Raw genomic sequence first — 56,642 nt, forward strand, 5'->3', positions numbered from 1 at the left:
TCACCGCGGGCTCCTTCAGCGTGGCGCATAGGTACGGCAACCTCGTTGTGTCGGCGCGGCGCACAGCCGCTGTTCGGCACTGGACTGGTGTTTCGGATTGGGGGGCGGCGGGCAGGCATCGAGCCTCGCGATGGAACAGGCGTCAGCTCGGATGCCCGCGTCCGCATTGCCGCAGTTGGAACCGGACGATAGCAGGATCCCGAACACCCGCTTATCCCGCCCCTACCCCTCACGGCTTCGGTCCCGAATTTCCGGGCTTGTCGCCCTTGCTCGATTCCGGTTCGACGTAAAGGATCTTGGCCTTCATGTGAGCACGCGCCTGTGCGCCGATCCACACGAGGGTGGTGGCGACGAGCGTGAGCGCGAAGGCCTTGGGGTGGAACAGCGTCGTGTTCTTGAACACGGCGAGAAAGACGAAGAGCAGCAGGATCTGGACCGTGTAGAGCAAGAGCCCCATGGCCTGGAACAGGTTCGGCATCGATCTCGCGGTGCGCTGCAGCACGAGGAACCCGCCACCCATGAACAGCAACACCAACACCGTTGCCACCAGGGCGCCCACGACCCCCTTGCCACCGACCGCGACACCGCTGATCACGGCGGCGACTGCGCCGGCGACAGCGGTGGGTACGGCGGCTTGCAGGAGGGTTCGGACGTCATCTGACCGCATGGCGGTTTGCTCCGCGTGGTGGTGGGGGCGTGGGACTCGTACGGGACGAGCGTAAGCCCGGTCCGAGAAGGGACCTCGGGCCAATGGACCGTCGCACTACGGTCCTTCGGCTCTGTCGCCGGGTTTAGTGAACGGTATCACAAAGTATTTGATGAGAGCTTTACCTGGTGAGTGTGCTGACTGTCACACATGAGGGCTAACCCGCCCGTGTGTGCACGACAGGCAACCACCTTGTCTGGTAAAGGGGGTTCATGTCCGACATCGCCCCGCGCCGTCAGCGCGAGGATCCGGCCTTACGCCGGTCGGGGAAGCGCGAACGGGGGCCCACCGCGGTCGCCCCGTTGACGCCGGACACGCCCGCCGCGATCGGCCGCGCCGGTTCCGGCTCCGCCGCGGAGGCGTCCTGCACGGCCGCCTCGGCCGCCCGCTCCGCGTGCCGGTAGCGCGGCGGGACCAGTCGCTCGGCCCACCGCGGGGTCCGCGGCGAGAAGCGCGGCAGGAGGAGCAGGAGCAGCCCCAGCGCGCTCAGTGCGGCGATGGCCAGCACGATCCACATCGAGGTGGAGTGCACCGAGTACGCCACCGCGCCGAAGGCGATCAGCCCTGACCAGAAGTACATGATCAGCACCGCGCGGCTGTGCGAGTGCCCGAGCTCCAGCAGCCGGTGGTGGAGGTGTCCGCGGTCCGCGGCGAACGGAGACTGCCCGTTCCAGGTGCGCCGCACGACGGCCAGGACGAGGTCCGCCATCGGGATGGCGATGATCGTCAGGGGCAGGATCAGGGGGATGAAGACCGGCAGCATCGCGTGCGTCGCGTTGCGCTCGCCGCCCGCGAAGAGCGCCATCGCGTCCGGGTCCACCTGACCGCTGATGGAGATGGCGGCGGCGGCCAGCACCAGGCCGATGAGCATCGAACCCGAGTCGCCCATGAAGATGCGGGCCGGATGCATGTTGTGCGGCAGGAAGCCGAGGCACATGCCCATCAGGATCGCGGCGAAGAGGGTCGCGGGGGCCGCCGCCTCGATGCCGTAGCCGAACCAGATCCGGTACGCGTAGAGGAAGAAGGCGCCGGCCGCGATGCAGACCATGCCGGCGGCGAGGCCGTCGAGGCCGTCCACGAAGTTCACCGCGTTGATGGTGATCACGACGAGGGCCACGGTGAGCAGGTTGCCCTGCCACGGGGTGAGGGCGACGGTCCCGATCCACGGGACCGGGATCCACAGGATGGTCAGGCCCTGCATGCACATCACGCCGGCGGAGATCATCTGCGCGCCGAGCTTGATCAGGGCGTCCAGCTCGAACTTGTCGTCGAGGACGCCGACCAGCCAGATCAGGGCCGCACCGGAGAGCAGGGCACGCGGCTCGTTCGACAGCTCGAAGACGCCGTTGAGGTTCTGCAGGTGGTCGGCCACCAGCAGGCCCGCGCACAGCCCGCCGAACATCGCGATGCCGCCGAGCCGGGGAGTCGGCTCGCGGTGCACGTCGCGGGCACGGATCTCCGGCATCGCACCGACCGCGATCGCGAACTTCCGCACGGGCCCGGTGAGCAGATAGGTCACCGCGACCGTGACGCAAAGCGTCAGCAGATATTCACGCACGGGCTGCCCCAGATGTATCGCCGGCCATCTCAGCCCCACACACTAGCTGCGAAGTACTCACTGTCGGGGACGCACGGTGGCCGTACCCCGGTTGCGGTACCTCCTGCTGTCCCTATTGGTCCCCGTACGGTGGAAAATCGACCACCAGTTCATTGACGTCCCTGCGGATCTTGGCGGACTCCCCGCCGCTCAGCGCGGCGCGGAACAGCGCGGCGATCCGGTCCATCTCGGCCTCCCCCATCCCCTGCGTGGTCACCGCCGCCGTGCCCAGGCGGATCCCGCGCCGGTCCCCGTAAGGAAGGGCGCAGGTGTCCAGCACGATCCCGGCGGCGGCGAGCCGGCCGCGCGCGGCCGGGCCGTCGACGCCCAGCGGCGCGGGGTCCGCGGTGATCAGGTGCGTGTCCGTCCCCCCGGTCGTGACCGCGAACCCGCGGGCCGCGAGCGCGTCGGCCAGGGCCCGCGCGTTGGCGACCACGCGGTGGGCGTACGAGGTGAACGCGGGCCCGGAGGCCTCCCCGAACGCCACCGCCTTGGCGGCGATCGTGTGCATCTGGGCGCCGCCCTGCGTGAAGGGGAACACCGCCCGGTCGATCCGCTCGGCGAACTCCTCGCCGCACAGGATCATCCCGCCGCGGGGGCCGCGGAGCACCTTGTGGGTGGTGGCGCACACGATGTCCGCGTAGGGCACGGGGCTCGGCGCCGCGCCGCCCGCGACCAGCCCGATGGGGTGGGCGGCGTCGGCGATGAGGTAGGCCCCGACCTCGTCGGCGATCTCGCGGAAGGCGGAGTACTCGAGGTGCCGGGGGTAGGAGATGGAGCCGCACACGATGGCCTTGGGCCGGTGGGCGTGCGCGAGCTCCTGCACCTGCTCGTAGTCGACGCGTCCGGTCTCCGCGTCCACCCCGTAGGGCACGAAGTCGAACCAGCGTCCGGAGAAGTTGGCGGGCGAACCGTGCGTGAGGTGTCCCCCGGAGGTCAGTCCCATGGCCAGCACCGTGTCCCCGGGCCGCAGCAGCGCGGCGTACGCGGCCAGCACCGCGGCGGAGCCGGAGTGCGGCTGCACGTTGGCGTGCGCGGTCCCGAAGAGGGCGCGGGCCCGCTCCGCGGCGATCCGCTCCGCGAGGTCGGCGTACTCACAGCCGCCGTGGTGGCGGGCGCCGGGATATCCCTCGGCGTACTTGTTGGCGAGCGCGGAGCCGAGTGCGGCGAGCACGGCGCGGGAGGTGAAGTTCTCGGCGGCGATCAGCTGCAGGGACCCGGCCTGTCGCTGCGCCTCACCGGCGAGCACGTCGGCCATCTGCGGGTCCTGCCTGCGCAGCAGGTCCGTCGGCTCGGTGATGACGCTCATGGCGCGACTCCAGGGGGTACCGGGTACCAGCCACTGTAGGCCGCGGCCGGGCTTCGCGCCTCGCGGCAGGCCGCCCGTCGGGGCCCGCGGGGCACCGGCCGGGTCAGCGCGAGGCGGTGACGCCCGTCAGGGCCGTGACCACCGGGTCCAGCGCCTGGCTGATCTCGTCGCCGATCGACCGGAAGAACGTGATCGGGGCACCGTACGGGTCGTAGACCTCGTCGGCGTCCGGCGAGGGCGCCAGCAGCCAGCCGCGCAGCGCGGCGGCGGCCCGTACCAGGGACCGCGCCCGCTCGGCCATCCCGTCCTCCAGCGGAGGCAGCGTCGCCGGGTCTATGGCGCGCACCAGCCGCGTGAACTCCTTCAGCGTGAAGGTCCGCAGCCCCGCCGAGTGCCCCATCGAGATCACCTGCGCCCGGTGGTCCCGCGTGGCGGTCAGCACCAGGTCCGCCCGTATGACGTGCTCGTCGAGCAGCTCCCGCCCGGTGAACCCGGTCGCGTCCGCCCCGAAGTCCGCCAGCACCGCGGCCGCGTTGGCCTCCATGGGCGCACCCTCGTGCCCCCACGTGCCCGCGCTCTCGACGATGAGGTCCCCGGTCACGGGGCCGCCCAGCCGGTGCGACAGGGCGTGCCTGGTCAGCCGCTCGGTGATGGGCGAGCGGCAGACGTTGCCGGTGCTGACGTGGAGTATGCGGAAGGAGCTGCTTCCCCCAGCTACCGCTGGGAGGTACCCCCCGGCTATGCCACGCCCCTCAGGGCTCACGGGGCCACCTCGAGGTCGGGTACGACCTCCCGCAGCTGCTCGGCGGTCAGCGCCCCCTCGCGCAGCAGGACGGGAACCTTCCCGGTGACGTCGACGATCGACGACGGCTGCATGCCCGGGGTCGGTCCGCCGTCCAGGTACACGGACACGGAGTCGCCCAGCATCTCGCGCGCGGCGTCGCAGTCCTCGGGCGCCGGGTGCCCGGTCAGGTTCGCCGAGGACACCGCCATCGGGCCGACCTCGGTCAGCAGCTCGATCGCGACGGGGTGCAGGGGCATGCGTACGGCCACGGTCCCGCGGGTCTCCCCCAGGTCCCAGGCCAGCGACGGCTGGTGCTTGGCGACGAGGGTCAGCGCGCCCGGCCAGAAGGCGTCGACGAGCTCCCACGCCTGCTCGGAGAAGTCCGTGACCAGCCCGTGGAGGGTGTTCGGGGACCCGATGAGGACGGGGGTGGGCATGTTGCGGCCGCGGCCCTTGGCGGCGAGCAGGTCGCCGACGGCCTCGGCGCTGAAGGCGTCCGCGCCGATCCCGTACAGGGTGTCGGTGGGCAGCACGACGAGCTCGCCGCGGCGCACGGCGGATGCGGCTTCACGCAGGCCCGTCTTGCGGTCCGTCGCGTCGTTGCAGTCGTATCGCCGGGCCATCAGCGGGCCTCCTCGTGCAGCAGGGTGGTGGCGGAAGTGCTCTCGCTGGTCACGCCGGTCACGGCAGGGCCTTGCGAGCGGTGGCGAAGCGCGGGCGGTTGTTCAGGTCGGGGTGGTCGGCCGCGTCGGCCCAGCCCCGCTCCTCGGCGAAGATCCAGGGGACCTGTCCGCCCTGGGTGTCCGCGTGCTCGATGACGACGATGCCACCGGGCCGCAGCAGGCGGTGGGCGGTGCGCTCGATGCCGCGGATGGTGTCGAGGCCGTCCTCACCGGAGAACAGCGCCATCTCGGGGTCGTGGTCCCGGGCCTCGGGGGCGACGTACTCCCACTCGGTGAGCGGGATGTACGGCGGGTTGGAGATGACCAGGTCGACCTGGCCGTCCAGCTCCGGCAGGGCGCTGAGCGCGTCGCCCTGGTGAACGGTGACCCGCGAGCCCTCGGCGTTCTTGCGGGTCCACCGCAGGGCGTCCTCGGAGAGCTCCACGGCGTGCACGCGCGAGCGCGGCACCTCCTGCGCCATGGCGAGCGCGATGGCGCCGGAGCCGGTGCACAGGTCCACGATCAGCGGCTCGACCACGTCCATCGCCCGGACGGCCTGTATGGCCCAGTCCACGACCGACTCGGTCTCGGGCCGGGGCACGAAGACCCCGGGCCCGACCTGGAGCTCCAGGTACCGGAAGAAGGCGCGGCCGGTGATGTGCTGGAGCGGTTCGCGCGCCTCGCGGCGGGCGACGGCCTCCCAGTACCGGGCGTCGAAGTCCGCGTCCTTGACGTGGTGCAGTTCCCCCCGTTTGACGCCGTGCACGAAGGCGGCGAGCTCTTCCGCGTCGAAACGCGGTGAGGGCACGCCGGCGGCGGCCAGCCGCTGGGTGGCCTGGGCCACCTCGGCAAGCAGCAAGTTCACGCTGGTCCTCCGGGCTGCTGTCGTACGGGGGGTGGTGCGGGGGGTACTGCGGCGCGGGTCGGGCGGGGTCAGTGCGCGGACGCGAGCTTGGCGGCGGAGTCCGTGTCGACACACGCCTGGATGACCGAGTCGAGGTCCCCGTCGAGCACCTGGTCCAAGTTGTACGCCTTGAAGCCCGTCCGGTGGTCCGAGATCCGGTTTTCCGGGTAGTTGTACGTCCGGATCTTCTCGGAGCGGTCCACGCTGCGCACCTGGCTGCGGCGCACGTCGGAGGCCTCCTGCTCGGCGGCTTCCTGGGCGGCGGCCAGCAGGCGCGAGCGCAGGATCCGCATCGCCTGCTCCTTGTTCTGGAGCTGGCTCTTCTCGTTCTGGCAGGAGGCGACCACGCCGGTCGGGACGTGCGTGATGCGCACGGCCGAGTCGGTGGTGTTGACGGACTGGCCGCCGGGGCCCGAGGAGCGGTACACGTCGATGCGGAGGTCGTTCATGTTGATCTCGACCTCGACCTCCTCGGCTTCCGGGGTGACGAGCACGCCGGCGGCGGAGGTGTGGATGCGGCCCTGGGACTCGGTGGCCGGAACGCGCTGGACGCGGTGCACGCCGCCCTCGTACTTCAGGCGGGCCCACACGCCCTGGCCGGGCTCGGTGGCCCCGTTGCCGCCCTTGGTGCGGACGGAGACCTGGACGTCCTTGTAGCCGCCGAGCTCGGACTCGGTGGCGTCGATGATCTCGGTCTTCCAGCCCACGCGCTCGGCGTAGCGCAGGTACATACGCAGCAGGTCGCCGGCGAACAGGGCCGACTCGTCGCCGCCCGCGCCCGCCTTGACCTCGAGGAGCACGTCCTTGTCGTCGCTGGGGTCGCGCGGGACGAGCAGCAGGCGGAGCTTCTCGGTGAGCTCTTCGCGCTGGGCGCTCAGTTCCTTGACCTCGGCGTGGAAGTCCGGGTCGTCGGCCGCGAACTCCTTGGCCGTCTCGATGTCCTCGGTCGACTGCTTCCAGGCACGGAAGGTCGCGACGATCGGCGTCAGCTCCGCGTAGCGCTTGTTCAGCTTGCGCGCGTTGGCCTGATCCGAGTGGACCGAAGGGTCGGCGAGCTTCTTCTCAAGATCGGCGTGCTCGCCGATCAGTTCCTCGACCGCCTCGAACATCGGGGGCTCCTGAAGATGGTGAATGTGAAGAAAAGGGCTGCGGGACGAGAAAGGCGCCGGTCCGGCTGCCCCCGTGGAAACAGGGTGCAGCCGGGAACCGGCGCCCGAAGCTCGCTACTTCTGTGCAGCCTTGCCGAAGCGGGCCTCGAAGCGGGCCACGCGGCCACCGGTGTCGAGGATCTTCTGCTTGCCCGTGTAGAACGGGTGGCACTCGGAGCAGACCTCGGCACGGATGGTGCCCTCGGTCAGGGTGCTACGGGTGGTGAACGCCGCACCACAGGTGCAGCTGACCTGGGTCTCGACGTACTGGGGGTGAACATCGCGCTTCAAGGTGTCTCCTAGATTCGGGAGGGCGCCGGGTCGCAGGAGCCGAATTGCGCGCTGCGTGAACCGGGGCCGACAGACCAGTCTGCCAGGACCGGGCTGCCTGTCAAAATTCTGAGGACGCCTCCCTCAACGGAGGGGGGCCGTCATCTATTCCGCCGGGGTCGCCCCGGCGTTCCACGGGGGTCGGCTACCGCACGATCCCGCCCGCCGCGCCCTTGTCCCCGGCCGAGCCCGCCGTGGCCTCGGCGGGGACGTCCCGGTCGGCCAGCAGGGCGTCCCAGACCATCTGGGACTCCTGGGTGAGGGCGACGACGCGGTTGGGGTCGCGGGCGTCAGCGGTCACCGGCAGCGTGATCATCCGCATGTTCTCGGGGCCGACGCCCTGGAGGCTCTGCGCGAAGGCCATGAGGGACTTCACGTCGCCGAGGGGCTTGTCGGTGGTGATCGCCTTGGTGGCGGTGTCGGCGAGGTCGAGCATCCGCTTGGGGTTGTCGAAGACGCCGATGCCCTTGACCTGGTGGAGCAGGGCCTTGATGAAGGCCTGCTGGAGCTGTATCCGGCCCAGGTCGCCGCCGTCGCCGACGCTCTTGCGGGTGCGGACCAGGCCGAGGGCCTGTTCGCCGTCGAGCGTGTGGGGGCCGGCCGGGAGGTCGAGGTGGCTGAAGTCGTCCTTGATCGGCTTGGTGGTCGTCACCTCGACGCCGCCGAGGTTGTCGATGATCTTCTTGAACCCGGTGAAGTCGACCTCGAGGTAGTGGTCCATGCGGATCCCTGACATCTGCTCGACGGTCGCCACCGCGCAGGCCGCCCCGCCGACGGTGTACGACTCGTTGAACATCACGCGCCGGCCGCCGGGGTCGCTCTTGCCGTCCGGCGTCCTGCACGCGGGCCGGGTCACGAGGGTGTCGCGGGGTATCGATATGACGTCGGCCCTGGTGTGGCCCTCGTTGAGGTGGACGATCATCGCCGTGTCGGAGCGGGCGGAGCCGCCGTCGTCCTGGCCGTACTCGCCGTTGGCACCGCCGCGGGAGTCGGATCCGAGGACGAGGATGTCCATCGAGCCGTTGTCCACGTTCTGCGGCCGGTCCGTGCCGAGGGCCGCGTCGATGTCGACCGTCTTCAGGTTCCCGTTGAGCTTGAAGTAGAAGTAGCCGAGCCCCCCACCGCCCAGGAGGACCACCCCGGCCGCGGTCCACGCGGCGATGGCGAGGGCCCTGCGGCGCCCGGCCGGCCTCCGTCGTGGTCTGCCCGCGACGGCCTCGCCGCCGCGGCCCCTGTTGTCCTGGCTCATTGCTTTTCCTCTGCCCTGCCCGTCTCGGTCCGGTCCCCGTCCCCTCCGACGAAGACGGCCGGACGCACTTCGGGGTTCCACGGCGGGCGGAGTGCGTGGAGCACCGCGCCGGAGCGGGCCGGCCGACACCACCGTCGTACCGCGCGTCGCCCACCTGCGGTTTCACCCGGGACCAGGGTGACTCCGAGAGGGGGCCCGCATACGGAGTGTGGCGAAGGTCGCACGGCGCGCGAGTCCCCGTACGCCTGCGGCACCGCGCCCGCGGACACGACCGCCCCCGTCGCGCGTGCGGCGGGGGCGGTCGGGTGCGCGGAACGCGGCGTCGAGCAGGTGCCGCGAAGGGACCTCAGTCGTCGTTCTTGCCCGAGGGGGTCGTCTTCGCGATCTGCATGAGGAACTCGGCGTTCGACTTCGTCTGCTTCATCTTGTCGAGGAGCAGCTCGATGGCCTGCTGCGAGTCGAGCGCGTGCAGCACCCGGCGCAGCTTCCAGACGATGGCGAGCTCCTCGCTGTTGAGGAGGATCTCCTCCTTGCGGGTGCCCGAGGGGTCCACGTCCACGGCCGGGAAGATGCGCTTGTCGGCGAGCTTCCGGTCGAGCTTGAGCTCCATGTTGCCGGTGCCCTTGAACTCCTCGAAGATCACCTCGTCCATGCGCGAGCCGGTGTCGACCAGCGCGGTGGCCAGGATGGTCAGCGAACCGCCGTCCTCGATGTTGCGCGCGGCACCGAAGAAGCGCTTCGGCGGGTACAGCGCGGTCGAGTCGACACCACCGGACAGGATGCGGCCGGAGGCGGGGGCCGCGAGGTTGTACGCGCGGCCCAGGCGGGTGATGGAGTCCAGCAGGACGACCACGTCGTGGCCGAGCTCGACGAGACGCTTGGCGCGCTCGATGGCCAGCTCGGCGACGGTGGTGTGGTCCTCGGCCGGGCGGTCGAAGGTCGAGGAGATGACCTCGCCCTTGACCGACCGCTGCATGTCGGTGACCTCTTCCGGACGCTCGTCGACCAGGACGACCATCAGGTGGCACTCGGGGTTGTTGACGGTGATCGCGTTGGCGATCGCCTGCATGATCATGGTCTTGCCGGTCTTCGGCGGGGCCACGATCAGGCCTCGCTGGCCCTTGCCGATCGGCGACACGAGGTCGATGATGCGGGTGGTCAGCACGCCCGGGTCGGTCTCCAGGCGGAGCCGGTCCTGGGGGTAGAGCGGGGTCAGCTTCTGGAACTCCGGGCGGCCGCGGCCGGATTCGGGCGCCATGCCGTTGACGGAGTCCAGACGCACGAGCGCGTTGAACTTCTCGCGGCGCTCGCCGTCCTTGGGCTGGCGGACGGCGCCGGTGGTGTGGTCGCCCTTGCGCAGACCGGCCTTGCGGACCTGCGCGAGGGAGACGTACACGTCGTTCGGACCGGGCAGGTAGCCCGAGGTCCGAATGAACGCGTAGTTGTCGAGGATGTCGAGGATGCCCGCGACGGGGATCAGGACGTCGTCGTCGGCGACCGGCGTCTCCGCCGGCGCGAACTCGTCGCGGCCACGACGGCCGCGGCGGTCGCGGTAGCGGCCGCGACGGCCACGACGGCCGTCCTCGTCGAAGTCGTCCTGCGGGCCGTTGTCCTGACGGTCGCGGTCCTGACGGCCGCCCTGCTGACCCTGGCCCTGGCCGCGGCCGCCCTGCTGCTGGCGGTCCTGACGGTCGGTCCGGTCCTGCCGGCCGCCGCCCTGGTTCTGGCCCTGACCGGCCTGACCCTGACCGGCCTGACCCTGACCGGCCTGACCCTGGCCGGCCTGGCCCTGGTCGTCGGTCTTGGCACCGCGCTCGCGGCGGTCGCGCTGGCGTTCGCCCCGCTCGGCGCCGCGCTCGCGGCGGTCGCGCCGGCCGCGGCCTTCGCCTTCCTGGCCCTGCGCCTGGCCGGAGACCGCGGGGGCGGCCTCCGCCTTGACCTCGGCCTGCGCGGCCGGGGCCGTCTCGGTCTTCTGCTCGACCTGCACGGCGGCGGCGGGAGCCGCAGCCTCGGGGCTGCCGGAGGGCGCGGTGGCCCGACGGCGGCGACGCTCGCCGACCGGGGCGTCGTCACTGGCAGGCTGGCCCGGGATGTCGATCTGCGCCTGCGCGGCGGTCTTCTCGACGGGGGCCGGGGCGGCCGTCTCGCCCGTGCGGGCCTTGCTGGTGGCACGGCGCTTCGGCTTGGCCTCGGTGCTGTCCACGGCGGTGGCGGTGGCGGGCGCGGAGGCCGCGGCCTTGGGGGCGCCGCCTCCCGCCTGCGCCTCCTTGATGACCTCGATCAGCTGGCCCTTGCGCATCCGCGCGGTGCCCCTGATGCCCAGGCCCGACGCGACCTGCTGCAGCTCGGCCAGGACCATGCCGTCAAGGCCGGTGCCGGAGCGGCGACGCTTGGTCGCGGCGGGGGCACTGGTGTCGACATTGGTGTCGGCAGCGCCCATCAGATCGGTGGTGTCGCTCACGAAGGGTCCTTCCCTGGAGCGGACGTCGGCCTGTCTGGCTCGGCGACCGGTTGTGCTGTCCGACGGCAGTCCGGGATTGGTGGACTGTGCCGGGGCGGTGGTCCGCCGGTAGAGATACGGCGGAGAGAAACGTGCATGTGCATGGGTGGTTCCGGCGAGAAGCCCCCGAGCTGGAAGCGTGGGAATGTCACGCCGATTCCGGAGCGTGCTCGAAACTGCTGGCAGCGTTCAAAGCAGTCGGGGAGGCTCCCGGAAGAAAGGTGGTCCCTGACAGGGACACTGAGCACCAAGCCATGGCGGCTTCGGATGCGCACTTGAGACTAACACTACCGGATCCAACAGATATTCCCCCTCTCCATCACCGGCAATAGAGCCCTTCCGCGCGGGCGGCCTGCCCTGGCCGCCCGCCCCGGGCCGGGTGACGGTGCTTATTCCCGCACTACGGCGCGTACGGCATCGGTCAGCCGCCCTGGGTACCGAGCGGAAGGACGCTCGCGCCCGCGGCGTCGAGTGCGAGCCGGTTGGCCGCCCACCCCTCGCCCGCGAGCCGCGCGACCTTGTCGGCCGCGCCGTTGTCGACCAGCGCGAGGACCGTGGGGCCCGCGCCGGAGATCACCGCGGGGATGCCGTCCGCGCGCAGCCGGGCCACGAGCGCCACGCTCTCGGGCATCGCCGGGGACCTGTACTCCTGGTGGAGGCGGTCCTCGGTGGCCGGCAGCAGGAACTCGGGACGCCTGGTCAGGGCCTCGACGAGCAGGGCCGCGCGACCCGCGTTGAGGGCCGCGTCCACGTGCGGGACCGTGCGCGGCAGCAGGCCGCGGGCGGTCTCGGTCAGGACCGGCTTGGAGGGGACGAAGACCACCGGGACGATCGACTCGGCGGGCTCCATGCGGATCGCCTTGGCGCTGCCGCCGTCCATCCAGGCGAGGGTGAAACCGCCGAGGAGACAGGCGGCGACGTTGTCGGGGTGGCCCTCGATCTCGGTGGCGAGCTCCAGGAGCGCCGCGTCGTCGAGCTTGGCCTCTCCGCCTATGGTCACGGCGCGGGCGGCGACGATGCCGGCGCAGATGGCGGCGGAGGAGGAGCCGAGGCCGCGGCCGTGCGGGATGCGGTTGGCACAGACGACCTCGAGGCCGCGCGGCTGGCCGCCCAGCAGGTCGAAGGCGGTGCGCATGGAGCGCACGAGGAGGTGGCTCTCGTCCCGCGGGAGGGTGTCGGCGCCCTCACCCGCGATGTCGATGTTCAGGCCCGTATCGGCCACGCGGACGACGACGTCGTCGTAGAGCCCCAGGGCCAGGCCGAGGGCGTCGAAGCCCGGACCGAGGTTGGCACTGCTGGCGGGAACGCGCACCCGTACGGCGGCGGCGCGGAATGCTGGACCGGCCATCGTCCGATGACACTCCTTGTGACTGTGCGAGACGAGACGTTCTGCTGGCTCGCTGTGAATGTACTGGAGAACGTACGACACCCGAAGGCCCTGTGGGCAGCACCCCGGTCATATGCGCGGCGGCGGATGTAAGTACAGCCTATCGAAGGAAGGTTCTCCTCCGACATAGGGCGCACAGCAGGCGCACGAAGCGTGTCGCGGGTGCCCGCCCGCCGACCCGGGTTCCGGCCGGTCTTTTGGTGCCGTACGGCCCGAGTTGCCGGATTCCCCTGCCCTCGAAAGATTTCGAAGGACTTCCGGAATCCGGCGACTCGGCCGACGACCGGAAGGCGGATCAGATGAGACCGAGGCGCCCGGCCGCGGCCTCGGCGTCGACCGGAATGACGACCGGCTGCGGAGCGCCGGCGACCGCCCAGTCGGGGTCCTTCAGGCCGTTGCCGGTGACCGTGCACACGATCTTCTGGCCGGGGTCGACCAGACCGAGCTCGGCGGCCTTGAGCAGGCCGGCGACCGAAGCCGCCGAGGCGGGCTCGACGAAGACGCCCTCCTGCGCGGCCAACAGGCGGTAGGCGGCCAGGATCTGCCGGTCCGTCACCTCGTCGATGAAGCCGCCCGACTCGTCCCGGGCCCGCAGGGCGTGGTCCCAGGAGGCCGGGTTGCCGATCCGGATCGCGGTGGCGATGGTGTGCGGCTCCTTGACGACCTCGCCGCGCACGATGGGCGCGGAACCGGAGGCCTGGAAACCCCACACGCGGGGCGTACGGGAGGCCGGGCCGTCGGCCTTGTACTCCGTGAAGCCCTTCCAGTACGCGGTGATGTTGCCGGCGTTGCCGACGGGCAGCACGTGGATGTCGGGAGCGTCGCCGAGCGCGTCGACGATCTCGAACGCGGCCGTCTTCTGGCCCTCGATGCGCACCGGGTTGACGGAATTGACCAGCGCGACCGGGTAGTTGTCGGACAGCGCGCGGGCGAGGTCCAGGCAGTCGTCGAAGTTGCCGTCGACCTGCAGGATCTTCGCGCCGTGGATCAGGGCCTGGCCCATCTTGCCGAGCGCGATCTTGCCGCGGGGCACGAGGACCGCGCAGACCATGCCGGCGCGCACCGCGTACGCGGCGGCGGAGGCCGAGGTGTTGCCCGTGGACGCGCAGATGACGGCCTTCGCGCCGTCCTCCTTGGCCTTGGTGATCGCCATGGTCATGCCGCGGTCCTTGAAGGACCCGGTGGGGTTCGCACCCTCGACCTTGAGGTGTACCTCGCAGCCGGTGCGCTCCGAGAGCACCTGTGCGGGGACGAGGGGAGTTCCGCCCTCGCGGAGCGTGACCACGGGCGTCGCGTCCGTCACCGGCAGGCGGTCCCGGTACTCCTCGATGATGCCGCGCCACTGGTGGGTGCGATTGCTGGTCATGGGTCCTTACTCCCCTTCAACACGCATGATGCTGGCCACACCGCGGACGGTGTCCAGCTTCCGCAGTGCCTCGACGGTCCCGGAAAGGGCGGCGTCGGGCGCGCGGTGGGTGACGACGACGAGGGAGGCCTCATTGCCGACCCCGTCCGGACGTCCTTGCTGTCGTACGGTATCGATCGAGACACCGTGCTCCGCGAACGTGGTCGCCACCTGGGCGAGGACGCCCGGCTTGTCGGCCACATCGAGGCTGATGTGGTACCGCGTGACGACGTCGCCCATGGGGCTGACCGGCAGCTGGGTGTACGCCGACTCGCCGGGCCCCGTTGCCTCGGCGAGCTTGTTGCGGCAGACGGCGACCAGGTCGCCGAGCACCGCCGACGCGGTCGGCGAACCGCCCGCGCCGGGCCCGTAGAACATGAGCCGCCCGGCGGCCTCCGCCTCGACGAAGACGGCGTTGTACGCCTCGCGGACGGAAGCGAGCGGATGCGTCAGCGGGATCATGGCGGGGTGCACCCGGGCGGTGACGGATTCCCCGTCGGCGGCCCGCTCCAGGATCGCCAGGAGCTTGATGGTGCAGCCCATGCGCCGGGCCGACGCGAAGTCGGCGGCGCTGACCTCGGTCATCCCCTCGCGGTAGACGTCGTCGAGGCGGACCCGGGTGTGGAAGGCGATGCCGGCCAGGATCGCGGCCTTGGCGGCGGCGTCGTAGCCCTCGACGTCGGCGGTGGGGTCGGCCTCGGCGTATCCGAGGGCGGTGGCCTCGTCGAGCGCCTCCTGGTAACCCGCGCCGGTGGAGTCCATCTTGTCGAGGATGAAGTTCGTCGTGCCGTTGACGATGCCCATCACCCGGTTGATCTTGTCGCCGGCGAGGGACTCGCGCATCGGGCGGACCAGCGGGATGGCGCCGGCGACGGCGGCCTCGTAGTAGAGGTCCAGCCCGTGCTGCTCGGCCGCGGCGTGCAGCGCGGCGCCGTCCTGGGCGAGCAGCGCCTTGTTGGCCGAGACGACGGAGATCCCGTGCTCGAAGGCGGTGGTGATCAGGGTGCGGGCCGGCTCGATGCCGCCGATGACCTCGATGGCGACGTCGATGTCGCCGCGTTTGAGCAGGGCGGTCGCGTCGGTGGTGATCAGCGCCGGGTCGATGCCCTCACGCACCTTGGAGGGGCGGCGCACGGCCACGCCGGCGAGCTCCACGGGCGCGCCGATCCGGGCCGTCAGATCGTCGGCGTGCGTCGTCATGATGCGGGCCACCTCTGAGCCGACCACTCCACAGCCCAGCAGCGCCACCTTCAGCGGACGCGTACGCATCATTCGACCTACGCCTTTCGATCTTCCATCGCTACCCGGCCCGCGGTTTTGCGCGTCAGGTGTAAACCAGTCTCACTCAATGGACAGCACTTTCCATCCTCGGTCCATTGAGTGAGACACCGATTTCATTATCCGAGGTCGAGGCGCAGGAGATCTTCCTCCGTCTCGCGGCGGACGATGACGCGCGCCTGTCCGTCGCGCACCGCGACCACCGGCGGACGCAACGCGTGGTTGTAGTTGCTGGCCATGGAGCGGCAGTAGGCGCCGGTGGCCGGGACCGCGATCAGGTCGCCGGGGGCGAGGTCCGCCGGCAGGAACGCGTCCTTCACCACGATGTCACCGCTCTCGCAGTGCTTGCCGACGACACGGACGAGCATGGGTTCGGCGTCGGAGGTCCGCGAGACGAGGGTGACGGCGTACTCGGCGTCGTAGAGCGCGGTGCGGATGTTGTCGGACATGCCGCCGTCCACGGAGACGTACGTCCGCAGTCCCTCCAGCGGCTTGATCGTCCCGACCTCGTACAGGGTGAACGCGGTCGGGCCGACGATGGCGCGGCCGGGCTCCACGGAAATGCGCGGCGCGCGCAGTCCGGCGCTCTCGCATTCGCGGGCGACGATCTCGTACAGCGCCTTGGCGATCTCGTGGGGTTCCCGGGGGTCGTCGTCGGAGGTGTACGCGATGCCGAGCCCGCCGCCGAGGTCGATCTCGGGGAGTTCGACCCCGTGCTCGTCGCGCACGGCGGCGAGCAGCCGGACGACCCGCTTCGCGGAGACCTCGAAGCCCGCCATGTCGAAGATCTGCGAGCCGATGTGGGAGTGGACGCCGAGCAGCTCCAGGCTGTCGTGCCCGAGGGCGCGGCGTACGGCCTCGGCGGCGGAACCGTCCGCCACGGCGATGCCGAACTTCTGGTCCTCGTGCGCGGTCGCGATGAACTCGTGCGTGTGGGCCTCGACGCCGACGGTCACGCGGATCTGCACGGGCTGGCGTACGCCGAGCTCGCGGGCGATGTGCGCGACACGGGCGATCTCCTGGAAGGAGTCGAGCACGATCCGCCCGACCCCGGCCTCGACGGCGCGGGTGATCTCGGCGTGGGACTTGTTGTTCCCGTGGAAGGCGATGCGCTCGGCGGGCATGCCGGCGGCGAGCGCGGTGGCGAGCTCCCCGCCGGAGCACACGTCCAGGTTCAGTCCCTCCTCCTTGAGCCACTTCACGACGGCCTTGGAAAGGAACGCCTTTCCGGCGTAGAACACGTCGGCGTCCGGCCCGAAGGCGTGCGCCCAGGCCCGGCAGCGCGCCCGGAAGTCCTCTTCGTCGAGGAAATAGGCGGGCGTGCCGAACTCCTCGGCGAGCGCGGTCACTTCGATCCCGCCGACGGTGACGACACCGTCGGCCGTCCGGCCGACGGTCCGTGCCCAGACCTTCTCGTCCAGGGCGTTGAGATCGGCGGCCGGCGGGGAGTAGTGCCCCTCGGGCAGTACGTCGGCGTGGCGGGGCCCGGCGGGGTGCGCGGAACGGCTCATCGAAATTCTCTCTTCACAGTCATCCGGATCATCCGGATCGCAGGCGAAACACAACGGATCACGTGCGCATCCGTCACAGGCGGTCGGGCGCGTCTATACCGAGCAGGGCCAGGCCACCGGCCAGCACCGTCCCGGCGGCTTCGGCAAGGGCCAGCCGGGCGCGATGGGCGGCCGAGGGTTTCTCGTCCCCCTTGGGCAGGACGGGCACGGTGTACTGGAAGTCGAGCAGCGCGTCCGCCAGCACGACCAGGTGCCGCACGAGCCGCTCGGGCGCACGGTGGTGCGCGGCGGCTTCGAGGACGAGGGGGTAGTCGGCGAGGGCGCGGAGGAGGGGGGTGGCGGGGGCGGGGGCGGGGGTGCCCGGGGCCGTGGCTTCGCGGGGATCGGCGCTCGATTCGCTGAATGCGCCGGCCTCGCCGAGGTGGGCGGCCTCCCCGAGGTCGCCTGCCTCGCCGAGGTCGCCTGCCTCCCCGCGGAACCCCAGCTGTTCGGCGTTGCGGCCGAGCGCGCAAGCCCTGCTGTACGCGTACCTCACCCGGAAGAACTCGCTGGACTCGTCCTGCACCGGCAGCCACGCAGGAAACACGGGCGTCTCGTGGGCGGGAACGCCGAGCATCGCCCAGGCGGCGGCGTCGCCGCCGTAGACGGCCACGACATCCCCGTCCCGCCGGGCCACGGGCGCGACGCCGGCCGGCCGGTGCCCGTCGCCGTGCCCCTGTTCCGCACCGTGCCCCTGGCTGTGAAGGATCCGCAGGACGGCGCCCCGCACGACCCGCTCCCTCAACTCGCCGTCGAGGGGCAGGACGGCCTCCCCCACGACCCGCCCGCCCAGCCCGTCCAGCTCGGCGTCGGGGGCGAAGCCGTACCGCGCGCCGCGCGCGCGAACGCCCCGTACGAGCTCGGCGACGGGACTCTCGACGAGGACGAAGTTCAGGAACCCGGCGCCGGTGATCTCCACGCGCTCGATCCCGGGTACGCGGCCCAGCCGGCCGGCCAGTATCTCGGCCACGTCCCGGGGCGCGACGCCGGCGTCCTTGCCCACCCGGAAGGCGACGGGAGAGGCGTAGTCCCCCACTCCACCGGGCCGGCTCCGCTCGACGACGACCCGCTCGGGCACGACCGCACCGGCGGGCAGCTCCCCGTCCTCGACGGCGCAGCGCACGGCGCGCACGACGACAGGGGAAAGGTCAGCGGGGGTCACGTGCCCAGCCTAGGCGAGAAGGCCCGGGGTCACGCGAAGGGTTTCGCCATGTGAACAGAGGCCTGCCGCACCGCGAACCGAGCCCCGCACCCGGCCGTGCACCCGGCCATGCACCCGCGAGCCGGGATTCACCCCCGGCCTCTCCCGGCGGGTGTCCCTTTCCTCTCCCTCCGGTCGCGGCGCTCGATGAGCCGCCGCACGACCCGCACCAGCTCGGCGGGCTCGAAGGGCTTGGCGAGGAAGGCGTCCACCCCGTCGGCGACGCCGGCTTCCACCTCGTACTGCGTGCACGCACTCACGATGGCCACGGGCAACTGCCGCGTCCTCGGATCGGCCCGCAGCTTCGCGACCGCACCGAAGCCGTCCAGACGAGGCATGACCACATCAAGGGTGATCACGTCGGGCAGCACGTGGTGCACGACGTCCAGGCACTCGGCACCATCGTTCGCGGTCACGACCTCGAAGCCCTCCAGCTCGAGATTGACCCTGATCAGCTGCCGGATGACCTTGTTGTCGTCGACAACAAGCACCCGGCCCGAGGCGCCCGACACAACTCGAGAGTAGGTCGGCCGGGGCCCCCGCGTCCGGCTTTTTGCCACTTCCACCCCCACCGAGCGACGCACCCCCCTCTCCCCCTCAATCCGTTCCTGATCACCGTCCGGAAGCTGGTAGTGTTCAACCCGTCGCCGCAACGCGATGACGCGCCCCCGTAGCTCAGGGGATAGAGCAACGGCCTCCGGAGCCGTGTGCGCAGGTTCGAATCCTGCCGGGGGCACTTCGCAAGGACCAGCGAGAACATCCGCTGACCAGCGCAAGTGCCAAAGAAAAAGCCCCGAACTCAGTCCCACTGAGTCCGGGGTTTTCTCGTTGTCTCTCACTGTTCTCGCGTGAGTGGCGCGTGAGGATGCGGCAGGCCAACCAACTGCATCTCTTCGAGCCGAGAGAGCGCCGCGGGGGTTCACCGCAGCACATGGCGTCGATCGTCGCCCTGATGGCCACGACCGACGCTAGCGTCGCCTCATGATGCAGCCGGCAGGCGTTCCGCTGACGACACACGTCCTGACTCAACAGGGCTGGAAGCTCTTGGGTGCGGTTCAACAGGGGGACCTCACCCTTGGCTTCAACTCCGCATCGGAGACAACCGCTTGGACACCCGTGCAACGGGTGCTCCGCCAACCCGACACGCCTGTCTGGCGGATCGGCAACGGCACGTGGCATGCAGACGTAGCCGAGGGGCAGACCTGGTGGTCCGAGACGCGGCGGAAAGTACCCGTTCCGCGAGAATCGCGATGCCAGGCTTGCAATCGCGTCTTCACCAGCCCGCGCGGATACCAGGTACACATGACAAGGATCCACGTTTTGATCCGCGCATCGACCGGATTTCACCACGTCGGCGAATTGGTACGCACTTCAGAGCTGCATAGCGATAATCGCCTTCGCCTCTCCGCACCCGCGGACACCCAGGCTACGAGACCGCTGAGCCTGACAGACGCACGTGTAATAGCCTGGCTTTGGGGTGATGGAACTCTGCGCGAAGCCGAACGCGCCGGATCCTACGACGGTTCCATATTCCAATCCAAGCCGGTTCAGATCGAGAAGCTAAAGCTGCTCCTAAAAGACGTGCCGCACTCCATTTCCTCGCGGCAACGCAAGGTAGGACACCTACGCGCGCATCATTTCCGACTCCGTCGGGCTTACGTGACCGACCTGGTACAACGCTCCGGAATAGCTTCGTCGACGCCAGAAGAGTTCGTTCTCGGACTTTCCCGGGAGCAGCGCACGGCATGGCTCGATGCAATGATCGACGCTGAGGGACACAGGATGCCAGGAAAGGAAGCCAACTGGAAAGAATTCATCAGGATCGTTCAAGTCAACGGACCAGTTCAGGACGCAATCCGCCTTGCTGTTTTCCTCAACGGCTATCGCCCCACATTTTCGGCGAACAGCGCGGAGAGAATGGGATTCAAGCCCGCAGGAGCTGTCGGTCTTGCCCAGCCTTTCATAGCGCCTTCTATGTTTACGATGCGAGAAATCATCGGGCTTGAGGAGGTGGCGGCGGTGCTGACGCCATATGGCACATGGGTGGGACGGCAGGGGAACCGCCTCATGCTCTTGGGGTCTCCCCTGCCGTAGGCCTCGCTCGTTGCAGCGACCAGCGGCGGCTAGCAGCTCGGCGTCGGCACCAAGCGCCGGCGCCAACGCCAGGGCTTGTGTGTAGACCCGCTGAGAGTGAGCCCAACGCCGCGGCAGGTCATCGGCGAGTAGGGACTCGGCGAGATCGTGTGCCCACTTGGCCAACTGCATGTCCAGCGCCTCCGATGGAGTCAGAGCCAGGAGTTCAGGGTTCGAGTTTCAGGAGGCGGAGCGAACGAACCGCCCCACGCCGTGCCGAGCCTCGACGTGCCCGGACATCTCCAGCTCGCGCACCGCACGGCGCACGGTCCCACGGGCAACCGAGTAGGTCTCAGCGAGCGCTGCCTCGCTCGGCAGCCGGGCGCCGGCGGGAAGCTCCCCGCTCCGGATCTGCCCCAGCAGGTCATTCATGATCCGCTCGTACGGCGGAGCATCGGCGCCCCCGGCCACCGCACGCCCAACGCCCGCGACGGCCTTGATGGCCCCTGCCTCTTCGAGGGCCCGCAGCGCGCGCCGCACAGTCGTGCGGGCCACACCGAACTCTTGCCCGATCTCTGCCTCAGACGGCAACCCGTCTGCGTAGTCACCAGCAGCGATCCGCTCACGCAGCACCTGAGAGATCACCTGATACGTCCCACGCGGGCTAGCGCTCGGCACGCACTCCTCCTTCAACAGGGGTCGCGCTCCAGCTTCGCATGCACCGTCCAACGAGAGGGAGTGTCCCCGCTGTCCGAGTGTCCGGTTGTGTCGCTGAGCAGCAGAAACAGCCCGGACAGCCTCCTACGGAGCTGTCCGGGCTGCCCGCATCACTTACGTACCCCTTGACCACACTTCGTACGTTTTCGGCCGTCAGCCTGAATTCAACTCTTTAAAAAGTTGAGTAGTTTCATGTTCGGGACCATACCTCGCTAGAGCTTGATCGTAGCCTTCAGAAGCAGCCCAAGCCGCGGCAGCAAGGTCTCCGATCGCCACATAATTCATAGCCAAATTCCCCAGAGTTGAAATTGTCAAGGGATGCCCCTTGCCGACTGCGCCTGCCGCAATCTGGAAAGCCCTCTCCGCGTACGGCAAAGCCTCTCGATGCCGACCTTGATGGTAGAATATCGCCGCCAATTGACTCAGTCGATTAGCCATAGACGAGTGACCGTCACCGAGATTGCTTTCCGTGATTCGAAGTGCCTCCTTGGCCAACGGCAAGGCTTCATCATACCGACCGGCTCGTATGTAATCGGAACAAAGATTGTTCATACAGATAGCCGTCAGGGAACCGTCTATACCGACCAGAGCCTGGGCATCCTCCAGTGCCCTGCGGGCCAACTTTACGGCGTCATGGGGCCGCTGGAGTGATCGATAGAGGGCCGCTAGATTGCTGCACGCCGCGATAACCAAGGTGTGACGTTTGCCGTAAATTTCCTCGCTCACCCTGAGGGCCTTCCTCGCGTAAGGAAGGCCCTCCGATGGGCGCCCGACATCCCGATACAGTGCCGCAAGGTTATTAAGGCAAGGCAGGAGAATCGGCCCGTCGATGCTGAATTTCTCCAACATATGCAATGCCTCCCTCATTGCCTTCATGGCTTGGTCGTACAGTCCCGCGTCTCGCGCAATAGCCGCCATGTTGCCTAGAAGCGTCACGAACGTTTCATTGCTGATGAATTCAGGGGGCCTGGAGCGCACTAGGACCAAAGCTGCGGTCATGTCCTCCGTTGCACCTTGGTTGTCGCCCAACGAATGTCGTATCGCTCCCCGCACCATGAGGGAATGAAGGTGACTACGTTCACCCTCAACGACTTGACTACTGGCCTCGACTGCCTGCTCGGCTAGCTCCACCGCTTTCAGTAGATCGCCACAGTCCTTGTAGTCATCAGCAAGGTTGGCGAGGTTGGTAAAGACGCTCTCCTGATCATTTTCTGCTCTGGAGGCCACGAGAGCCCGTTCCCTGAGCCTTATAGCCTCGGCCGACTGATCTTGGCTGCTATAGAAAGATGCCGTCTCGGCGATCAAATACCTGAATTTTTCACTGCTAGTGTCGCCTGGCAGGTGATTGATCAACGTCTCGATATGGGGGAGCAGGGATCTCCACTTGGGCCACGACCGGAAGTCCCTCACGTCTCCGTGAACAAACTCGGCCATGAGGTCAAGCGCCCGAGTGGCACCGGATGTTGGCGCATCGGAAAGGGAAGGCTTCGAGCGTACGACCGCCTGAACGAGGCGATGAATATCGATGGCCGAAGGCCGTAGTTGGATCATGCTGTAAGACGCCAGTAGGGTTAGCGCTTCGTTGCCATCTAGCTCGTCTTCGAACGCGGAATCCAAGATTTGCCGTGGTAGATCATCCGAGGCGAAATACGACAGAACCTCAAGGACCTTGATTGCCTGCGGGTTCCGGACTGCAATCGCTTCTAACGTGATATCCCATATGCGCGCGATAGTCCGCTCCGGGTTCCGCCCTTCAGGCAAGGCCCTATACATCCGCTCTGCATGAGAACGCAGCCTTGTCAAGTAGTAGGTCGGGGAGACTTGCGTCTGCATTAGGTAGGAACCGGCCTGAACAAGGCCCAGAGGCAAGTCCCCCAACTCTTCGGCAATTGCGTCAAGGGTCGGACCGGAGATGGAATCCAAGTCGGTTCCTACGAGCTCGGCAAGCAGCTGCACCGCCTCTGTGCGGCTCAGAGGATTTAGTGAAACCTCTCTGCCGATCCCATCCCAGCCGTACCTTCGCCGTGAGGTGATGATAATGCGCCCGCCTGCAGGACTGGCCACCAAGTCGCGAATGACTCGCGGTTCTTCGACGTTATCCAGAACTAGCAACCAGCCAGGTGTGCGCCGCAGCCAACTCATGGCCCAAGCGGCGCCCTCAGAGGTGCTCAGACCAAGGGCCAGTGATGGCGAGATGGCGGACGTCAGCCCTGCCAGGCCGAGCGCCAGATTCTCCGGCGAATCGGCAGTGATCCACCATGTGGCCACTCTGGACTCGACTCCCACACGCGCCCTTTCGAGGGCGATTCGCGTCTTGCCTGTACCCCCTAAGCCGTGAATCACACACACAGCCTCGGCATGCAAATCGGACATTGCTGCTAATTCCAACCGCCGACCAACGAACCCCGCCGTGTCAGCAAATGGAAGATTCGATAGGCCTTCGACTGAGGCAGGTTCCGAAGAGTCAAGGGACACAGCCACCCTACGCATGTCGAAATGCGCATTAGCACCGGTGCTCGCGACGCCGAAGTTTTGAGATACTGCGATCGAGGAAGGGCCTCGGGCTTTTACGTCGTATTTTCGCTTCGCCCTCTTCTTCCTACCCATCAGCGCTGGATGGTCGCAGAGTCTCCAGTGCTGACTATGCCACTGATCACATTCGCCGCTACTGATCGCTCGCCCGAGGCCACGATCGAGGTTGCTCCTTGACCAAGCATCTCTCGCAGCTCGTTCGCAAGTTCAGCGTCGGCGAGAATCGCAGCCTTTATGCGGACACGCAAGACTGCCTGTAGGTCTGGGTCATTCGGGTCTTCGGCAAGGTCGGTTACGGCCGATTCGATCCCGCTTTCAGTACCCTGCCTCGACAGGAGACGCTGGATCAGGCGATGCCCAAGAGACACCGTGCCGTCTGCTGCTGCTACTTCCAACCGCGTGAGAACAGCAGCCCCGTATGTGGAGACTGCCGTTACCGCAAAGGGCACGATTTCTGCGGCGAGTACTTGAGCGTCCACTTACCCCTCCCAAGGTACAGATCCACCGAGCCTAGCGCTGAGAAGTCATGTTCGGCGTCCACTCGACGCAATCCGCTGACGATGCTGGTGGGTGCACCATGCGCCACACGGGCCGGCCGTAAGAGGGGCAGGTCCATCACGTGCCGTCAGCAGCCGTCGCTCCTCCAGCGGCGCATCACGGCACCGGCACAGCACCGCGCTGACTGTGCCTCCGATGCACGACGGCGGCTCCAATGCTTCGTGGGTGATCCGAGTGAGTAGCGCGTGAGAATCCACACCCTTGGAACTTGATGCCTGTCCTCCCAGGTCAGGAGACTGCTCTAGGGTGACGACCCATGCCCTCCGGAGCCGTGTGCGCAGGTTCGAATCCTGCCGGGGGCACTCCTGCTGGACCAGCAAGAAACATCCGCTGACCTGCTGAAGTGCCAAGCATGAAGACCTGGACCCAGTCCCACTGAGTCCAGGTCTTTGTCGTTGTGCGGCACGAGTCGCGATAGACCTGCGATAGAGCCGCCGGCCGGACAGCTACACACGGCGCCCGTTCCCTGGGCGACAGCGTTGTGAATGGCCGAGTCGGCGGCCACGCACCGGGACGCGAGTAGACGCGCGGGACGAGAGGTTCACGTGGACCGCTCGGTTCGCCATTAACTGACGGCCCCTCAGTCGTCAAGAAGCGCGTCGCTGCGCCTGTTCGCGAGCGCCCGGCGGCCAAAGAGACACTCCGCCTACCGGTTCGTGAGCGCTTCGCGGCTGCTGCCCGCGCGTTCGGCGGGATCGGCTGGAGCGACGCCAGCGTTCAACCAGGCGAACGGGGCCGGGTGCCACAGGTCGTGGGGGGCGAGGGGCGATGCCACCAGGCCAGGCGGCAGGGCGAGTTCGCGAGCCTGCCTGTTCGCAGTCCGGCGACGCGACCGCCCCGGCTTCGGCCGGCCCGCGCATCCCGGCGAAGAGACCGACCGGCTGACATCCGCTCCGTCTCCAGCCGCGCGTCCTCGGCGGGACTGCGCGGCAACAGCCACCCTCGGTCCACCGCCTCCCGGGAGCGCCTCGTACCCGGACTGGCAAACTCCGCATGTCGTCCACCTCCTCTCCCAGGTCGACGCGTCACCTGCGGCAGCCAGGCCACACGGAAGAACCCTCCCGAGGGGGGATGATGGGTAGGATAAGTGGCATGAGTGAGCCCACTGGCAAGTACTCGATCACCATGCCGCGCGATATCGCCGAGGCCGCCAAGGCCCGCAGCGGCCCCTCTGGGCTCTCCGCCTATGTGGCCGCGGCCGTCGCCCGTCAGATCGAGCGCGACAACCTCAACGAACTCATCACCGTCGCCGAAGCCGAGCACGGGCCCGTAACGGACGAGGAGATCCAGTCCCTCCGCGACCAGCTCACGCAAGCACGACACGAGCTGGCACAGCACGGAACGAACGCCGCGTGACCCGTTCTCCCGCAACCCCCGGAGGCACCCTCGTCCTGGACAGCGAAGGACTGGCAAAGGCCGTCCTGCGCGACCGTGGCGTCACGACCTGGCTCGCTCTGGCCCGCGCGGACGACCTGCGCGTGATCACCTCAGCGGCCACCCTCGTCGAAGTGGTCCACTCTCGTATCAACCGCCCGGCCCTGGAGTGGACGCTCTCCCGCCTGGTCATCGAACCGATCACCGAGTCGATCGGCCGCCACGCCGCCGCTCTCCTCGCCGACGCCGGCTTGCACGGTCACAAATACGCCGTTGACGCCATGCTTGCCGCCACCGCCTTGGCCGCCACCGGGCCAGTCACCGTCCTGACCTCGGACCCCGAGGATCTCGCCACGCTGTGTGGCGGACGCGTCAGCGTCGTCCAGGTCTGACAAGCGCCCGGCGGTCCGCACGCGATCGCCGACTCACGGCCGTGGCATCAGCCTTTGTCCTGCCTCCCAACCATGACTCGAAGGCCACCAGCTGTTCGCCCGTGGCTCCGAGCGAGCAGGATCTGACTCGTACTCGATCGGAGTGCCTCTGTCGCGCACGCAACGTCGTACCGTGGCCGGCCCCGAGTCCGCCGCGGCCACTCCCGCGGAGTCCGGACCGCGGGCGGTCCGGCGGGCGCCGCCCCGCCGCCTGGCAGCGGCGCCAGGCGCGTTGAGCCGTGGACCCCTCCTCTTCCCCGTGCTCCCCTCCCGCGCCTCCCGCGACTCCCGCGCCTCCGGGTCACCTTCGGTACGTGTGCTCCCGGTGGTCCGTACGAAGGAAGTGGGGCCGGGTCTGTGGGTTTTGAGGGGTGGGGAGGCGGGAGGCGGGTGCGTAGGTTGGGCACGAGGCCACCGTGCGGCGCCGACCTGGCGCTCCGTGGCGTGCTCTGACGATGAGAGGGGCGGTGCGAGCCATGCGTGACCTGGTGGAGACGGCGCAGCGGTGGACGGCCGAGGGCCGTGTCGGGTACTTGGCCCGGCCCGTGACCGAGCAGGGCTTCGGTCCGCGTGACCCGGCCGGCTCGGTGCTCGTGGACGCGCGCGGGGAGTGCGTGGGCGCCTTGTACCGGGGCGTCTTCGACGCGGAACTCGCCGCGGAGGCCGCCGCGATGGGGTCCGGGGACACCGCGCGGGTGTGCGAGGTGTCCGTCGGGGCCGGCGACGCCGTCGAGGCGGAGCTGACGTGCGGCGGGCAGGCCGAGGTGCTGCTGCAGCCGCTGAGCGCGATCCCCGCCGAGTGGTGGGAGCTGCTGGGTCAGGGGGTCGGGGTCGCCCTGGTGACCCGGCTCAACGAGCGGGCGGACCGGGCCGTCAGCGTCGTGGTCCGGGGGGCGGACGTACCCGCCACCGACTCCGAGCGGCGGGCCGCCGAGTTGCTGGCCACCCGGCGGCCGGGGCGCGACGCCCTGTACGGCGGGTCCGGGCTGGTGCTCGTGGAGGCGTACCCCTCGGCCCCCTTCGTCGTGATCGGCGGGACCGGGGAACTCGCCGAGGTCATCGAGGCGCAGGCGACCCTCCTCGGGTGGGACGTCGCCAGGGTCGACGCGGTCCCGGAGGCGGAGAAGCTGCTCCGGGCGCGGCCGGACGCCGCCTGCCTGGCGATGCTCAGCCACGACCCCGGCTTCGACGTGCCCACGCTGCGCACCGCGCTCGCGCTCGGGATCCCGTACGTGGGTGCGCTCGGGTCCCGCAAGACCACCGCACGGCGCCGGGAGGGGCTGCTCGCGGCCGGGGTGAGCGAGGACCGGCTGCGGACGGTGCACGGGCCGATCGGGCTGGACCTGGGGGCCCGGACGCCGGCGGAGACGGCGCTGGCCATCTGCGCCGAGATCCTGTCGGTCCTCGGGGGCCGGGAAGTGCGCGGGGTGCGGGACTCCGACGGGCCGCTGAGGGGGTAGCGGGGCACCGGGACGGTGCCCGTCCCCGGGTCCGTGGGGGCCTCCGCCGGAGGCGGGAGGGGTGCCCGTCCGTCACCGGCCAGGTGAATTGCGGAGTAATGCGGGTAAATGGGAGGTATGAACACGACCCTGACCTCCATCGCGCTGGACAGCACGGTGACCCACACCGTGTGGTTTCTGTTCGTCGGGCTCCTCGTCGTCGGTGTCCTCCTCGGCGGCTTCATGCTGGGCAAGCGGGTCCGGGAACACGAACCCGCGCCCCCCACTCCCGAGAGCCAGCCGCACCTGCCCGAAGGCGGTGCGGTGCACGAGGTGAGCGAGGAGCGGGAGTACGTCGATTTCCCGGAGCGCGGCCTGCGCCCGCACGAGATGCAGGGGTACGGAAACTTCGGCTCCCGTACGCACAGCCACCCCGAGGATGCCCGCGCCGAGCGGGAATCCGGCTACGAGCACCCCAATCCGAGGCCTCACACCCCCCAGCCTCAGTCCCAGCCCCAGCCCCAGCCCCAGCCCCCGACCCCTCCCCCGCCGGGCGGGGTGAATCCCGCCTGAGACCCGGAGCGGTCCGGCCGCCCCGCCACGCCCCCCGGAAATCCGGCCGCCCCGCCACGCTCCCCGGACTTCTGACCCGCGGACCTCTGTGGTCCGCGGGTCAGAGGTCCGTCCGGAGCCGGAGCACCTCCGGCGGGGGGTGGCGGGCCGAGGTGTGGCGGACCTCGGCCGTCAGGGGCGGGTCCAGCAGGCGGAAGGGGACCTCGCCGACCCCGATCGCCGTCACGGTGCCCTCGGCGGCCGCCGTCGCGGATCCGGCGGTCAGCGCCGCCGCCACGTCCGCCCGCAGTGCGGCCGTCAGCGGGCTGGAGACGATCGGGGCCTCGTCCCCGACCGGCAGGACCAGGACCAGCGCGAGCGGCCGCCGCGCGGTGCCTGTGTATCCGATGACCGCCGCGTCGCGGACGTTCGTGTGCCGGAGCTTCTGCCAGGCGCGCCGCCCGGCCGGGTAAGCCTGGTCCATCCGCTTGACGACCAGGCCTTCGATGCCGCTGGCCGGCAGGGTTTCGTACCAGGTCTCCGCGAGCTCCGGGTCGGTCGTCATCGGCACCGGCTGGAGCGGCGGCCCCAGCGGTGTCAGCAGGTCGACGAGGAGCGCGCGCCTGCGCTCGTACGGCCGTGGGCGCAGGTCCAGCCCGGCGAGTTCCAGGACGTCGAACGCCGCGTACGAGGCCGGGAGGGTCTGCGCCAGCACCGCGGCCCGCGCGGCGGAGGGGGCTGCCGCGCGGCGCTGGACGAGGGCGAATTCGGTGCGGCCCGCGTGCCAGACGACGACCTCCCCGTCGAGCACGGTCCCGGCGGGCAGTTGCCGGGCGGCCGCGGCCAGATCGGGGAAGGCCTCGGTGACGATGCGGCCGGAGCGGGCCTGGAGGGACACGCCCTCCAGGGTGCGCAGGACGACGAGGCGGTGGCCGTCGAACTTGGGCTCGTACGCCAGTCCCGGCGCGCGCGGCAGGCTCCGTACGGCGGTGGCCAGCGCGACGGTGATCACGGCAGCCGCCCGGCGCGGCCGGGATCGGTCAGGGGGCCGAACAGATCGCCGTCGCGGGCCAGCCGGGGCGGGACGTCGTCGGCGAGGAACACCAGGTCGGCGGGGGTCCGGCAGTTCTGCACCTCCGCCCAGGAGACGGGCGTGGAGACGGTGGGCAGGGTGCGGGCCCGCAGCGTGTACGGGGCCGCCGTGGTCTTGGCGGCGGCGTTCTGGCTGTGGTCGACGAAGACCTTGCCGGGGCGCAGCGATTTGTTCATCCGATGGACGACGAGGCCGGGGAGTGCGCGTTCGGCCTCCTGGGCGAGGGACTTCGCGTACGCCGCCACCTGCTCGGAGGGGGTCGGCTCCAGGGGGGCGGCCAGGTGGAGGCCTTTGGAGCCGGAGGTCTTGGCGTAGGCGTCCAGGCCGTCGGCGGCGAGGCGGTCGCGCAGCCACAGGGCGGCCGCGCAGCATTCGAGGACGGTGGCGGGCGGGCCGGGGTCGAGGTCCAGGATCATCCGGTCGGCCAGCGCGGGGGCGCCCGCCGGCCACTGGGGGGTGTGGAACTCGACGACGAGGTTGGCCGCCCACATGAGGGAGGCCAGGTCGGCGACGACCACCTGCTCCGCCCGCGGGTCCTCGGAGCGGGGAACGGGGGTCGTCCTCACCCAGTCGGGCGTACCGGGGGGCGGATTCTTCGTGAAGAAGAGCTGGCCGTCCGGGCCGTCGGGATAGCGCAGGAAGGACATCGGCCGGTCGTGGACGTGGGCCAGCAGCGGACCGGCGACGGTGGCGTAGTAGTGCAGCACCTCGCCCTTGGTGAAGCCGGTCTCGGGGTACAGGACCTTGTCGAGATTGCTGAGCGCGAGGCGACGCCCCTCCACCATGGTGATCGGCGTCATACGATGAGATTGCCACGAAACAGGAGGAACCGTGCGATCCATTTGGAACGGGGCGATCTCCTTCGGGTTGGTCAGCATTCCGATCAAGCTCGTGAACGCCACCGAGAGCCACTCGATCTCCTTCCGCCAGATCCACCTGAGCGACAGCGGCCGCGTCCGCTACCGCAAGGTGTGCGAGCTGGACGGGGAGGAGGTGTCGAGCGCCGAGATCGGCAAGGGGTACGAGGAGGCGGACGGGTCCGTCATCCCGATCACGGACGAGGACCTGGCGCAGCTGCCGATCGCCACGGCGAAGACGATCGAGATCGTGTCGTTCGTACCGGCCGACGAGATCGATCCGCTCCAGATGGACTCGGCGTACTACCTCGCCGCGAACGGGGCGACGGCTGCCAAGCCGTACACGCTGCTGCGGGAGGCGCTGAAGCGGAGCCGGAAGGTGGCGATCGCCAAGTACGCGCTGCGGGGGCGGGAGCGGCTGGGGATGCTGCGGGTCGTCGACGACGTGATCGCGATGCACGGGCTGCTGTGGCCCGACGAGATCCGGGTGCCGGAGGGGGTGGCGCCGGAGGTCGCGGTGTCGGTTCGGGAGGCCGAACTCGACCTGGCGGACGCGCTGATGGCGACGCTGGGCGAGGTGGAGATGACGTCGCTGCACGACGACTACCGCGAGGCGGTGGAGGCGATGATCGCCGCGAAGGCGGGCGGCGGCGTGCCGGCGGCCGCGGCGGGCCCGCCGGCGCCCGGGGGCCAGGTCATCGACCTGATGGCGGCGTTGGAGAACAGCGTGCGGGCGGCCCAGGCCTCCCGGGCGGGGACCGGGACCGGGGCTGGGGACGGGACGGACGCCGCGTCCGGCGGCCGGTCGCCGGCGGACGTGACCCCGATCCGGCGGAAGCGCACACCGGCCTCCGGGGCCGCCGCGCCGAAGGCGTCCGGCGGCAAGAAGTCGACGGCGTCCTCCGCTGCCTCCGCCGCCGCTGCCCCGAAGGCCTCGGGCGGCAAGAAGTCCACGGCTTCGACGGCGAAGAAGAAGTCGACGACGGCCACGGCCACGGCCACGGCCACGGCGAAGACGACCGGGTCGGCGGCGGCGAAGAAGACCACGTCCGCGAAGCCGCAGGCGCGGTCGGGGGCCGCGGCCAAGAAGACGGCGGCACCCCGCAAGCGTTCCTCCGCCTGACCGCCCCCCGGTTCCCTGTCCCCTGTCCCCTGTCCCTGTCCCTGTCCCTGTCCCTGTCCCTGCCCCTGTCCCTGCCTTTGCCCTTGCCCCTGCCCTTGCCCCTGCCCTTGCCCTTGCCTCTACCGCTACCCCTGGGCAGCGGACCTTCCGGTCACAGCGCCAGCTAGGTCCAGGTGCCGCGGTCCCGTGCGGATGCGTACAGGGCCTCCACGTCCGGGGCCTTGAGGACCCCGGCGGACCCCGTCAGGAACCGCCCCACCGTCGCCGGCGTGAGCACCCGCACGTCGCGCAGCGACGGCGCCACCTCCACGTGGGCCGCGTCGACCACCGCCAGGATCGGGGTGACCGTCGCCGAGAGCGCCCGGGTCGCGTACGCCGCCGCGCGCCGGGCCGTGCGCGGCTCCGGGCGGGGTTCCGCGCGGCCCAGCGTCAGGAGCAGGTCGCCGGCCACCGCACGCTGTCGGCGGCCCGGGACGGTGCGGACGCAGAACACGCCCGCGGGCCGATCACCAGGTGGTCGGCGATGTCGCCCAGGGAGTGGAGGACCCGCCACTCCTCCGGTCCCGGCAGCCCGTCCAGTACCTCGCCGATGCGCTGCCGCGCCGCCAGCTCCTGGCGGAGCCGGTGGCGCGCGCGGGCACCCGCGGAGCCGTGGGTGAGCTCTCCGATGAGCGCCTCCCCCGGGCGGTTCGGCGCCAGGTCGTCGTCGGGTGGCAGGGCCAGCCGGAGCAGGTCGGCGGCCGTGGGAACGGGAGGCGGGCCGATGACCACGGTCCCGTTCAGGTACGGGCGCAGGACCGTCAGGATCTCCTCCCGGCGCTCGTCCGCCAGCACGCTGACGCGGTTGGCCTTCCGGTCGTACCAGGCCACCGCCCGGCCGTCGGGCAGATTGACGTACAACCGGCCCCGGCCGGGCCGCCCGCTCGGCGTCACCCTGAGTCCCCGCGTCCCCATGGCCCTCACCCCCGCCGTCCATGGGAGCAGCCCGGGCGCCCGGCGGCAATCCCCCGGTTGTGTAACGACTCCGTCGGGTCGCTGCCGTGCGGCTGTTACACAAGCAACGCTGTATCGCAACGGCCGGTGCCTACGTTGGTCCCACCTGGACGTACCAGGGACCGACCCGCACCGAAGGACGCCCCGTGAGCACCGTGAGCCGCAGCAGGCACCGCAGCCTCGCTCTCGTCCGCGCCGCGGCCGTGGCCGCCTGCGCCGGGGCCCTGCTGGCCCTCCCGACGGCCGCCGCGCTCGCGGAGGGGGTGCCGGCCGCTTCCTCCGCGCACGCCGCCGGGGCCGCGGTGACCCCCCAGCGGACCCTGGTCAAGACCCTGTCGCTCGCGGACGGCTCCTCCACCGCGAACGTCTACCGCGTGGCCGAGGACGCCTACCAGGCCGAAGTCCTGTCCGCCGACGGCTCCAAGGCCGCCACCGTCACCAGTCGCGACGGCGTCCCCGGCTTCGCCAGCGCCGGGACGATGCACCTCGCGCTGCACGAGGACGGACGGCTGAGCTCGTGGACCGGGGACGACGCCTCCGTCCCTGGGCAACGGCACGCGCTCGCCGGCTCCGGGCATCACAAGACCGGGAGCCGGGACGGCGCGGTCGTCCCCGCCTCCGCACCCGTGAGCGCAGCCGCGTCCGGGCCCGCCGCCGCCCTGCGCCTGCACACCCTGGCCGACGGACCCGGTGACGGCGTGCTGCTGCTCGCCGCGGGCGGCGCCATCGCGGCGACGGGCGCCGCGGGGCTGGGGTTCGCGATGCTGCGCCGAGGACGGACGGAGGCCTAGCCGGTCCCCTGGCCCGGCCCGGCCGGCCCCCCGACTGGGCCGGCCGGCCCCCTGAACGGGCCACCCGGGCAAAAACGACAATCCTCTGCTTACTGTGGACCTCGACAGGGCCACGCCCACGGCCACGTCCACGGCCACGGCCACGGCCACGGCCGGTTTTCCGGTGTCAAGGGAGAGGAGGGCGCACCCGCGTGAGCGCCGTTCCCGTGAACCGCCGCGCCCTCGGGCCGGTGGCGCTCCTCCTGGTCGTCCCGCTGCTGCCCTTCGCGACCGGCTGCGGCGACGAGGGCAACCTGGCCTCCGCCGGGGTGACGCCAACCGCGAACGGGCCCGTACACCTGTGGCCGGGCCGCAAGGGGGCCCTCGTACCGCCCGCCGATCCCGGGGGCGCGCCGCCCGAGTACGTGCCGGGCATCCCGCCCGTCCAGGACCAGAACGTGCACGCCGTGGACCCGGTGGCCCTCGTGCAGGCGGAGGTACGGGCCCATCCGAGTGCCGGGAGCGGCCCGGACGGCATGCCCGAGGAGACCGCCGACGCGATCACGGCGTGCGGGACGAGCGGGGCCGATCCCAAGGCCTGCCCGGTGCTGACGCCGTACTACCGCGACCTCACGGGCAACGGCAGGGACGAGCTGATCGTGGGCATCGAGTTCCCCGGGCAGCAGATGTCCGTACGGGTGTACACGGCGGACGCCGACGGCCGGCTCAACCGCATCATGGCGACCACCGACACCGTCATCAGCGTCGAACTCGCGGGCGAGAACGTGATCCTGCGCATCCCGAGCGGCAACGCGGGCTACGAGGTGAACACCACCTGGTCCTGGGACGAGAGGCAGCGCTCGATGCTCCCCGCGCGCGAGCAGATCGTCCGCGTGCCGCCGAACGTCGCGGGCTCGCCGGCCCCGGCGCCCTCGGCGAACCCGCCGGGACCGACGAACCCGCCCGGTCCGACGAGCCCGCCGGCCCCCGGCGCCGGCACCGGCGCCGGCACCGGCACCCCCGGAGCCTCCCCGTGAGGATCCGGCTGCCCTCCTGGACGGCCACGCTGACCTGGAAGTCGGCGTGTTTCATCGTGGTGATGTGCTGCGGCCTCGCGGCCGTGCTGGGCGCGCTGGTGCACGTCGAGGTGACCCGGCAGACGGTCACCGCGGCCCGCGACAAGGCCCTCGCCAAACTGCACGACGCCTCGCGCGCCTACGAGGCCGGCGAGGCCCTGCCTCCCGAGTCCGGACTGGACCCGCCCGGCCTGCCCGCCGAGCTGCGGGCGCTGGCCCTGTCGGGGCACCGCGGGACGCTCGTGGCGCAGAACGAGGGCCGGCCCACGATGTGGGCGGCGGCCCCGGCCGACGGGCAGGCACTGGCCGCCGCCGTCGACTACGGGCAGAGCGCGCGGGCCATCACCGGCCTGGACAACGCCATCATCGGCTCCTCGGTCCTGGCGATCGGCGGAACCCTGCTGCTGGGCGCCTTCGCGGTGACCCGGGTGACGCGCCGGCTGCACCAGACGGCGACGGTGGCCCGGCGGATCACCCAGGGCGATCTGGACGCCCGGGTCGACGACCCCCGGACGAAGGACCCCACGCGGCCCCAGGACGAGGTGGCGACGGTGGCCGCGGCCCTGGACACGATGGCGGGCAGCCTGCAGGCGAAGCTCCTGAGCGAGCAGCGGTTCACGGCGGACGTCGCGCACGAACTGCGCACTCCGCTCACGGGGCTGCAGGCGGCCTCGGAGCTGCTGCCGGACAGCCGGGCGACGGAGCTGGTGCAGGAGCGGGTCCGCACCATGCGCCAGCTGACGGAGGACCTGCTGGAGATCTCCCGGCTGGACTCGGGCAGTGAGCTGGTGGAGACGGACCTGCACCAGCTCGGACGCCTCGCGCGGCGCGTGGTGCGGGCTTCGGGAACGGCCACGGAGGTGGTCGTGGTGCGGGACGCGCACGTGGAGACGGACCGGCGGCGCCTGGAGCGGGTGCTGGGGAACCTGGTCGCCAATGCCCACAAGCACGGCCGGGCGCCCGTGGTGCTGACCGTGGACGGACCGGTGGTGACCGTACGGGACCACGGCGACGGCTATCCCGGCTATCTGGTGGAGCACGGTCCGCAGCGGTTCCGGACCGGCGGCGCGGGCAAGGGGCACGGGCTGGGCCTGACGATCGCGATGGGCCAGGCGCGGGCCGTCGGAGCGAGGCTGGTCCTGCGCCAGGCACAGGACGCGGACGGCGGGGCGGAGGCCGTTCTCACCCTGACCGAGGCGTCGGTGACGTGACGCCCCCGCCCCGCCCCGGCCGGTGCGGGCCGGGCAGGGGCCGCCGCCGTGGCGGCGGCTTCGGGGCGGGGCGGGGCGGTGGAGGGCGTCAGTCCGCCGGCGGGGGCGGAGGCGTCGGCTTCGTCCAGGGCCAGCGGAGCTTCGGCCTGCGGCCGTCCGGGACATGGGCGTACTTCCAGCCCTTCTGGAGGCCCAGGCGCTTGGAGAACCCCGCCGGAACCCTCTCGTACAGCAGCACCGTCGGGGCGCCGCCGTCCGGGTCCGGGACCGGGATCTCGTACCACTTCGGCGGATGGCCGGTCGGGCCGAGGATGATCGAGAGGGTCCGGCCGTCCATCGGGCCGCCCTCGAAGGAGGTGGGTTGGCTTCTCACGCCCCCAGTCTCACAGCTCGGGCCGCGCGCCTCCCGCCACGACGGCCACGGAAGCCACAGCGGCCACAGCAGCCGCGACGGCCACGGAAGCCACAGCGGCCACGACAGCCCCACGGGCCCGGCGGCCCCGGCGGCCCCGCGTCACAGGAGGTGGGCCGCCTCGGAGACCAGGGGGATCACCCGGCGGGCCAGGGCCCCGACCGGGCCGTCCGCGGATTCGAGGGCGAGGGCCGCGCGGGCCGCCGCGGCCGTCTCCGGGTCGGTGGCGGCCGTCGCCGTCAGCAGGGCGATGAACTGGTCCACCAGCCAGTCCCGTAGCGAGGAGACCTCCGGCTGTTTGCCCTCGTCGATCCAGATCAGCGAGGCGGCTTCGACCGCCGTGATCCACGTGCGCACCATCATCCGCAGCCTCGGACCGGGCGCCGGGACGCCGAGGTGCAGCAGGATCGCCTCGGCCGCGGCCCGGCGGATCCCGTCGACGGTGGCGGTGGTGCGGGAGGTCTCGACCACGCTCCCGCCCTGGAGGAGGGCGGAGAAGCCGGCGTCGTGCTCGTCGACGAAGGCCAGGTACCGGTCCAGGGCCCGGGAGAGCCGCCGGGTCAGCGGACCGGCCTGCGGTTCGGCGAAGCAGAGCTGCAGGACGTCGGCCGCCGAGCGCAGGGCGGCCTCGTAGAGCTGCTGCTTCCCGCCGGGGAAGTAGCGGTAGACGAGGGGGCGCGAGACACCGGCGGCCTCGGCCACGTCGTCCAGCGAGACGTCCTCCGGCGCCCGGTGCGCGAACAGCGTCAGGGCCGCGTCGAGGAGCTGGGCCCGCCGCTCCTCGACGCTCAGCCTGCGGTACGCCGGTACGGCTCTCATGTCCGCAGGGTAGCCCCACCCGGCGGCCTTCAGGCGAGGAGCCCCGAGCTCTTCCACAGCCGGCGGCCGACCCCGCGCATGACGCCGATGTCGTCGAGGAAGTCGGTGAGCCGCTTCGCTCCGGTCTGCATGACCTCGCGGCGGTGGCCGCTGGCCTTGGCCTGGGCGAGCGCCTCGCGCCGGTCGAGCCCGATGTTGTCGTAGACCTGGGGGTTGACGAAGGCGACCGCGAAGACACGGGCCGCCTGGCCGCAGCTGACGCGGGTGAGCTCCTGCTCCCAGCGCGGGGCGGTGAGCATCTGGCGGCGCAGTTCCTCGCGGGCGTAGCGGACGTGGCGGGCCTCCTCGATGACGTGGATGCGGGTCACTCCGCGTACGAGGGGCTGGACGCGCTCGTCCGGGAAGGTCAGCCGCTGCATCCAGTCGAGGATCTCCTCGCCGAGGAGGGTGCAGGCGAAGGAGCCGGGGGTGGTGGAGATGGTCTTGAGGACGCGGGCGAGGTTGTGATGGGTGCGGGCGACCGGGTACTCGGGGGCCCCGCCCGTCTTGATCATGCGGGCGAACATCATCGAGTGGCGGCACTCGTCGGCGATCTCGGTGAGCGCGTAGCGGACGTGATTGCTGGTCAGGGACTTGTCGTAGATGTGCCGGACCAGTAGCTGCATGAGGATGATCTCGAACCAGATGCCGAGCGAGCCGAGCGCCGCCGCCTCGTGGCGGGAGAGTTCGATGCGCTGCTCCTCGCCCATCTTCTTCCAGAGCGGGGTGTCGTAGAGGGAGAGCAGCTCGGGCGGCCAGTAGTACTTGCCCTCGATGGGCGGGGTGTCCCAGTCGAGTTCCCTGTCCGGGTCGAAGGAGTGCTTGACCGAGGATTCGAGGAGTCGCTCGGCTGTCTGTTCGCGGTCCTTGAGCAGGCCGAGCGCGTCGCGCAGCTCCGCCCCGTCGGTCACGGTCGTCATGGCTTCGGACACCTCACGAGTGGATTGCCGGCGGGGGACGCCCGCGGGGGTTCCCGGAGTCACCGGGGGTTCACCGCTTATGAGACTGCTTGTCAGCAAGGCCGTCAATCCCCCGCGCACGACTTGTTGACCGCGCGTCTACCAGCGTGTGACGCTGCCAGCGGCAGCCGACGGACTCCGCCGGGCGGCCAACTGGGCTGTCCTGTACGCGAGTACGTGAGACGAGGGGGCGTCAGTGTCGACGCACGAGCTCTACACCAACGACCCGGGGGCCGGCGTCTGGCCGGTCCCCGCGTCCGGCCACGCCCGCTTCAACTGGGAGTACGACGGCGGCCGGGAGAGGCTGCTGGCCCTGTACCAGAAGGGCAAGGACAAGCAGTGGGACGGCGCCAAGCGCATCGCCTGGGACATCGAGGTGGACCCCTACGATCCGCTCGGCACCCCGGACGAGGCGCTGACGCTCTACGGCACGCGGCACTGGGCCAAGCTCTCGGAACGGGACAAGGGCGAACTGCGCCGGCACTACAGCGCGTGGAACTTCAGCCAGTTCCTGCACGGCGAGCAGGGCGCGATGGTGTGCGCGGCGCGCATCGTCGAGTCGGTGCCGGACCTGGACGCGAAGTTCTACTCCGCGACCCAGACCATGGACGAGGCCCGGCACGCGGAGATCTTCGGACGGTTCCTGCACGAGAAGGTCGGGATGCTCTACCCGGTCAACGACAGCCTCCAGGGGCTGCTCGGCGACACCCTGCGCGACTCCCGCTGGGACATGCCGTACCTGGGCATGCAGGTGCTGATCGAAGGGCTGGCGCTGGCCGCCTTCGGCATGATCCGGGACACCACGGACAAGCCTCTGCCCCAGCAGATCCTGGCCTACGTGATGCAGGACGAGGCCCGGCACGTGGCGTTCGGGCGGATGGCGCTGCGCGACTACTACAAGCAGCTGTCTGCCGCCGAGCTGCGCGAGCGCGAGGAGTTCGTGATCGAGGGCTGCTACCTGATGCGCGACCGGCTGAGCGGGGTGGAGGTCCTGGAGAACTTCGGCATCGCGCGCAAGGAGGCCGAGGAGTTCAGCGAGCAGTCGGAGTTCCTCGCACTGTTCCGCAAGCTGCTGTTCAGCCGGATCGTGCCGTGCGTGAAGGACATCGGGCTGTGGGGCGAGCGGCTGCAGAAGGCGTACCTGGACATGGGCGTCTTCGAGATGGGCGACTCCAGCCTGGACCTGCTGATGAGCCAGGACGAGGAGATCGCCGAGGCCCTCGACCGCGAACGGTTCGCGGCCGAGGAGGCGGAGCGGGTGGCGGAGGTCGCCCGGGCCGTCGCCGACGGCTCGGGACAGCACTAGGAGGCGTCCGGGGCGAACGGGGTGCGGAAGGTGAACGCGCAGGCGTTCGGGCCGTGTTCGCGCAGGTGGGTCGGTCGCCGCTCGGCGTCCCCCACGGCCACCGGGCGACCGCCCCTCCCCGCCGTCCGTTTCAGGGGGTGGACAGCGCCGCCTCCATCACCGCCCGCGCGATCGGCGCGGCCGCGCCGTTGCCGCTGATGTCCCCGCGCACGGCCGACGCGTCCTCGACGACCACCGCGACCGCGACCGCCGGCGGCGCTCCGCCCGCAGCCTGTGCCCAGGAGATGAACCAGGCGTACGGGGTGCCCGCGTTGCCGACGCCGTGCTGGGCGGTGCCGGTCTTGCCGCCGACCACCGCCCCGGGGATCGCCGCGTTCCTGCCCGTGCCGCCCTCCACCACCTTCACCATCAGCTCCTGCATCCGCGTCGCGGTCTGCGGGGACATCGCCCGGCCGATGGTGTGCTGGTCCGCCCGGCGGACGGGGTCGCCGTCGTCCTGTGTGGTCCGGTCCACCATGTAGGGGGTCTTGAGAAGGCCTCCGTTGGCGACGGCCGCCGCGACCATCGCCATCTGCAGCGGCGTCGCCTTGGTGTTGAACTGCCCGATCGAGGAGAGGGCCAGCTGGTCCGGGCTCATGTCGGTGTCGAAGTTCGAGCGCGAGACCCAGGCCGGCACCCGCAGGCCGTCGTCGTTGAACCCGAACCTGTGCGCCGCCCGCGTCATCCCCCGCAGCCCGACCTGTACGCCGATCTTCGCCATCACCGTGTTGCACGACCACTGCACGGCCTCGGCCATCGAGGCGTCGGCGCAGCCGGTGCCCGCGTTCGGGAGCAGGGTGCTGGTGCCCGGCAGGGGGTAGGGGTCCGGGGTCTGCGTCGGCGCGTCCACGTCGCTGACCACGCCCGCGTCGAGGGCGGCCGCGGCGGTCACGATCTTGAAGGTGGAGCCGGGGGGGTAGGTCTCGCGCAGCGCGCGGTTGAGCATGGGCTTGGCGGGGTCCGCGTTGAGCTTCTCCCAGGCGGCCTTGGTCCTCACCCCCGTGCCGGAGAGCAGCCCCGGGTCGTAGGAGGGGCTGCTGACCAGCGCGAGGATCCTGCCGGTGGCCGGTTCGACCGCGGCGACCGCGCCCCGCTTCCCGGCGAGCCCGCTGTACGCGGCCAGCTGCATCTTCGCCCGGATGGTGGTGGCGGCGTCGCCGCCGCCGGGACGGCCGCGCGCGAGTTCGTACCAGAGCGGGAAGGCCGAGAGCCCGGGGTCGGTACCGGACAGGACCGGGTCCTCGGCGCGCTCCAGGAAGCTCGTCCCGTAGGTCTGGGACGAGAAGCCGGTGACGGGGGCGTAGAGCGGGCCGTTCGTGTAAGTCCGCTCGTAGCGCAGCAGTTGGCGGCTGTCCCGGGAGCCGGTGACGGGACGCCCGTCGACCAGGATGTCGCCGCGCGGTTCGGCGTAGCGCGCGACGGCGGGGCGTTTGTTGGCCGGGTTCGCCCCGTAGGCCGCGGCTTCCCAGACCTGGACGCGGGCGACGTTGACCAGCAGGGCGAGCAGCAGCAGGGCGCAGAAGTAGGCACACCAGCGGATGTAGCGGATCACGCTTCGGCCTCCTCGGCCGGTCGGGGCCTGCGGGCGCTGTCGCTGAGCCGGACGAGGAGCGCGACGATGATCCAGTTGGTGACGACGGAGGAACCGCCCTGGGCGAGGAAGGGCATGGCCATGCCGGTGAGCGGGATCAGGCCGGTGACCCCGCCCGCGATGACGAACACCTGGAGCGCGACGATCGAGGCCAGCCCGGTGGCGAGGAGGCGGCCGAAGGGGTCGCGCAGGGCGAGTCCGGCGGCGAAGCCGCGGGAGACGAGGAGCCCGTAGAGGAGCAGGATCGCGGTGAGGCCGACGAGGCCGAGCTCCTCCCCCGCGGTGGCGAGGATGAAGTCGGACTTGGCGGCGAAGCCGATGAGGAAGGACTGGCCGTGGCCGAGCCCGGCGCCGAGGAGGCCGCCGGCCCCGAACGCGAAGAGCGACTGGGCGAGCTGGCCGGGGCCGTCGCCGCGTTCGATGGAGGCGAAAGGATTCAGCCAGTCGTCCACACGGCTGTTCACGTGCGGCTCGAACGTCCCGACCGCGTACGCGCCCACGGCGGCGAGCATCAGCCCGATGGCGATCCAGCCCATCCTGCCGGTGGCGGTGAACAGCATGATCACGAAGAGGCCGAAGAAGAGCAGTGAGGTACCGAGGTCGCGCTCGAGAACGAGCACGCCGACGGACAGCAGCCAGATGGCGAGGATCGGGCCGAGGACCCGGCCGGGGAGCAGCTTGAGCTTCCAGAAGAGGGTGCGTCCGGTGAGGGCGAGGGCGGTGCGGTTCGCGGCGAGGTAGGCGGCGAAGAACACGGCGAGCAGGATCTTGGCGAACTCCCCGGGCTGGAAGGAGAGTCCGGCGAACCGGATCCAGATGTGGGCGCCGTTGACGGCCGGGAAGAAGACGGGCACGAGCATCAGCGCGAGCGCCACCGCCACGGAGAGGTACGCGTACTTCTGGAGCACCCGGTGGTCGCGGAGCAGCCCGACCACGAGGACGAAGAGCGCCACCCCCAGTGCCGACCACCGCAGTTGCTCCCCGGCCGTGAGGTGGCCGGGCGTGGTGGCGTCGAGCCGCTGGATGAGGACGAGGCCCAGCCCGTTGAGCAGGACGGCGATCGGGAGCAGCAGCGGATCGGCGTACGGGGCGCACAGCCGGACGGCGAGATGTGCGGCGAGCGCGGCGACGGCGAGTCCGGCGGCGTAGTGGGCGGCGGGGCGCGGGACGTGGCCCGTGGTGGTGAGGCCGACGTAGAGGTGGCCGAGGACGGCGATCAGGACGGCGCCGACGAGCAGCGACAGCTCTACTCCGCGGCGCCTGGGGGCTCGGGCATCGGGTGGCGGGGGCGGGCCGGGCTCCGCCACCTTCGCCGTCAGAGCGGTCATACGGGGAAACGTAGCAAGCAGGCGGCCCCTATGTCCGCTTATGTCATAGTGTGCCGAAGAGTCGTCAGAACCGGTCGGAAGCGAAGTAGCGGATCGGCAGATCAGCGGATCAGGAGCCTCCCCCCATGGGACCTGCGGAGTTCATCGTTCTGGCCTTTCCCGAGGAACAGCTGCGGGTGGCCGCGGTCGAGGCGGTGATGGGACTGCGCAAGGCCGGGGTGGTACGGCTGATCGACGGTCTCGTGGCCACCAAGACGGCGGCCGGTGAGGTGCTGGCGGCGGAGTTCGACGAGTTCGTCGAACTCCGGGGCCTGCTCGCCCACCGGGAGGCCGCCCCACTGATCGGTCCGGAGGACGTCAGGGAATCGGCCGACCTGATGGAGCGCGGCAGCTGCGCGCTCCTCCTGGTGATCGAGCACGTATGGGCCGAGGACGCCGCCATCGCCGTCCGCGCGGCGGGCGGCCGCGTCGCGGGCGCGGTCCGCCTCCCGGCCGACCGGCTGGGGGTGGCCTGATGTTCATCCGCCCCATCGGCTCCGTCGTGAACCCCTCCCAGCGCCCTTCGGGCCAGCCGCTGCTGCGCGGCATCCTGGCCCGCGGCGCCTACGTCTGGGACACCGCCCGGCAGCCCCCGCCGACGCCGCACTCCCCGCACTCCCCGTACTCCCCGTACTCCCCGCAGGACGCACCGGCCGCCCGGGGCGCGGCGTCCTCGGATCCCGCCGCGCCCGCATCCCCCTCGACCACCTCCCGCGGGCCCTCCGGCGACCGCCCGGCGCCGCCCCCCGGTACGGGAGCCCCCGGGCCGGACGGCCCCGGCGCCGACCTGACGGACCGCCTGACCCGGCTCGCCGCCCTGGCCCGCGAGGGACTCCTGACCCCGGAGGAGTTCTCGGCGGCCAAGACCCGCCTGCTGGCCGGCTGACCCGACCGGACCCGAACTGACCTGACCTGACCTGACCTGAGCGCCCGACCCGGCGCCCGGCCCGGCGGCCGGGCGTAGGCCGACCGGGTGGGTCCCGCGCCACGGCCGACTCGGGTGGCTGATTTGTCATACCGCGCATGGGAGCATCGGCCGCCTGGAGGTGACCCCATGTCACGTCGACACCGGCGTCGGCTGCTTCGCGCCGCCTGCCTCGCCGCGGCCCTCGTCACGGCCGGCCCGTTCCCCGCCGCGCACGCCGCGCCCGCGGCAACCGCCACGCCCGTCCCGCCCGAACGTCCCGCCGGTCCCGACTCGGTCGCCGCGCCCGAGGCACCCGTGACACCCGAGGCACCCGAGGCGCCCGAGACACCCGAGACCGCCACGGCGCCCGACGCGCCCTCCGAACCCGACGCGCCCGCCCCGCCGGCCGCAGCCGCAGCCCTCGCCGCGCCCGCCGCCGCGCCCGCCGCCCCCACCGAGCCCGTGGGCGTGCTCCTCACCCGCCTCCGAAGCCTCTACCAGCAGGCCGAGCAGGCCACCGAGGCCTACAACGCCGCCGAGACCGCCCTCACCTCCCGCCGGGGCGAGGAGCGCCGCCTCAGCACCGGGCTGGGCAGGGCGCGTACCGCCGTCTCCGACGCCCGGGCCACCACCGGCCGGCTGGCGCGCGAGCAGTACAAGGGCGCCCGCGGATTCTCCCCGTACGCCCGGATGCTGTTCTCCGGAGACCCCCAAGGAGCCCTGGACCAGCGGCGGATCGCCGCACGCGAGGGCGCGCGGCGGGCCGCCGCCCTGGACCGGCTGACCCGGGGCGAGCGGCAGGCCGACGCCCTCGCCGTCGCCGCCCGCAAGGCCCTGGACTCCGAACAGAAGCTGGCCGCCGAGACGAGGAAGCGCAAGGAGGAGGCCGCGGCGCGGCTCAAGGAGGTCGAGCGGCTGCTGGCCTCACTGACCCCCGCGCAGCGCGGCGAACTCGGGACGCGGGAGGCCGAGGACACCGACGCCGCGCAGCGGGCCCTGGTCGCGTCGGGAAGTCTCGGCACGCGGTCCCGCCCCCCGACGGCGGCCGGCGGCACGGCCCTCACCTACGCGACCGCCCAGCTCGGCAAGCCCTACGTCTGGGGCGCCGAGGGACCGGCCTCCTTCGACTGTTCCGGGCTGACCTCGCAGGCCTGGGCGCACGCGGGGCGGGCGATCCCCCGGACCAGCCAGGAGCAGTGGGCCCAGCTGCCCAAGGTGCCCCTGGACGAGCTCCGCCCCGGCGACCTGGTCGTGTACTTCCCTACCGCCACCCACGTGGCCCTGTACGTCGGGGACGGCAAGGTGATCCAGGCGCCCCGGCCCGGCGCGAAGGTCAAGGTCTCCCCGATCGCCGCGAACCCGCTGCTCGGCGCGGTGCGCCCGGACCCCGACGGGGCGCCGCTGACCGCCTACACCCCGCCCCCGCTTCCCGGGGCCGGGAAAGCCGGGGCGGCGGGGGACGACACGGGCTACTCGGGGACCGAGGCGCCCGTGACCTCCGCCAGGTAGTCGGCCGCGTCCTCGGGGTCGTAGAAGTACGCGTCGAAGTCGGCCGGGTTGTCGAAGCCGTTGGCGAAACGGTCCGCCACCGGCTGGAGCTGCCCGGCCGCGCCGATCAGGTTCAGCACGTGCTCCGGCGGGACGCCGAGCATGGCGTTCGTCCACTGGGTGACCGGCTTGCCGCTGGTGAACCAGTACTTGTCGAAGGTCGCCCGCATCCACGCCTCGTCGAACGGCTGGTCCCCGTGCAGGAGGATCGACGAGAGGTACGAGGCGGCGCACTTGGCGGCGGAGTTCGCGCCCTGCCCGGTGATCGGGTCGTTGGCGACCACCACGTCCGCGACGCCCAGCACCAGTCCTCCGCCGGGCAGGCGGCCGACGGGATTGCGGACGACGGGCGCGTAGCGGCCGGCGAGCGTGGCGCCCGCGTCCGTCAGCTCGGCCTTCGTGGCCCGCGCGTACTCCCAGGGCGTGAACTTCTTCATCAGGTCCAGCGTCAGCGCCAGGTGCCCGGCGGGGTCGCGCACGCCGTCGAAGACGTCCAGCGGACCGCCCGGGACTCCCTCCCAGAAGAGGATGTCGGCCCGCCCGGAGGTGGTCAGCGTCGGCATGACGAAGAGCTCGCCGACGCCGGGGACCAGGTTGCAGCGCACGGCCTCCGTCTGCGGGTGCTCGGGGCGCGGGCCGAGCCCGTGCACGTAGCTGACCGCGAGCGCGCGCTGCGGGGCGTCGTACGGGGAGCGGGCGGCGTCCCGGCCGAACAGCGAGACCAGCTCGCCCTTGCCGGCCGCGACCAGCACCAGGTCGTACGTGCGGGCGAAGAAGTCGAGGTCGGAGACGGACGCGCCGTGGATGACCAGCTGCCCGCCGCGCTGGACGAAGGTGTCGAGCCAGCCGGACATCTTCACGCGCTGGTCGACGGACTGGGCGTGGCCCTTCAGCTCACCCAGCCAGTCGACGGCGCGGCCGCCGTCGGGGGCGGCGACCGAGACGCCCAGGCCCTCGATCTTCGGCGCCTGCTGCTCCCAGAAGTTCAGCTGGAGGTCCCGCTCGTGCTGGAGGGCCGTGTCGAACATGACTTGCGTGGACATGACCCGCCCGGTGCGTATCTCGTCCGCCGTCCGGTTGGACATGAGGGTGACCTCGTACCCCTTCGACTGGAGTCCGAGGGCGAGCTGGAGGCCGGACTGGCCGGCACCGACGACGAGTATCTTGCGCATCTGCACGTCTCTATTCGGGAGTCGAGTCGAGGGCGTGGCCCACGAGGGTCAGCAGGGATTCCAGCACCGTGTCCCGGCGCCGCGCGTCCATGATCACGACGGGTACGCGGTCCGGTATGGTCAGCGCCTCCCGCACGTCGTCCGGTGCGTACGAACGCGTGCCCTCGAAGTGGTTGACGGCGACGGTGTACGGCAGCCCGCAGCTCTCGAAGTAGTCGAGGGCCGGGAAGCAGTCGCGCAGCCGGCGCGTGTCGGCGAGCACGATCCCGCCGATGGCGCCCCGCACCAGGTCGTCCCACATGAACCAGAAGCGCTCCTGGCCCGGGGTCCCGTACACGTACAGGACGAGGTCGTCGTCGAGCGTGACGCGCCCGAAGTCCATGGCGACGGTGGTGGTGTGCTTGTCCGGGGTCGCGGACAGGTCGTCGGTCGGGACGCTGGCCTCGGTCATCAGCGCTTCGGTACGCAGCGGCGGGATCTCGGAGACGGACCCGACGAAGGTCGTCTTGCCCACCCCGAAGCCGCCCGCCACCAGCACCTTCACGGCGACGGGCGCGCGCGAGCGGTCGTACTGCCAGGGCTGTACGGGCTCGGGGAAGAGGCCGGTTTCAGAGACGGCGGAGGCCACTGAGCACCCTTTCGAGCAGCGCGCGGTCGGGGCGGCCGTTGCCGTGCCCGGTCCCGTAGACGCGGATCCTTCCCTGGTCGGCGAGATCGCTGACGAGTACGCGCACCACGCCCAGCGGCAGCTTCAGCAGCGCGGCGACCTCGGCGATCGTGCGCATGCGGCGGCAGATCTCGACGATCGCCGGCATCTCGGGCATCCGGTCGGGCTCGCGGGGAGAGGACGCCTTGCTCTCCAGGGCGGCGACGAAGGTCTCGACGTGCAGGACGTCCGCGAAACGGGTCCGGCCGCCCGTGAGGGAGTACGGGCGGACGCGGGCGGGACGGCGATCGGCGCCGCGTATCGGCAGCCGGTCGGAGGCCGGACTCCTCAAGGGGTGTTCTCCATCGACTGGCGCAGCTCACTGCGGACTTCGGGGGTCAGGACGTGGCCGGCGCGGCCCACGAACAAGGCCATGTGGTAGGCGACGACGCTCATGTCGCAGTCCGGCGTGGCGTGCACCCCGAGGAGCGAGCCGTCGCTGATGGACATGACGAAGACGGAGCCGTGCTCCATCGCCACCATCGTCTGCTTGACCGTGCCGCCGTCCATCAGGGCGGCCGCGCCCGTGGTGAGCGAGCCGAGGCCGGAGACGATGGTCGCGAGGCCGGCGGACGCGCCGCGCGGGCCCGTGGGACGGGCGGGTGCGGGTACGGCACCGGCGGGGGGCGTGTCGGGTGCCACCGGGTCGGAGGACAGCAACAGGAGCCCGTCCGAGGAGACGACGGCCACGGAGTTGACCCCGGGCACCTCCTCGACGAGGTCGGTCAGCAGCCACTGAAGGTTGCGGGCCTGGGTGCTCAGTCCGTACGTACTGGGCGCGTTCATGTGCGTGCCTCCTGTGCGGTGTCCCCCCGGTCGGTCTGCCCCTGCTCGTGCGGTCGGTCCTCTGCGTGGTCCTGTACGTGCTCCTGTGCGTGGTCCTGCGAGAGCTCCGCCTCCACGACGCGGCGCCCGTCCTGGGCGCCGCGGTAGAACCCGCCGAGCCGCCGGCGCAGCTCGTCGGCGTCCACGCGGCGCGGCGCGGCGGGCGCGTCGTCCTCGCGCCCGGCGGCCACCACCCGGGGGGTCCGCTTGGGGAGGCCCTTGTCGGTGAGGGGCTCCTGCGCGGACGCCTCGGCCGGGGCCTGGAGGGTGGACCCCTCCTCGGGGGGCACCGGCACCGGCGCCTGCGCCTGCGGCGGGACCCGGAACACCTGCTCGGCGGGCGGCAGCTGCCCGGCCGGGGGCTCGAACGCCGCCGGAGCGGTCTCCGGAGCCACCCGGGCCGACAGCTCCTCGGCCGGAGCGGGCGCGGCCTCGTGCACCGGCTCGGAGTCGGATGCGGCCACCGGCTCGGGCTCGGCGGCGGCCACCGGCTCGGGCTCGGGCTCGGCGGCGGGAGCCGGTTCGGAAGTCCGCGCCGGGTCCGGCTCCGCCGGAAGCGGCCCGGTCGCGTCGGCGGCGGCCGGGGTCCCGCCACGCTCCCGCAGCCGCGACGGAATCGTGTTCTCGTTCGCCTCGGCGACCACCCCGGGCAGGTGCAGCGCGTACGCGCCCGGCGTACCCAGGGTGTGGACCGGCGAGGCGGGCGGGCCGGCGGGCAGCAGCGCCGCCGGTACGACGACCAGGGCCTCCGTGCCTCCGTGCTGCGGGGTCCGCAGCTCCGCGGTCACCGCGTGCCGGGCCGCGAGCCGCCCGGCCACGTACAGCCCGAGGCCCAGGCCGTGTTCCGACTCCGGTTCCTCGTCGTACGCCTCCGGCGCGGCCAGCCGGGCGTTCAGCGCCTCCAGCCGGTCCCCGGTGACCCCGATGCCCTCGTCCACGACGGACAGCACCACGTCACCGGAGTCCAGCAGCCGGCCCGACACCTTCACCTTGGCGTCCGGCGGCGAGAAGGTCGTCGCGTTCTCCAGCAGTTCCGCGAGCACGTGCGAGATGTCGTCGGCGGCGTGCCCGGCGACCTGCGTGTACGAGGGCAGGGCCCCGAGGTCGACGCGCTCGTAGCGCTCGATCTCGCTGACCGCCGCGCGCATGACGTCGACCATCGGCACCGCCGCGGCCTGTCCGTGGCCGTGTTCCTGACCGGCGAGGACGAGCAGGTTCTCGTTGTGGCGGCGCATCACGGTCGCCAGGTGGTCGAGCTTGAAGAGGGTGGAGAGGCGGTCAGGGCACTGCTCCTGCGACTCCAGCTCCTCGATGACCTCGAGTTGGCGCTCGACGAGCCCGAGGGTCCGCAGCGACAGCGACACGGACGTGGCCGACATGACGCGGCGGTGCTCCTCCTGCCCCGCCCGCAGCTGGGCGAGTTCGTCCTCCAGGGCCTCGCGGCCCGTGGCGAGCGCCTCGTTGCGGCCGATGAGGCGGCGCCGGTCGGCGTCCAGTCCGGCGATCCGGGTGTGCAGGGAGACCGTCTGGTCCCGTACGGCGTTGAGGTGGCGCACGACCTCGGCGAACTCGTCGTTGCGGCCGGTGAACCTGACCGGCTCCACCGAGCCCTCGGGCGTCGCCAGCCGCGCGGCGCCGCGCCGCAGGACCGACAGCGGCCGGGTCAGTGAGCGGGCGACGGCCGTGGCGACGCCGACGGTGACGACGAACAGCACGCCGAGGAAGGCCAGCAGGGTCTCCAGCGCGGTCACGTCGTCGTCCCGCAGCGTGGCGAGGGCGGTGGCCCGCTGGGCCGCGAGGGTGGCCTCGACCGAGCGCATCCGGTCCACGCGGGCGGTGAGGGACGAGCCGACGGTGGCGGGGTCGAGCTTGCGGTCGGCGGCGGAGAGGGTCGGCCGGTCGGTGAGGCGCTTGAGGTAGTCGTCGGCCGTCTTGACCTCGGGCCCGGTGACGGTGGCGGCGAGGGTCTGGCGCACGTCGGGGCGCGCGGCCCGCGCGAAGTCGTCGAGGGCGCCCTGCTCCCGTACCCGCGCCCGCTGGGCGGCGGTGGTGAGCTCGTCCACGACGGCGGAGCCCGGGGCCTGGTCGCCGCGCGGGACGGACAGCCCGGCCAGGAGCAGTCCACGGGTGGCGGAGGCCTGTTCCACGGCCTGGTCGAGGGGGGCCAGCGGCCGGGCCGTGACGAGGGCGTCCTCGGCGCGCGCGGGCGTCAGCTCGGCGAGCCGGCCGCCGGGGGCGAGGAGTTCGGCGATGACCCCGGAGTAGGACTGGTGGGCGGCGAGGGCGCTGCCCTTGCCGTCCACGGCCTCGGCGCGCACGGTGCGGACCCGGCCCAGCGCGCGGGCGAGCTCCTCGTCGGCGTCGGCCCGGACCTCGGCGAGCTGGCGGTCGGTGCCGGCGGTGCGGTCCCGGACGGTGGACTGGGCGGCGCCGGGGCGGCCCTTGGCCACGTACTCGGTGACGGCGTCGCGCTCGTCGCCGAGGAGGTGGGCCAGGGTGAGGGTCTGCCGGGTCTGCTCGGCCAGGTCGACCAGGTGCTGGGAGTCCTTCAGGTCCGCCGAGGCGGAGAGGACGGCGGGCGCCCCGGCGCAGAGCACGGCGAGTCCGGCCACGGCGACTCCGAGGACCAGCCTGCTGCGCACGCGGACGCGGCGCCCCGCGGGGAGCCCGGCGGCGGCAGGGGCTGGTCGGTCGGGTGCGGTGCCGTCGGGTGCGGTGCCGTTCGCGACGGTGCCGTTCTTCCGAGGCCGCTTCTTCTGCACCGGTGCTCGCAATCCTGTACGTGTGCTGCTCGTGCTCGTCTACTCGCGTGGCCGAGGTAACGGCCGGTCAACAAGTAAACGTCTCCCGCCCCGCCGTCCCGCTGCGTTGTACGACGTACCGCTTCAGACCTTCGCAGTGCGCCGGGATGAGAGCCGCACATCACCCACCCGGCCACACGAAGGAGTGAACAGCACGGACGAGTTGGCGGCCAACTCGGCAAACCGGCGTCAGAGCCCGTCCGTGGACGGTTGGTTGAAAGATCGATGCGGCCTTTGGCAGGATGCCCGCCCACATACCGGCGGTCACCCCACCGGCCACCGGGTTCCCTCTCACCCCACACACCCCGTCCTGGTCCGTACCTTCCCCGGGCCGCCCCGCCCCTCCGGGGCTCCGCGCGGACAGAATGTCCGCATGCGCATCGATCTCTCCTCCGCCCCCGGCCACCCGGAACGCCCCAACGAGGACTGGGTGTCGGCCGCGACGCCCGCGTCGGGCGGCGGAGTCCTGGTCGCCCTCGACGGGGTCACCCCGCCGTCCGGCGACGTCGGCTGCGCGCACGGCGTCCCGTGGTTCACATCACGCCTCGGCGGCCGATTGACCGAACTGTCCGGATCGCACCGGGACATGCCCCTGACGGCCGTCCTCGCGCGGGCCATCGCCGCCACCGCCGACGACCACCGCGACACGTGTGACCTTTCTCACGTCCGGACGCCGCAGGCCACGGTGGTCCTCGTCCGCTGGGACGAGTCCCGGGTCGAGCACCTGGTGCTGTCCGACTCCGTGCTCCTCCTCCAGGGGCCCGGGGGCGAGGTGCGTGCCGTCCTCGACGACCGCCTGGACCGGATTCCGCGCGAGCGGCTGCGCACGGAGGCCTCGGCGGACGCGCTGCGCAACGCGGAGGGCGGCTTCTTCACGGCCGCCGCGGACCCGGCGGTCGCGGCCCGCGCGGTGACCGGGTGCACGCCGCGGGCCGAGGTCCGGGCGCTGGCGGCGCTCACGGACGGGGCGAGCCGGTGGACGGACACCTTCGGGGAGGGCGACTGGGGCGAGTGCCTGGCGGTGCTGCGCAAGGAGGGCGCCCGGTCGCTGATCGAGCGCGTGCGCACCCTGGAGACGGACCCGCAGCGCCCGCACGGGCGCGGCAAGCGGCACGACGACGCCTCGGCGGTGTACGCGGAGCTGTAGACCGCCCGCTCCCGCCCCGCCCTACTCCGCGCTCGCGTTCAGCTGGTTCAGCAGCCGTGCCAGCTCGGCGACTTCTCCCCGGTCCCAGTCGGCGAGTCTGCGCATGTACCGCTCGCGGCGGGCGCCGCGGACCCGCAGGAACCGCACCCGCCCCTCCTCGGTGAGCCCGACCAGGAAGGCCCTGCCGTCGGCCGGGTCCGGCTCGCGGGCCACCAGGCCCAGCACCTCCAGGGCCCGCAGCTGCCGGCTCATCGTGGCCTTGCCGACGCCGAAGTACGCGGCGAGCTCGGTCGCCCGCTGCCGGCCGGCGGCCTCCAGGCGCACGAGGAGCCCGTACGCGGCCGGTTCCAGATCCGGGTGCAGGGCGCGCGCCATCTCCCCGGAGGAGGCGCGGGCGCGACGGAGCAAGACGGACAGCTCCCGCTCCAGGGCAAGGAACTCCTGGTCTTCGCTCCCGTGCACGTACCGCTCCTTCGTGGGGTGTGGAGCACCAGTATTTCGCAGCGGGTGCGCCGGGGGCCCGGGGCCCCGCCGGAGCGGGATCCCGGGCCCCGGCGAAGCCCGCGGCACCTTCGGACCGTGCCTCTTCCTCCCCTCCGGGGGGAATCAGGCGACGGCCGGTACCGCCACGGTGTCGGGGACGAGGGCCAGCTCCAGGACCTGGCGCACGTCCGTCACCGGGTGCACCTCCAGCCCTTCCAGCACCTCGGCCGGGACGTCGTCCAGGTCCGCCTCGTTGCGCTTCGGGATGATGACGGTGGTCAGCCCGGCCCGGTGCGCCGCGAGCAGCTTCTGCTTGACCCCGCCGATCGGCAGCACCCGGCCGGTCAGCGAGACCTCGCCCGTCATCGCCACGTCCGTACGGACCTGCCGTCCGGAGAGCAGCGAGGCCAGCGCCGTCGTCATCGTGATGCCCGCGCTCGGGCCGTCCTTGGGCACCGCGCCCGCCGGGAAGTGGATGTGGACGCCACGGTCCTTCAGGTCGCCGACCGGGAGCTCCAGTTCCGCGCCGTGCGAGCGCAGGAAGCCGAGGGCGATCTGCGCCGACTCCTTCATCACGTCACCGAGCTGCCCGGTGAGGGTGAGCCCGGAGGCGCCCGTCTCCGGATCGGCGAGCGAGGCCTCGACGAACAGGACGTCCCCGCCCGCGCCGGTCACGGCGAGGCCGGTGGCCACGCCGGGCACGGCGGTGCGCCGCTCGGCCGGGTCCTGCGCGGACTCCGGTACGTGGTGCGGCCGCCCGATGAGCGCCCGCAGGTCGCCGGCGCCGATCCGGTACGGAAGCTCCCGCTCGCCCAGCTCGTGCTGGGAGGCCACCTTGCGCAGCAGCCGGGCGACGGAGCGCTCCAGGGTGCGCACGCCCGCCTCGCGGGTGTACTCCCCGGCCAGCTTGCGCAGGGCGTCCTCCTCCAGGACCACTTCCTCGGCGCCGAGGCCGGCGCGCTCCAGCTGACGGGGCAGCAGGTGGTCGCGGGCGATGACGACCTTCTCGTCCTCGGTGTAGCCGTCGAGGCGCACCAGCTCCATGCGGTCGGCGAGGGCCTCGGGGATGGCTTCCAGCACGTTCGCCGTCGCGAGGAACACGACGTCGCTCAGGTCCAGTTCCACCTCCAGGTAGTGGTCCCGGAAGGTGTGGTTCTGGGCGGGGTCGAGGACCTCCAGCAGCGCCGCTGCCGGGTCGCCGCGGAAATCGGATCCGACCTTGTCGATCTCGTCGAGCAGCACGACCGGGTTCATGGACCCGGCCTCCTTGATGGCCCGTACGATCCGGCCGGGCAGGGCGCCCACGTACGTGCGCCGGTGCCCGCGGACCTCGGCCTCGTCGCGTACGCCGCCGAGGGCCACGCGGACGAACGTGCGGCCCATGGCGTGGGCCACGCTCTCGCCCAGCGAGGTCTTGCCGACTCCGGGCGGCCCGACGAGGGCCAGCACGGCTCCGCCGCGGCGGCCGCCGACGACGCCCATGCCGCGCTCGGAACGCCGCTTGCGCACGGCGAGGTACTCGGTGATCCGGTCCTTCACGTCGCTGAGCCCGGCGTGCTCCGCGTCCAGGACCGCGCGGGCTCCCCGGATGTCGTACGCGTCCTCGGTCCGCTCGTTCCAGGGCAGTTCGAGGACGGTGTCGAGCCAGGTGCGGATCCAGGACCCCTCGGGGGACTGGTCGCTGGAGCGCTCCAGCTTGTCGACTTCCTTGAGTGCGGCCTCCCGCACCTTCTCGGGGAGGTCGGCGGCCTCGACCCGGGTGCGGTAGTCGTCGGACTCCTCGCCCTCCTTCTCGCCGCTGAGCTCACGGAGTTCCTTGCGCACGGCCTCCAGCTGACGCTTGAGCAGGAACTCGCGCTGCTGCTTGTCGACCCCGTCCTGCACGTCCTTGGCGATGGACTCGGCGACGTCCTGCTCGGCGAGGTGGTCGCTGAGGGCCTTGACCGCGAGGCGGAGGCGGGCCACCGGCTCGGCGGTCTCCAGCAGCTCCACCTTCTGGGCGGTGCTCAGGAACGGCGAGTAGCCGGAGTTGTCCGCGAGGGCGCCGACGCCCTCGATCTGCTGCACCCGGTCCACGACCTGCCAGGCGCCGCGCTTCTTGAGCCAGCTGGTGGCGAGCGCCTTGTACTCCGTCACGAGCTCGGCGACGACGCCGGGCAGCGGGTCCGGGACGCTCTCGTCCACGGTCTCGCCCTCGACCCACAGCGCGGTTCCGGGCCCGGTGGTCCCGGCCCCGATGCGGACCCGTCCGCGTCCCCGGATCAGCGCCCCGGGGTCCCCGTCGGAGAGCCGTCCCACCTGCTCGACGGTGCCCAGCACCCCGGTGCCCGTGTACTTCCCGTCGACGCGCGGGACGAGCAGCACCCGCGGCTTCCCCGTCCCGGCGGCTGCCTGAGCGGCCTCCACGGCCCCGCGCACCTCCGCGTCGGACAGGTCCAGCGGAACCACCATTCCAGGCAGTACGACCTCGTCGTCGAGCGGCAGTACGGGCAGAGTGAGCGTTACGGACGTCGAAGCCATGATCTTCCCTCCGGCAGTGAAGTTGAGCTATGCCGACTCAATGCACGTGCGCCCCCCAATGTTCCCCAACCCCCGTTCGCCGGGGGCGAACAGGGGTCGGCGGGCCACCCGGGCAGGCGGACGCGAAGGGAAGATCCCAGGCCGGGGGCCTGCCGGCGCAGGCGGCCCGGAGTCAGGCCGCGGAGATCCGGATGTCGCCCGAGGTGGTCCTCGCCGAGAGGCGGGCGGTGGCGGAGGGGTCGGCGGGCAGCGTGATCTGGCGCTCGCCGGAGTCGGTGGACGCCTCGATCCCGTACGCGGCCGAGGGGACCTTGAGCCGCGCCTCGCCCGAGCTGGTCTCCACCGCGACCGAGGCCGGGGCCTTCGTGAAGGCGAGGCGCACGTTGCCGGACTCGGAGCGGGCCTCGGCGCTCGGGCCGGCCAGGTTCCTGCCGGTGACCGAGCCCGAGGAGGTGCGGATCTTCAGCGGCCCGGCGATGCGGTCCGCCGCGACCGACCCGGAGGAGGTCCGCACGTCGGCCGCGGCCACTCCCGTCACCCTGATGTCGCCGCTGCCGCTCTCGAGCCTGACCGTGGCGGAGGCGGGGACCTCCAGGCGGTAGTCGATGGAACACCGGCGGGAGCAGTCGCCGTTGGTGAGGCTCAGCACGCCGCCGGAGACCTGCTGGGCCGGCACGGGCTCGGCGCCGCCCCGGTAGTGGACGGTGCGGCGGACGGTGACGCCCGGTCCGCTTCCGGAGGTGACCTCGATGGTGCCGCTCCGCGCGTCCGACACGTCGACCCCGGTGACGGCCTCGGCGACGGTCGTGTCGGCGTCCACCGTCTTGTGCCGGCCGCCGCCTATGCCGGCGGCCGGGCCGAGGGAGCACCCGGTCAGCAGCAGGCCGCCCGCGAGGGCCGCACCCATGACGGCCGTTCGGGTGGCGGCGGTGGTGGTGCGCGGAGTCCTCTTCGTCGTCATGCGTCCGATCCTGCCGGTCCCGGACGCCGTCGGGCATGGGGCCCGTGCCCGGGTCCTGGTGGGGCTAACCCCCGCAACGGGGCGGCTCCGGCCCCGGCTTCGGGCGGGATCCGCCGGAAGCCGGCCTACGCGCCGGTGGCTACGGGCCGGTCCGGCGAGGGCACGCCCCACTCGCTCCAGGAGCCGTCGTACACCGCGAGCCGGTCGTAGCCGGCGAGGTCCGCGCCCAGCGCGAGCACGCAGGCCGTGACCCCGGATCCGCAGCTGAAGTACAGCCGCTCCCGGTCCCCCGCCACCTCCTCGAAGGCCTCGCGGAGTTCGGCGGCCGGCCGCATCAGGCCCGCGGGGTCCTGGAGTTCCCCGAAGGGGAGGCTGAGCGCGCCCGGCATGTGGCCGCCGCGCAGGCCGGGCCGGGGTTCGGGGGCGGTGCCGGCGAACCGCTCGCGGGTGCGGGCGTCGAGCACGGCGGCGGCCGGATCGGCCAGGGCCTCCGTGACGGCGGCGGCGTCCACCAGCAGCCCGGCGCGGGGACGGGCCGTGAAGGAGCCGCGCGGGCCCCCGTACGCCGCCGCGCGCTCCTCCACCGGCAGGTCGGCGGCGACCCACGCGGGCAGCCCGCCGTCGAGGACGGCGACCCGGTCGAAGCCCATGGCGCGCAGCATCCACCAGGCACGGGCGCTGGAGTAGACGCCGGCGCCGTCGTACGCGACGACCGTGCTGGTGTCGTCGACGCCGAGCTCGCGCATCGCCTCGGCGAACGCGTCGGGGCCGGGCACGGTGTGCGGGGCCGCCGCGCCGTGGTCGGACAGGGCGCCGTCGAGGTCGAAGGGCCGGGCGCCCGGGATGCGGCGGTCCGCGGCGCGGTGGCCGCCGACGGAGGCGTCGAAGACGACCAGTCCGGGCGCGCCGAGGCGCGCCGCGAGCCAGTCGGCGCCGACCAGCGGACCGGGCGGCGCGAGCGGTTCCGCGGTCCCGCCCCCGGACGGGTTCGCGTTCGCGCGGGCGTGGGCGTGGGTGTGGGTGTGCGTACGGGCTGCGGTCATGCGCCACCTCCGGCAGAAGTCGACGACGGGCCCCTGCTCCGCGGCCCCCCTGCGCCCCATCCTCCTACGGGCAGCCGCCCGGACGGGCGAAGAGGGCCACGCGGGCGCCGCGGACCCGCTCGAGCGCGCACAGGTCGAAGGAGGAGACGAGCGTCTGCCGTTTCACCGCCTCGGCCGGGTCCCCGTCCAGCGGCTGGCCCACCGGGTCCATCAGGGCCACCACCCGCTCGGTGGCCGGGTCCAGCAGGGCCTCGCGGATCCCTTCCGGCGTCCGCTCCACCCCTTGGAGGCTCCGCGAGGCCGCAGGGGTGCGGGCCAGTGCGAGGTCGCGCAGGGAGCCGTGGACCTCCGGCGAGGACAGCAGCCATTCGCGCCGCCGCGAGGGGAGGAAGAGCACGGCGTCGCCCGGCCGCGCGAGCGCGCGGACGGCCGCCGCCACGGCGAGGGCGTCGTCCTTGCGGCTCTCCGGGGTGCGCAGCCACGCGGACCAGAACCCGAGCGGGACGAGGAGCGCGCCGACCAGCAGCCACGGCCACCAGCCGGCCCGCCCCCGGACCGCCCCGCCCGCGACCGCGCCTCCTGGGACCCCCCCGCCCGGGACTGCCGCGAGCCGGACCCCCGCCAGCCGGACCCCCGCGAGGAGGGCGGGGCCGGCGAGCGCGTAGAGCACGTACCGGTCGACGTACCAGGGGTGCACCAGCGAGACAGCGAGGAGCAGACCCGGCGGCAGGAGCGCGAGCGGCAGGGCCACGCGGACGAGTTCCCGCGCGGCCCCCCTGGCGAGGAGGAGCGAGGCGGCCGCGAGCACCCCGTACGCCGCCCAGTCCTGCCAGCCCGGCCGTCCGAGCCAGCCCAGCTGCTGCTGCGCCTGGCGCGCGCTGACCAGGGCGAGCGGCAGCAGTCCGGCGACCACGGCGCCGGCCGCGAGGCGCCAGCCGCGCGAACGGCGGGCGGCGAAGGCGTGCGCGGGCAGCGCCAGTAGGGCGAACTCGTGCAGCCAGCAGCCCAGCAGCAGGACCACGGCGTAGGCGGCCCAGCGCTCGCGCAGCATCAGGTACGTGGCCCAGACGACGGCGGCGGCGACGAGGGCGTACGAGCGTCCCTCCTGGGCGTACATCTGCACGGGCGGGAGCACGGCGTAGCAGAGCCCGGCGAGGAGCGCGGCCCGCTCGGGCCGGTCCGCGGCCA

53 protein-coding genes and 1 tRNA gene (2 of these 54 only partly in view) are annotated in these 56,642 nt (G+C 71.7%); 15 read left to right on the plus strand and 39 right to left on the minus strand.

What is annotated here, in order from left to right:
• The 17 genes from atpB to ABZY44_RS00565 form a co-directional block, all read right to left on the minus strand.
• Window positions 1-4 carry the beginning of a F0F1 ATP synthase subunit A gene (atpB, locus tag ABZY44_RS00485; RefSeq protein ID WP_356649335.1) on the minus strand. 821 nt of this gene lie to the left of the window's left edge, so only the first 4 of its 825 coding nucleotides appear in the window; the start codon lies at window positions 2-4; its stop codon lies beyond the left edge, outside the window.
• Between the two features lie 225 nt (window positions 5-229).
• Entirely contained in the window at window positions 230-667 is a 438-nt protein-coding gene (locus ABZY44_RS00490; RefSeq protein ID WP_356649336.1) for a hypothetical protein, read from the minus strand.
• A 274-nt stretch (window positions 668-941) separates the two neighbouring features.
• Complete coding sequence (locus ABZY44_RS00495; RefSeq protein ID WP_356649432.1) at window positions 942-2,276, minus strand: MraY family glycosyltransferase; 1,335 nt, start codon at window positions 2,274-2,276, stop codon at window positions 942-944.
• 100 nt (window positions 2,277-2,376) lie between these two features.
• Window positions 2,377-3,612: a serine hydroxymethyltransferase gene (gene glyA / locus ABZY44_RS00500; protein ID WP_356649337.1), complete on the minus strand. Its 1,236-nt coding sequence runs from the start codon at window positions 3,610-3,612 to the stop codon at window positions 2,377-2,379.
• Between the two features lie 103 nt (window positions 3,613-3,715).
• Window positions 3,716-4,354, minus strand: a complete 639-nt coding sequence (locus tag ABZY44_RS00505; protein ID WP_356649433.1) for a protein-tyrosine-phosphatase — start codon at window positions 4,352-4,354, stop codon at window positions 3,716-3,718.
• A 17-nt stretch (window positions 4,355-4,371) separates the two neighbouring features.
• On the minus strand, window positions 4,372-5,019 hold the full coding sequence (locus ABZY44_RS00510) for an L-threonylcarbamoyladenylate synthase (protein WP_356649338.1): 648 nt from the start codon (window positions 5,017-5,019) through the stop codon (window positions 4,372-4,374).
• 58 nt (window positions 5,020-5,077) lie between these two features.
• Window positions 5,078-5,923: a peptide chain release factor N(5)-glutamine methyltransferase gene (prmC, locus tag ABZY44_RS00515; protein WP_254384242.1), complete on the minus strand. Its 846-nt coding sequence runs from the start codon at window positions 5,921-5,923 to the stop codon at window positions 5,078-5,080.
• 68 nt (window positions 5,924-5,991) lie between these two features.
• Window positions 5,992-7,071, minus strand: coding sequence for a peptide chain release factor 1 (prfA, locus tag ABZY44_RS00520; RefSeq protein ID WP_356649339.1), 1,080 nt, complete (start codon window positions 7,069-7,071; stop codon window positions 5,992-5,994).
• 114 nt (window positions 7,072-7,185) lie between these two features.
• Complete coding sequence (rpmE, locus tag ABZY44_RS00525) at window positions 7,186-7,401, minus strand: 50S ribosomal protein L31 (protein ID WP_356649340.1); 216 nt, start codon at window positions 7,399-7,401, stop codon at window positions 7,186-7,188.
• Window positions 7,402-7,585: 184 nt separating this feature from the next.
• A complete protein-coding gene (locus ABZY44_RS00530; RefSeq protein ID WP_356649341.1) occupies window positions 7,586-8,689 on the minus strand; it encodes an LCP family protein in 1,104 nt (367 codons plus the stop codon).
• 346 nt (window positions 8,690-9,035) lie between these two features.
• A complete protein-coding gene (gene rho / locus ABZY44_RS00535) occupies window positions 9,036-11,150 on the minus strand; it encodes a transcription termination factor Rho (RefSeq protein WP_356649342.1) in 2,115 nt (704 codons plus the stop codon).
• Between the two features lie 460 nt (window positions 11,151-11,610).
• On the minus strand, window positions 11,611-12,537 hold the full coding sequence (gene thrB, locus ABZY44_RS00540) for a homoserine kinase (RefSeq protein ID WP_356649343.1): 927 nt from the start codon (window positions 12,535-12,537) through the stop codon (window positions 11,611-11,613).
• Window positions 12,538-12,871: 334 nt separating this feature from the next.
• Window positions 12,872-13,942: a threonine synthase gene (gene thrC / locus ABZY44_RS00545; protein ID WP_356649344.1), complete on the minus strand. Its 1,071-nt coding sequence runs from the start codon at window positions 13,940-13,942 to the stop codon at window positions 12,872-12,874.
• A gap of 6 nt (window positions 13,943-13,948) precedes the next feature.
• The gene (locus tag ABZY44_RS00550) at window positions 13,949-15,253 is read right to left on the minus strand and encodes a homoserine dehydrogenase (RefSeq protein WP_356649345.1); all 1,305 of its coding nucleotides are present in this window, start codon (window positions 15,251-15,253) and stop codon (window positions 13,949-13,951) included.
• 125 nt (window positions 15,254-15,378) lie between these two features.
• Window positions 15,379-16,770: a diaminopimelate decarboxylase gene (gene lysA / locus ABZY44_RS00555; protein ID WP_356649346.1), complete on the minus strand. Its 1,392-nt coding sequence runs from the start codon at window positions 16,768-16,770 to the stop codon at window positions 15,379-15,381.
• 73 nt (window positions 16,771-16,843) lie between these two features.
• Window positions 16,844-17,971, minus strand: a complete 1,128-nt coding sequence (nrtL, locus tag ABZY44_RS00560; protein WP_356649347.1) for an ArgS-related anticodon-binding protein NrtL — start codon at window positions 17,969-17,971, stop codon at window positions 16,844-16,846.
• Between the two features lie 128 nt (window positions 17,972-18,099).
• A complete protein-coding gene (locus ABZY44_RS00565) occupies window positions 18,100-18,570 on the minus strand; it encodes a response regulator (protein WP_356649434.1) in 471 nt (156 codons plus the stop codon).
• Window positions 18,571-18,674: 104 nt separating this feature from the next.
• On the opposite strand from ABZY44_RS00565, the gene ABZY44_RS00570 reads away from it, so the two are divergent.
• Window positions 18,675-18,746 (plus strand) — tRNA-Arg (locus ABZY44_RS00570).
• Between the two features lie 566 nt (window positions 18,747-19,312).
• Window positions 19,313-20,104: a hypothetical protein gene (locus tag ABZY44_RS00575; protein ID WP_356649348.1), complete on the plus strand. Its 792-nt coding sequence runs from the start codon at window positions 19,313-19,315 to the stop codon at window positions 20,102-20,104.
• Between the two features lie 219 nt (window positions 20,105-20,323).
• Here the strand turns inward: ABZY44_RS00575 and ABZY44_RS00580 are convergent, their stop codons facing one another.
• From ABZY44_RS00580 to ABZY44_RS00590, 3 genes are all read right to left on the minus strand, one after another.
• Window positions 20,324-20,761, minus strand: a complete 438-nt coding sequence (locus ABZY44_RS00580) for a GntR family transcriptional regulator (RefSeq protein ID WP_356649349.1) — start codon at window positions 20,759-20,761, stop codon at window positions 20,324-20,326.
• Between the two features lie 192 nt (window positions 20,762-20,953).
• Entirely contained in the window at window positions 20,954-23,407 is a 2,454-nt protein-coding gene (fxsT, locus tag ABZY44_RS00585; RefSeq protein ID WP_356649350.1) for an FxSxx-COOH system tetratricopeptide repeat protein, read from the minus strand.
• Window positions 23,407-23,811 (minus strand): hypothetical protein, encoded by a 405-nt coding sequence (locus ABZY44_RS00590; RefSeq protein ID WP_356649351.1) that lies wholly within the window; start codon window positions 23,809-23,811, stop codon window positions 23,407-23,409. Before ABZY44_RS00590 ends, fxsT begins: the two co-directional genes overlap by 1 nt.
• Window positions 23,812-24,982: 1,171 nt before the next feature.
• Here ABZY44_RS00590 and ABZY44_RS00595 point away from each other — a divergent pair.
• The 4 genes from ABZY44_RS00595 (at window position 24,983) to ABZY44_RS00610 (ending at window position 27,707) form a co-directional block, all read left to right on the plus strand.
• Entirely contained in the window at window positions 24,983-25,246 is a 264-nt protein-coding gene (locus ABZY44_RS00595; protein ID WP_356649352.1) for a CopG family transcriptional regulator, read from the plus strand.
• Complete coding sequence (locus tag ABZY44_RS00600) at window positions 25,243-25,656, plus strand: PIN domain-containing protein (protein ID WP_356649353.1); 414 nt, start codon at window positions 25,243-25,245, stop codon at window positions 25,654-25,656. The genes ABZY44_RS00595 and ABZY44_RS00600 overlap by 4 nt, the downstream gene beginning before the upstream one ends.
• Window positions 25,657-26,171: 515 nt before the next feature.
• Complete coding sequence (locus ABZY44_RS00605; protein ID WP_356649354.1) at window positions 26,172-27,155, plus strand: XdhC family protein; 984 nt, start codon at window positions 26,172-26,174, stop codon at window positions 27,153-27,155.
• 117 nt (window positions 27,156-27,272) lie between these two features.
• Window positions 27,273-27,707: a DUF6479 family protein gene (locus ABZY44_RS00610; RefSeq protein WP_356649355.1), complete on the plus strand. Its 435-nt coding sequence runs from the start codon at window positions 27,273-27,275 to the stop codon at window positions 27,705-27,707.
• A gap of 100 nt (window positions 27,708-27,807) precedes the next feature.
• Here the strand turns inward: ABZY44_RS00610 and ABZY44_RS00615 are convergent, their stop codons facing one another.
• Window positions 27,808-28,695, minus strand: a complete 888-nt coding sequence (locus tag ABZY44_RS00615; RefSeq protein ID WP_356649435.1) for an ATP-dependent DNA ligase — start codon at window positions 28,693-28,695, stop codon at window positions 27,808-27,810.
• On the minus strand, window positions 28,695-29,579 hold the full coding sequence (ligD, locus tag ABZY44_RS00620) for a non-homologous end-joining DNA ligase (protein WP_356649356.1): 885 nt from the start codon (window positions 29,577-29,579) through the stop codon (window positions 28,695-28,697). Before ligD ends, ABZY44_RS00615 begins: the two co-directional genes overlap by 1 nt.
• Before the next feature lie 31 nt (window positions 29,580-29,610).
• Here ligD and ABZY44_RS00625 point away from each other — a divergent pair, with 31 nt between their 5' ends.
• On the plus strand, window positions 29,611-30,759 hold the full coding sequence (locus tag ABZY44_RS00625; protein ID WP_356649357.1) for a Ku protein: 1,149 nt from the start codon (window positions 29,611-29,613) through the stop codon (window positions 30,757-30,759).
• Between the two features lie 163 nt (window positions 30,760-30,922).
• On the opposite strand, the gene ABZY44_RS00630 is transcribed toward ABZY44_RS00625, so the two are convergent.
• Complete coding sequence (locus ABZY44_RS00630) at window positions 30,923-31,210, minus strand: hypothetical protein (protein ID WP_356649358.1); 288 nt, start codon at window positions 31,208-31,210, stop codon at window positions 30,923-30,925.
• On the minus strand, window positions 31,189-31,713 hold the full coding sequence (locus ABZY44_RS00635) for a hypothetical protein (RefSeq protein ID WP_356649359.1): 525 nt from the start codon (window positions 31,711-31,713) through the stop codon (window positions 31,189-31,191). Before ABZY44_RS00635 ends, ABZY44_RS00630 begins: the two co-directional genes overlap by 22 nt.
• 185 nt (window positions 31,714-31,898) lie before the next feature.
• Here ABZY44_RS00635 and ABZY44_RS00640 point away from each other — a divergent pair, with 185 nt between their 5' ends.
• The 3 genes from ABZY44_RS00640 to ABZY44_RS00650 all read left to right on the plus strand — a co-directional run bounded on the left by ABZY44_RS00640 (window position 31,899) and on the right by ABZY44_RS00650 (window position 34,809).
• On the plus strand, window positions 31,899-32,543 hold the full coding sequence (locus tag ABZY44_RS00640; RefSeq protein WP_356649360.1) for a hypothetical protein: 645 nt from the start codon (window positions 31,899-31,901) through the stop codon (window positions 32,541-32,543).
• Window positions 32,544-32,734: 191 nt separating this feature from the next.
• On the plus strand, window positions 32,735-33,559 hold the full coding sequence (locus ABZY44_RS00645) for a hypothetical protein (RefSeq protein ID WP_356649361.1): 825 nt from the start codon (window positions 32,735-32,737) through the stop codon (window positions 33,557-33,559).
• Entirely contained in the window at window positions 33,556-34,809 is a 1,254-nt protein-coding gene (locus ABZY44_RS00650) for a HAMP domain-containing sensor histidine kinase (RefSeq protein ID WP_356649362.1), read from the plus strand. Before ABZY44_RS00645 ends, ABZY44_RS00650 begins: the two co-directional genes overlap by 4 nt.
• 88 nt (window positions 34,810-34,897) lie before the next feature.
• Here ABZY44_RS00650 and ABZY44_RS00655 read toward each other — a convergent pair whose 3' ends face one another.
• The 3 genes from ABZY44_RS00655 to ABZY44_RS00665 all read right to left on the minus strand — a co-directional run bounded on the left by ABZY44_RS00655 (window position 34,898) and on the right by ABZY44_RS00665 (window position 36,999).
• Window positions 34,898-35,182 (minus strand): hypothetical protein, encoded by a 285-nt coding sequence (locus tag ABZY44_RS00655; protein WP_356649363.1) that lies wholly within the window; start codon window positions 35,180-35,182, stop codon window positions 34,898-34,900.
• Window positions 35,183-35,323: 141 nt separating this feature from the next.
• Window positions 35,324-36,040 carry a helix-turn-helix domain-containing protein gene (locus ABZY44_RS00660; RefSeq protein WP_356649364.1) on the minus strand — a complete coding sequence of 239 codons (717 nt, stop codon included), beginning with the start codon at window positions 36,038-36,040 and terminating at the stop codon, window positions 35,324-35,326.
• 29 nt (window positions 36,041-36,069) lie between these two features.
• Window positions 36,070-36,999, minus strand: coding sequence for a diiron oxygenase (locus ABZY44_RS00665; protein ID WP_356649365.1), 930 nt, complete (start codon window positions 36,997-36,999; stop codon window positions 36,070-36,072).
• Between the two features lie 235 nt (window positions 37,000-37,234).
• Here ABZY44_RS00665 and ABZY44_RS00670 point away from each other — a divergent pair, with 235 nt between their 5' ends.
• A complete protein-coding gene (locus tag ABZY44_RS00670) occupies window positions 37,235-38,344 on the plus strand; it encodes a ferritin-like domain-containing protein (protein WP_356649366.1) in 1,110 nt (369 codons plus the stop codon).
• 130 nt (window positions 38,345-38,474) lie between these two features.
• Here the strand turns inward: ABZY44_RS00670 and ABZY44_RS00675 are convergent, their stop codons facing one another.
• Window positions 38,475-39,935 (minus strand): penicillin-binding transpeptidase domain-containing protein, encoded by a 1,461-nt coding sequence (locus ABZY44_RS00675; protein WP_356649367.1) that lies wholly within the window; start codon window positions 39,933-39,935, stop codon window positions 38,475-38,477.
• Window positions 39,932-41,302, minus strand: coding sequence for an FtsW/RodA/SpoVE family cell cycle protein (locus tag ABZY44_RS00680; RefSeq protein WP_356649368.1), 1,371 nt, complete (start codon window positions 41,300-41,302; stop codon window positions 39,932-39,934). The genes ABZY44_RS00675 and ABZY44_RS00680 overlap by 4 nt, the downstream gene beginning before the upstream one ends.
• Before the next feature lie 125 nt (window positions 41,303-41,427).
• On the opposite strand from ABZY44_RS00680, the gene ABZY44_RS00685 reads away from it, so the two are divergent.
• The 3 genes from ABZY44_RS00685 (at window position 41,428) to ABZY44_RS00695 (ending at window position 43,757) form a co-directional block, all read left to right on the plus strand.
• Window positions 41,428-41,817 (plus strand): DUF6325 family protein, encoded by a 390-nt coding sequence (locus tag ABZY44_RS00685; protein ID WP_356649369.1) that lies wholly within the window; start codon window positions 41,428-41,430, stop codon window positions 41,815-41,817.
• On the plus strand, window positions 41,817-42,227 hold the full coding sequence (locus ABZY44_RS00690; protein ID WP_356649370.1) for an SHOCT domain-containing protein: 411 nt from the start codon (window positions 41,817-41,819) through the stop codon (window positions 42,225-42,227). Before ABZY44_RS00685 ends, ABZY44_RS00690 begins: the two co-directional genes overlap by 1 nt.
• Window positions 42,228-42,395: 168 nt before the next feature.
• A complete protein-coding gene (locus ABZY44_RS00695; RefSeq protein WP_356649371.1) occupies window positions 42,396-43,757 on the plus strand; it encodes a C40 family peptidase in 1,362 nt (453 codons plus the stop codon).
• Here ABZY44_RS00695 and ABZY44_RS00700 read toward each other — a convergent pair.
• Genes ABZY44_RS00700 through ABZY44_RS00720 form a run of 5 tightly spaced genes read right to left on the minus strand, consistent with a single transcriptional unit; the run spans window position 43,718 to window position 49,261 of the window.
• Window positions 43,718-44,968, minus strand: coding sequence for a styrene monooxygenase/indole monooxygenase family protein (locus tag ABZY44_RS00700; RefSeq protein WP_356649372.1), 1,251 nt, complete (start codon window positions 44,966-44,968; stop codon window positions 43,718-43,720). The two genes, ABZY44_RS00695 and ABZY44_RS00700, sit on opposite strands and share 40 nt — an antisense overlap.
• A 10-nt stretch (window positions 44,969-44,978) precedes the next feature.
• Window positions 44,979-45,596 (minus strand): ATP/GTP-binding protein, encoded by a 618-nt coding sequence (locus ABZY44_RS00705; RefSeq protein WP_356649373.1) that lies wholly within the window; start codon window positions 45,594-45,596, stop codon window positions 44,979-44,981.
• Window positions 45,577-45,966 (minus strand): DUF742 domain-containing protein, encoded by a 390-nt coding sequence (locus ABZY44_RS00710; protein ID WP_356649374.1) that lies wholly within the window; start codon window positions 45,964-45,966, stop codon window positions 45,577-45,579. Before ABZY44_RS00710 ends, ABZY44_RS00705 begins: the two co-directional genes overlap by 20 nt.
• Complete coding sequence (locus ABZY44_RS00715) at window positions 45,963-46,460, minus strand: roadblock/LC7 domain-containing protein (protein ID WP_356649375.1); 498 nt, start codon at window positions 46,458-46,460, stop codon at window positions 45,963-45,965. Before ABZY44_RS00715 ends, ABZY44_RS00710 begins: the two co-directional genes overlap by 4 nt.
• Window positions 46,457-49,261, minus strand: a complete 2,805-nt coding sequence (locus ABZY44_RS00720) for a nitrate- and nitrite sensing domain-containing protein (protein WP_356649376.1) — start codon at window positions 49,259-49,261, stop codon at window positions 46,457-46,459. Before ABZY44_RS00720 ends, ABZY44_RS00715 begins: the two co-directional genes overlap by 4 nt.
• 412 nt (window positions 49,262-49,673) lie before the next feature.
• On the opposite strand from ABZY44_RS00720, the gene ABZY44_RS00725 reads away from it, so the two are divergent.
• Complete coding sequence (locus ABZY44_RS00725) at window positions 49,674-50,447, plus strand: protein phosphatase 2C domain-containing protein (protein WP_356649377.1); 774 nt, start codon at window positions 49,674-49,676, stop codon at window positions 50,445-50,447.
• A gap of 21 nt (window positions 50,448-50,468) precedes the next feature.
• Here ABZY44_RS00725 and ABZY44_RS00730 read toward each other — a convergent pair whose 3' ends face one another.
• The 5 genes from ABZY44_RS00730 to ABZY44_RS00750 all read right to left on the minus strand — a co-directional run.
• A complete protein-coding gene (locus tag ABZY44_RS00730; protein WP_356649378.1) occupies window positions 50,469-50,909 on the minus strand; it encodes a MarR family transcriptional regulator in 441 nt (146 codons plus the stop codon).
• Window positions 50,910-51,053: 144 nt separating this feature from the next.
• Window positions 51,054-53,450 carry an endopeptidase La gene (gene lon, locus ABZY44_RS00735; protein WP_356649379.1) on the minus strand — a complete coding sequence of 799 codons (2,397 nt, stop codon included), beginning with the start codon at window positions 53,448-53,450 and terminating at the stop codon, window positions 51,054-51,056.
• 172 nt (window positions 53,451-53,622) lie between these two features.
• On the minus strand, window positions 53,623-54,411 hold the full coding sequence (locus tag ABZY44_RS00740) for a DUF4097 family beta strand repeat-containing protein (protein WP_356649380.1): 789 nt from the start codon (window positions 54,409-54,411) through the stop codon (window positions 53,623-53,625).
• Window positions 54,412-54,536: 125 nt separating this feature from the next.
• Complete coding sequence (locus tag ABZY44_RS00745; protein WP_356649381.1) at window positions 54,537-55,454, minus strand: sulfurtransferase; 918 nt, start codon at window positions 55,452-55,454, stop codon at window positions 54,537-54,539.
• 64 nt (window positions 55,455-55,518) lie between these two features.
• Window positions 55,519-56,642: the 3' portion of a glycosyltransferase family 39 protein gene (locus tag ABZY44_RS00750; protein ID WP_356649382.1), read on the minus strand. 217 nt of this gene lie beyond the right edge of the window; only the last 1,124 of its 1,341 coding nucleotides appear in the window; its start codon lies beyond the right edge, outside the window; it ends in the stop codon at window positions 55,519-55,521.

The sequence above is a fragment of the Streptomyces sp. NPDC006544 genome (assembly GCF_040611715.1).
Lineage (GTDB): Bacteria > Actinomycetota > Actinomycetes > Streptomycetales > Streptomycetaceae > Streptomyces.

Bases quoted from the DNA above. Each gene is read 5' to 3' on its own strand.
- ABZY44_RS00490 (WP_356649336.1), bottom strand. From the start codon at position 667: ATGCGGTCAGATGACGTCCGAACCCTCCTGCAAGCCGCCGTACCCACC.
- glyA (WP_356649337.1), bottom strand. From the start codon at position 3,612: ATGAGCGTCATCACCGAGCCGACGGACCTGCTGCGCAGGCAGGACCCG.
- ABZY44_RS00510 (WP_356649338.1), bottom strand. From the start codon at position 5,019: ATGGCCCGGCGATACGACTGCAACGACGCGACGGACCGCAAGACGGGC.
- prfA (WP_356649339.1), bottom strand. From the start codon at position 7,071: ATGTTCGAGGCGGTCGAGGAACTGATCGGCGAGCACGCCGATCTTGAG.
- ABZY44_RS00530 (WP_356649341.1), bottom strand. From the start codon at position 8,689: ATGAGCCAGGACAACAGGGGCCGCGGCGGCGAGGCCGTCGCGGGCAGA.
- thrB (WP_356649343.1), bottom strand. From the start codon at position 12,537: ATGGCCGGTCCAGCATTCCGCGCCGCCGCCGTACGGGTGCGCGTTCCC.
- thrC (WP_356649344.1), bottom strand. From the start codon at position 13,942: ATGACCAGCAATCGCACCCACCAGTGGCGCGGCATCATCGAGGAGTAC.
- ABZY44_RS00550 (WP_356649345.1), bottom strand. From the start codon at position 15,253: ATGATGCGTACGCGTCCGCTGAAGGTGGCGCTGCTGGGCTGTGGAGTG.
- lysA (WP_356649346.1), bottom strand. From the start codon at position 16,770: ATGAGCCGTTCCGCGCACCCCGCCGGGCCCCGCCACGCCGACGTACTG.
- ABZY44_RS00575 (WP_356649348.1), top strand. From the start codon at position 19,313: ATGACAAGGATCCACGTTTTGATCCGCGCATCGACCGGATTTCACCAC.
- fxsT (WP_356649350.1), bottom strand. From the start codon at position 23,407: ATGGGTAGGAAGAAGAGGGCGAAGCGAAAATACGACGTAAAAGCCCGA.
- ABZY44_RS00595 (WP_356649352.1), top strand. From the start codon at position 24,983: ATGAGTGAGCCCACTGGCAAGTACTCGATCACCATGCCGCGCGATATC.
- ABZY44_RS00605 (WP_356649354.1), top strand. From the start codon at position 26,172: ATGCGTGACCTGGTGGAGACGGCGCAGCGGTGGACGGCCGAGGGCCGT.
- ABZY44_RS00610 (WP_356649355.1), top strand. From the start codon at position 27,273: ATGAACACGACCCTGACCTCCATCGCGCTGGACAGCACGGTGACCCAC.
- ligD (WP_356649356.1), bottom strand. From the start codon at position 29,579: ATGACGCCGATCACCATGGTGGAGGGGCGTCGCCTCGCGCTCAGCAAT.
- ABZY44_RS00635 (WP_356649359.1), bottom strand. From the start codon at position 31,713: ATGGGGACGCGGGGACTCAGGGTGACGCCGAGCGGGCGGCCCGGCCGG.
- ABZY44_RS00660 (WP_356649364.1), bottom strand. From the start codon at position 36,040: ATGAGAGCCGTACCGGCGTACCGCAGGCTGAGCGTCGAGGAGCGGCGG.
- ABZY44_RS00665 (WP_356649365.1), bottom strand. From the start codon at position 36,999: ATGACGACCGTGACCGACGGGGCGGAGCTGCGCGACGCGCTCGGCCTG.
- ABZY44_RS00680 (WP_356649368.1), bottom strand. From the start codon at position 41,302: ATGACCGCTCTGACGGCGAAGGTGGCGGAGCCCGGCCCGCCCCCGCCA.
- ABZY44_RS00685 (WP_356649369.1), top strand. From the start codon at position 41,428: ATGGGACCTGCGGAGTTCATCGTTCTGGCCTTTCCCGAGGAACAGCTG.
- ABZY44_RS00690 (WP_356649370.1), top strand. From the start codon at position 41,817: ATGTTCATCCGCCCCATCGGCTCCGTCGTGAACCCCTCCCAGCGCCCT.
- ABZY44_RS00695 (WP_356649371.1), top strand. From the start codon at position 42,396: ATGTCACGTCGACACCGGCGTCGGCTGCTTCGCGCCGCCTGCCTCGCC.
- ABZY44_RS00700 (WP_356649372.1), bottom strand. From the start codon at position 44,968: ATGCGCAAGATACTCGTCGTCGGTGCCGGCCAGTCCGGCCTCCAGCTC.
- ABZY44_RS00715 (WP_356649375.1), bottom strand. From the start codon at position 46,460: ATGAACGCGCCCAGTACGTACGGACTGAGCACCCAGGCCCGCAACCTT.
- ABZY44_RS00725 (WP_356649377.1), top strand. From the start codon at position 49,674: ATGCGCATCGATCTCTCCTCCGCCCCCGGCCACCCGGAACGCCCCAAC.
- lon (WP_356649379.1), bottom strand. From the start codon at position 53,450: ATGGCTTCGACGTCCGTAACGCTCACTCTGCCCGTACTGCCGCTCGAC.
- ABZY44_RS00740 (WP_356649380.1), bottom strand. From the start codon at position 54,411: ATGACGACGAAGAGGACTCCGCGCACCACCACCGCCGCCACCCGAACG.
- ABZY44_RS00745 (WP_356649381.1), bottom strand. From the start codon at position 55,454: ATGACCGCAGCCCGTACGCACACCCACACCCACGCCCACGCCCGCGCG.